Below are 57671 nucleotides of genomic sequence, written 5' to 3'. Positions count from 1 at the left end.
CACCGGCGCCGATCAGGGTCTCCAGCACACGGTCCCACGCGGTGGAGGCGACCTGGGACACGCCCAGTACGAGCATCGCGCTGATCGCCACCTCGGGTACGAACTCGTCGACGCGCACCAGCCGCCCGATGATCAGCGAAGCGAAGATCGTCAGTCCGAGGCTCCACCAGCTGAGGCCGACCAGGGAGCTGAAGGCAGTGGCGATGAGCACGCCGACGACGACGGAGTTCACCCGGCGGATCCCCGTGGTGAGGGTGGCGTAGAGGGTGACCTGTACGACGAGGAGCGCGGTGAGCGGCGCCGTGAGCGGTGCCGGATGCGGAAGGGTCCACACCGCCACGATGTAGGCGATGACGGCTGCCGCCGTGGAGCGCAGGGTCTGCGCCCCGACCGGCTCGGTGGTACGCCGGACTAGCTTGACCACGGGTGCGGATACTCCTGGCATCTCTTTCCCATGCCCGCCGGTACGCCGTCGCAGCGCCCCGGCTCACCGAACCCCACCGTACGGACGTGCCCGTCCGGTTCGGATGCGCATCCTTCACCCGACCAGCGACGAATCTCCGACTCAGGTCACCCGGGAGGGCCGCCTGTTGCCCGCAGGACCACTTTCCGCCTGCTTTCCAGCACCTTGACGTGGTGTGGACGCCGCCCGCGTCAGACCGGCCGGCCGTTCGTGGGCTGCCGGTCGTCGGTGGGCCGCCGGTCCTGCACCTTGATCCGGTACAGCCACAGCAGCACCGCCGCCACCAGGACGGCGAGCGCCACACCCAGTTCGGTGTAGCCGCCGTACCCGGTGATGGAGAATCCGGTCGCGCCCACCACCAGAACCACGGTGAGGAAGCCGGCGAGCGTCCAGGCCAGCGGTACGAAGAACCGGGGCAGCCGGATGGGCCGCACCGCGTCGGGCCGGTCCCTGCGCAGCAGTGCGAAGCCGGAGACCGCCAGCACATGGGTGAGGATGTACCCCAGATTGCCCGTGACGATGATGGCCAGCGGGGTCTGAAGCACCGTCAGTACGAAGACGTTCAGCACCAGGGCCACCAGCAGGGCCCGAGCCGGCACGCCGCGCCGGTTCAGCACCCCCACCTGCTTGATGGTGAGTCCCGCCTTGCCCATCTCGTACAGCACCCGGGAGCCGTCGGCGAGGCCGGTGATCATGATGAGCAGCAACGAGGCGATCAGGAAGACGACCATCAGGTCGGAGGCACCGCCCACCAGGTCCTGGAAGGCGCCGACGAAGAAGGTGGTGGGCTCCTCGCCGATGGCCTTCTCGCCGACGTATCCCGACAGGGTCAGCGGCAGCAGGATGAAGACCCCCAGGGAGAACAGCACCCCGGCGCGCAGGGCCCGGGTGGTGTCGCGCACCGTGTCCTTGTACTCCGGGGCGAAGGTCGCGCACACCTCCACGCCGAACGAGGTCCACGCCATGACGTACAGCCATACCAGGGCCTCGCGCAGTCCCGCGGCACCGTGCAGGTTCCAGTGCAGACCCTGTGCGCTCCAGTCACCGGAGAACAACGGCAGGACGATGAAGACGGCGAGTGGTATCAGCAGCGCACCGCCGGTGACGTAGACGACCCACATGGCGACGTGCAGGCCGATCATCGCGGCGCCGAACAGCAGCAGCATGACGAGCAGGCCCACCGCTATGGGGAAGTCCACCTTCAGTGGTCCGAACTCCACGCTCCAGTCCTGGCCGGGGAACCACTGGGCCCGGACGAAGGAGCCGATGAGTCCGGAGTACACCGCGAGGGCCGTGGTCCAGGGGAACCAGTAGCCGATGCTCGCGATCGGGCCCACCACGGGCGCCCGCTTCTTCCAGCCCTCGGTCGCGTAGTGCGCGATCCCGCCGGAGGAGTCGGGGAACATCGCGGCCAGTTCGGTGTAGATCCAGTTGGTCGCCGTGGCCAGCACCATCGAGGCGGCCCACAGGGCGATGGCACCCCAGGCACCGAGACCGCCGATGGAGGCGCCGAGCGAGGCGATCAGCGCCGCGGGCATGGTCAGCGACATCGCGAATCCGTCGAACCAGCTCATCTTCTTCGCCAGTGCGGGGGCCGTCGCACCCGTCGAGTGCGACGGGTCCGAGGAGGGCGGGGCTGGAGTCTGTGGCTGGGATGACATGGCGTTCCCCTCAGGGTGGGCGCAGGCAGGAGTGCCGATGTGGCCTGGTTATAAGGGAAGCGAAAAACGTCTGTCAATACTCATGAATTAGCAGTGATCGACTTACTCGATTGCTGATTCAGCAGTCTTGACAGTCCCTGATTGCTCAGCGAGTCTCCAGTCATCGCTTCGCACCAGACCCGGGACGGCGCGGCTCCGAGCCGACGCGCCCTGTTCCCGGTCAGGACAGGACAGAGAGGCCAACGCATGACCACCCCGACCGCCGACCGGCACCAGCTCTTCATCAACGGCGCCTTCACCGACGGCACCTCCGGGAAGACCCATGAGGTCATCAGCCCCGCGACGGGCGAACTCGTGGGCAGCTTCCCCCTGCCCGCGGAGGCCGACGTCGACGCCGCGGTGCGTGCCGCGAACGAGGCCCAGCCGGCCTGGGCCGCGACCAATGTGTGGACCCGCGCCGAGCTCTGTCACCGCATCGGTACGGAGCTCGGCAGGCGCGTGGACGAACTCGCCCGCCTCCAGTCCCTGGAACAGGGCAAGCCGCTCGCCGAGTCCGTCGCCGACATCGAGGAGGCGGCCAAGCTCTTCCATCTGCACGCCGAGGACGCCGTACGGCTGCACGGCGAGACGCTGCCCTCCACCGACAACACCAAGCGGATGTTCACCTTCCAGCGCCCGGTGGGCACATGGGGCATCATCACGCCGTGGAACTTCCCGCTGTTGATGCTCGCGGAGTTCGTCGCCCCCGGTCTCGCCACCGGCAACGCCCATGTCGTCAAGCCGCCGGCCAACACCCCGCTGACCGTCCTCAGGGCGATGGAGGCGTTCGTCGCCGCCGGACTGCCCGCCGGCCTCGTCAACATCGTGCCCGGTGAGGGTGACACCGGCGAGGCGCTGGTGCGTCACGAGGGCATTCACGCGATCGGCTTCATCGGCTCCTCCGCGACCGGGGCGAAGATCCAGTCCGCCGCCGGGCTCAAGCGCTCCATCATGGAATGCTCGGGCAACGGCCCGCTCGTCGTCCTCGCCGACGCCGATGTCGAGGCCGCCGCGAAGGCCGCCGTCGACGGCGCCTACCCGTGCGCCGGACAGGTCTGCTGCGCCACCGAACGCGTCATCGTGCACGCCGACATCCACGACGAGTTCGTCGAGGCCGTCCTGCGCGAGGCCCAGCGCATCACCCTCGGCGACCCGTTCGACCCCAAGACCGTTCTCGGCCCCCTCAACAACGAGGGCGTCGCCGCCAAGATGGACCGCCACATGGCCGATGCCCGCGAGCGGGGCGCACGCGTCCTGCTCGGCGGCAAGCGCGCCTCGGGCCACCCCACCGACCTCTACTACGAGTTCACCGTGGTGGACGGTGTCCCCGAGGACAGTCTGCTGTCCCGTGAGGAGTCCTTCGGACCGGTCGTACCGATCATCACCGGACAGGACGAGGACGATCTGCTGCGCATCGCCAACGACGACAAACTGGGCCTCCAGGGCGCCGTCTTCACCCGGAGCATGACCTCCGCGTTCCGTTTCATCGAGGAAATGGCCGTCGGCCAGGTCGTCGTGAACGAGAGCAACAACTGGTGGGACATCAACATGCCGTTCGGCGGCGCCGGCAGCCGGTCCACCGGCTGGGGCCGCATCGGCGGCAAGTGGACGCTCATGGACATGACCGACACCCGCACCGGCGTCATCAGTCTCTGACCGCCCCGCCCGCTCCCACCGCCGACCGGGGCCCCGACCAACGTCGGGGCCCCGGCCCGCGCTGCCCCACCACGCCGGCAACGAGGTACCCGCCACATGACCACCGTCGCCCCGCGCCCCACCGGCCACCGCAGCCGCCTGCGTGACACGGAGGCCGTCCCCTACTGGCTGGACCGGCCCGAACACCCCACGCCCCTGCCCCGGCTGACCGCCGACACCACCTGCGATCTCGCCCTCGTCGGCGGCGGCTACACCGGCCTGTGGACCGCGCTGCTCGCCACACGCGCAGACCCGGAACGGACGTCCTCGTCGTCGAACAGAACACCTGCGGCCACGCGGCCGGCGGCCGCAACGGCGGCTTCTGCTCACTCGGCCTCACCCACGGCCTCGCCAACGGCGCCGACCGCCGGCCCGCCGAGGCCCGGCTGCTGCACCGCCTGGGCATGGAGAACTTCGACGCCTTCCGGCGCGACCTGGACACCCACGGCATCGACTGCTGATTCGTACGCGGCGGGAAGGTCACCGTCGCCGCCACGCCCTGGCAGGTCGAAGGACTCAACAGCGCCCACGCGCTCGTCGAGGCCACCCGCTGGTCCATGGCCCGCGAGGACACACACGGCCATCGCAATCTGTGGCTGCGCGCCCTGGACCGACTCGGCCTCGGTTTCGATTCCTGAGCCGGGCAGGATAGGCCGTACGACCGAAGAACCAGGCCCGCACACCGTGATGGGCCGTACATGAGAGCCGGAGCAAGAGCATGAGCACGCTGGGTGGCAGCCCCCTGGACGACACCGACCGCCAGATCATCGCCGCACTCCAAGCGGACGGCCGCCGCCCGTACAGCCAGATCGCCGAGGAACTCGACATCCCCGCCTCCTCCGTGCGCTACCGCGTCCAGCGCATGGAGGAGAACGGCACTCTCCAGATCGTCGGTATCGCCAACCCGCTGACCATCGGCTTCGACCGGTTCGCCATGGTCGGCATCCGGGTGAGGCCGGGCAGCGCCCAAGAGGTCTGCCGACGGCTGAGGGAGGTGCCCGAGACCTCCTACGTGATCATGACGGCGGGTACCTACGACGTGATGGCGGAGGTGATCTGCCGGGACACCGACCACTTCACCGATCTGATGAACCGCAGACTGCATCAGATCGACGGAATCGTCTCGACCGACTCCTTCTTCGTACTGGAAGTGCACAAGCTGGCGTACGGCTGGGGCGTCGGCGAGGTGGACACCTCACTGCTCGACGCCCCACAGCCACCGCTGGGCGCGGGTCTCGACCAGCGTGCCTGAGCGGCGAGGCGGTCGTCAGGCCGTGAATCCCACGTGGACATGGTCGTGATGGGTGGCGTCGGTGAAGAACTGATTCGCCGTCGCGCCGCCGGAGGGCCGGAGCGGCCCGCCGACGTTGTACGAACCGGCCGCCGCGTCACGCATGAACGACTCGATCAACCGGCGTGACGTGGCCGGATCGACGACCATGTGCCCGTCGATCCGCGCCACGTCGAAGGCCCGGCCCGGTGGATGGTCACTGGGCCGGTCGGTGCCGAACACGTACAGCGGGTGCCCGGAGCGGATCACGCTGAGGTCCATCCGGTACGTGCCGGCCAGGCTCAGCAGGGCCCGCAGCACGGTCGGGTGGACGTGCCCGCTGCGGATGTCCGCCTCGGCCGCGGGCGGCAGACCGATCCGCGGTTCGGCCAGTACCCGCTTCGCCTCCGTGGGCAGCGCGGCTGCGGCGGCGCCGGGGCGGGCCGGATGGAGATCGGTGACCTCCCAGGAGGGCCCGGCCCGACTCAGCCGTACGTCGACGGTCGTGCCGCCCGCGTGGCCGGGCGTCCATTGACGGCACACCACCAGCACACTGGCCGAGTCCGCCAGAATCCCGCCGTACTGCGCGTCGATCACCTGGAGCGCGGCCCGGTCCGCGTCGGGACGCAGCGCACCAGCCCGGTCCACCAGTGACGGCACCGCCCCCAGCGCGGCCACCCGTCTCTTCGCCGCCGCCACACCGCCCTGCCCGGCGGGCCACGCGCCGATCGCCTCCACCACCCGCACGGCACGCAGCTTCACGTCGGGCTCCACGTCGCCGCGGTCGGGACGCCAGGCCGTGGTCGTCGGCAAGGGCGGTGGCGTGGACGGGAATACGGACGTGGACGGGCCGGCGGCCGTCCGGGACGTGGCCGAGCAGCCCAAGGGCCCCGCGAGCAGTCCGCCGGTGCCGAGCAACAGGGCGCGGCGGCCGAGTGATGGTGGCATGCGATGCCCTGTTCCCGTTCGGGGTCCTCCTCCACGGGGACGCGGACCCGGACAGATTCCGATGGTTGTCGACGCTCGTGGCGCGCCGCGGCCGGCGGGAAGCTCACCGGTGCGGGGCACGGGGGTCTCCCGACACCATGCCTTCTCCCGCGCCGGTCCCCTCCCGTCACAGATCGATTCCCGTCACAGATCGCTTCCGTCACAGCGTCGTGACGAGGCCCCCGTCGATGACGAAGTCCGATCCGGTGACGTTGCCCGACCGGCCGCTCGCCAGCAGGAGCACCAGATCGGCGACTTCTTCCGGCAGGCTGAACCGCCCGGTCACGGCCCGGGACGCGAAGCCCTGGGCGATGTCGTCCGGGGCGCTGCCGTCGGCCGCCGCGACGGTCTGCGCGATGCCTCCCTCGCCCAGCCAGAGGTCCGTGGCGACGGGCCCGGGGCTGACGGTGTTCACGCGTACCCCGTGCGGGCCGACCTCCTTGGACAGGGCCTTGGAGAAGTTGCTCAGCGCGGCCTTGCTCGCTCCGTAGTCGATGACCGAGGGGTCGGGCAGAAAGGCGGTGACCGATCCGACCGTCACGATCGAGCCGGAGCCGCTTGCGATCAGGTGTGGCAGGGCGGCGCGTGTGGTGCGCACCGCGGTGAGGAGGTTGACCGTCAGCGCCCATGTCCATTCGTCGTCGCCGACGGACAGGAAGCCGCCCGCTCTCGGACGCACGGCCCCGACGTTGTTGACGAGGATGTCCAGGCCGCCGTACCGGGCGACCGCTTCCGCCACCGGTTCCTCGGCGCCGTCGGGCCGGCTGAGGTCCGCCCGCACGAAGTGGACGTCCTCACGCGCCGTCAGTTCGGACAGCGGGTCGGTGAGAGTACGGGAGGCCGCGACCACTCTCGCGCCTTCGTCGGCGAGCGCCCGTGTCACCGCCAGGCCGATACCCCGGCCGGCGCCGGTGACCACGGCCGCCTTGCCTGTCAGACGCAGATCCATCACGCTCTCCCAGCAAACGAACGGCACCGACGAGGGATTGCGGCGCTCCACTGGAGGGAAGGACGCCGGACCCAGCGTCACCGGGGCCGACGGTGGTGGCACGGCCCGGAGAGCAACGGGGTGACGCGGGCCGACCGTCCGGGTGACAGCGGCTGTCGGTACGCCTCCGTCCCTCCGCCCGGCGCCCCTCGCCGTCCGCCGCGCACCGCCCCCGCCTCGTCGCTACGTGACTCCTCGGTGGGTCGTCGTCACGCGTTCTTCGGCGACGTCCAGGGCGTGGCGCACCGCCCCCAGCGCGACGGCTCGTTCACCGAGCACCGACACGTCCAGTTCCACCGGCACCAGGCTGCGGGATCGCAGGTGCCTGCGCACCGGGTCGAGCAGGGTGTCCCCCGCCCGCGAGACACCGCCCCCGACGACGACCCGGCCCGGATCGAGGACGAGCAGGAGCACGGCGAGTCCGCGGGCGAACCGGGCGGCCACCTCTTCCACCACGTCGACGGCGGTCCGGTCCCCCGCCTCGGCCGCCGCGAAGAGCGGCGCGATGTCATGGGCGTCGCCGACGGGAGCACCGGCCTCCAGGGCCAGCCGGTGAATGGCCTCGGCGCCGACGAGCCGTTCGAACGGTCCCATGCCGTCGGCCGGACGCGGTCCGGGGGCCGTGCCGGAATCCTCCTGCAGGTCGATGAATCCCAGCTCACCGGCGGCGGCCGAATTCCCCCGGTAGGGGCGGCCGTTGATGACGATGCCGGTGCCGATGCGCCTTCCCCACTGGACGAAGACCAGACAGTCGGTGCGCATACCGGCATCGTCGCCCCCGCCGGTCGCCGAGGGGTCCGCGGCGCCCCGCCAACGCTCGGCGAGCACCGCGAGGTTGACGTCGTTCTCGATGGACACCGGACAGCGCAGCCACTCGCGCAGCAGCGAGACGGCAGGCAGCCCGGCCCAGTCGGGAATGCTGGGAGCGAGCAGCACCTCGCCCCGCTCCCGGTCGACGATCCCCGGGGTGCCCGCACTCACCGCCCACAGGTTCGACAGCGGCACGCCCGCCTCGGCCGCCGCCGCTGTCAGCGCGGCCCGGACCGTGGCGAACAGGCGCGGCCCGGCCGTCCCCCTGTCCACGGCCACGCGATGCGTGGCCAGTACCCGGCCCGCCAGGTCCGCGATCATCACCAGCACCTTGTGCGGGCCGATGTCGACCCCGGCGACGTGTCCCGACTCGGCGCGGAACCTGGCGTACTGGGCGGGGCGGCCGAGCTGCTGCGGTCCGGCGGCCGTGGTGAACTCCACCAGTCCGCAGTCCCTCAGTTCGCTCAGGGCCCTGGTCACCGCGGGCCGTGACAGTCCGGTGAGCGCGGCGAGGTCCGTGACGCGGGCGGTGGGCGCGTCGCCCTCCCGCAGTGCGGCCAGGACCGCGGCGACATTCATCCGGCGCAGGACGTGCGGACCGGTGGCTGCCGTTCCTCGGACTGACATGTGCGTCAACTCCCCTGCCGGACCGCACTGTCGACACTTTACCCAGCACTTCGAGAGCGCGGGGTTGTCGGCGCTCTTGACGGTCGCGGCATGCCCTGCCCATATTAACGAATGCTCCGTTAGTAAGTCTGATGCGCGTCCGCTCCATGTACTCGGCAAGCCCCCGCATCCCTTCGTCGGACGAGGTCCGCCTTGAGAAGCGTCAGATCCTGGATCGTCGGCTGCGCGACCGCCCTCACGGTGCTGGCCGCGATGTTGAGCGCTCCCGCGGAGGCGGTTGCCCGCGGCGGACCCGCCTTCGCCGCCGGGCCGGCCGAGGCGGCCCTGCGTCGCCTTCTCCCTCGGCACGCCGGGCAGTTCGACCTCGTTCCGGTGAGCCGCCCCGCGTCCGGTGACTACTTCGCCGTCTCCGGGACCACGGGCCATGTGCGGGTTCGGGGAACCAGCCCCGCCGTGCTGCTCAGCGGAGTCGACTGGTACCTGAAGTACACGGCGAAGGTCGACATCGGCTGGCCCGGTGACAGCACGTCGAGGCTTCAGAAGAGGCTCCCCGCGCCCGTCGGCACCGTCCGCCGCGACGCCTCGGTGCCGCACCGGTTCGCCCTCAATGACACGGACGACGGCTACTCCGGCGCGTACCGGGACTGGGCCTCGTACGAGAGGCAGATCGACGTCCTGGCCCTGCACGGCGTCAACGAGGTGTTCGTGCAGATGGGTGCGGACGCCGTGTACTACGACACGTTCCAGGAGTTCGGTTACGCGAAGAAGGACCTCGCGTCCTGGATTCCCGGTCCGGCGCACCAGCCGTGGTGGCTGATGCAGAACATGTCCGGCTTCGGTGGCCCGGTCACCGAGAAACTGCTGGACCGGCGCGCCGCGCTCGGCCGCAGGATCGCCGACCGGTTGCGCCTGCTCGGTATGACCCCGGTCCTGCCCGGCTACTACGGCACGGTCCCGCCCGGGTTCACGGACCGCAACCCGACGGGCCCCGTGGTCCCGCAGGGCGACTGGGTCGGTTTCGAGCGGCCGGACTGGCTGGACCCGCGCGGCGGGATGTTCCCGAAGGTCGCCGAGGCCTTCTACCGTCACCAGCGGAAGGTGTTCGGCGACTCCACCATGTACAAGATGGATCTGCTGCACGAAGGCGGCAGGCCGGGCGAGGTGCCCATCGCGGAGGCGGCCCGGGCCGTCATGAACGCTCTGCAGACCGCGCACCCGGGCGCCACCTGGGTTCTGCTCGGCTGGCAGAGCAATCCCTCCACGCAGCTCATCGACGCGGTCGACAGGAGCAGGCTGTTCATCGTCGACGGACTGGCCGACCGCTACAACGGCCTGGACCGGGAGGCCGCCTGGCACGGCACGGCGTACGCTTTCGGAACCATCCCCAACTTCGGGGGGCACACCACGATCGGGGCCAACTCCGCTGTCTGGACTGCCCGGTTCAACGAATGGCGCGCCAAACCGGGCAGCGCGCTCCAGGGAATCGCCTACCTGCCGGAGGGCACCGGCGGCAACCCCGCCGCCTACGAGCTGTTCACCGAACTCGCCTGGCAGAGCGCCCCGTCCGACGGCGCGGCCTGGTTCGCCGACTACGCGGAGCGCCGTTACGGTGGCGCCGATCCGCATGCCGCCAAGGCATGGGAGCTGCTGCGGGCGGGCCCCTACAGCACCCCGTCCGGCACCTGGAGCGAGTCCCAGGACAGCCTGTTCACCGCACGCCCCGCACTGACCGCCGGCTCCGCGGCCAGCTGGAGCCCGTCGTCCATGCGGTACGACGCGTCGACGGTGCGGCGGGCGCTCGCGGAGCTGCTCCAAGTCGCCCCCGAACTGCGGAAGTCGGACGCGTACCGGTTCGACGTGGTGGATGTGGCGCGGCAGTCCCTGGCCAATCGCAGCCGTACGCTGCTGCCGCAGATCAGGTCCGCGTACGAGGAGAAGGACCTTGCCCTGTACCGGCAGCGGGCCACGGAGTGGAAGCGGGACCTCGCCCTGCTGGACCGGCTGCTGGCCTCCGACCGGCGGTTCATGCTGGGCCCCTGGCTCAAGGACGCCAGGTCCTGGGGCGGCACCGATGCCGAGCGGGCCACCGCCGAGTTCGACGCCCGCTCGATCCTGACCACCTGGGGCCATCGTTCCGGCAGCGAGTCCGGCGGGCTGCGCGACTACGCGAACCGCGAATGGTCGGGACTGGTCTGCGACTTCTACGCCAAGCGCTGGACGCTCTACCTCGACTCCCTCGACACGGCCCTGACCACCGGACGGCCCCCGGCCGCGATCGACTGGTTCGCACGGGACAACGCCTGGAACCTGGAACGCAAGAGGTACCCGGTGAAACCCACCGGCGACCCGGTGGCCCTGGCCGACACCGTACGCGAGGCGCTGTCGGCCACCTTCACGCCGACTGCCGTCCGTTGACCGGCTGATGTCCGTGACCTCAGCGCCGTTCGAGACCACCGGTCCGGATCCCGGCGCGCTCGCCGGGGCCGTCGCCGCCGCCGGCCGGCGTGACACAGCTCACGACTATTAACGTATTGCGCAACCATTAAAGTGTAAACATGGATGCCGACACCTCCGATACTCAGGCGAACCAGCAGATCGCGATGCTCGACGGCGGCCCCGCACACGGGCTGCGCATGTGGGTCACCAGTCGGCCACCGGTGGTTCAGGTCACCTGGCCGTGCGAAGTCGAGGCGCCACCCGAAGGCATGCGGGTGGAAGCCCTGTATGTCTACCGGCTCGACCCCCGGGCGAAGGAGCAGCCGCTGCGCTACGGCTTCGACGGGGCCAGCCCCTGACGGTCCCCGGTCCGGGGACCGTCACGCACCGGGGGCCAAGGGGCCCGGCCGGTCACGGACACGCGTGCGCCGGCTGTGTCCGGTCACGGCCGGGCCCCACGTCCTGCGCGGCGGGCTTCGGCCGGAGGCCGGTCCGCCGCGCGTGGTGCGAAGGGATCCGTTCGGTCAGGGGCCGATGTGCTGGTGCGACGCCCACAGCAGCGGGCTGTTGCCGGCGTACTCATGTCCTCGCCCCACGTGCCGGACGGCGAACGGGAGGCGGCGAATCGGCCGGACCGGGGAGCGCTCCGATGCCGGAACACCTCGGCTTCGGTGTTCTCGCGCAGGAGGCGCCGCCACTGGGCCGGGGTCGGATCGACGACCCGCAGGGACGAGCGGCTCAGCTCGTCGACCGCCGGGTCGAGAGCGGCACGGGTCCGGTCAGTGAGAAGTGGCGTGGGGAGGCGCGGAATCGGTCGCGGACGCACCCGACTTGGTGACCCGCTCTGGCCAGAGTCGAGAGCGTGGTCTATTCCTGTCCCCATGGATGCTGTGGCGTGGCTCGCCCTGGGCACGAGCGGGCTTGTGGTGGTTCTGAACCTGGGCATCGGCGCCCTGGCCCTGTGGAGTCACCGCGACGGTGTGCGGGCGACGGAGCGTCTCATCGCGTCGGGCGAGCTGGATGTGTATCACGCGGCGTGGCTGATCGGGCCCGGATACCGGAGGTCGGCGCCCTGGGGGCGGGAGCGCGAAGCGGCCGGGACGGCCTTGAGGTCGCTGATCGCGGCAGGGCTGGTACGAATCGACGAGGACGCGCGGCTCGTTCCGTCCGCCGCGACGGAGCAGGCGGGCGTGCGGCCTCCGGAGCATCCATTGGCCCTGGAGGCCTGGCAGTTCACCTTCGGTTCTTGGTCCACCGGGCACCCTGTGACACTGCGGGCGCTGACCGCTCACCCCGCCTTCGAAGCGGCCTGCGCGGCTCATGCGGAGCGGCTGTCCGGCCACCTGCCACCGCACCGCACGCGGCACGACGACCGCGCCCGGCGCGCACCGCTGGCCGCAGGGCTGATCGCGGCGGGCTGGGTCACGCTCAGCACCTGCCTGTTGCTGGTGCGCAGCGTCTTCGGCGAGGCCGACACCGGGCCGGAGCAAGGCCCGGAGAGCGTCATCGGCGTGCTGGCGGCGACGCTGGCGACGTCGATGCTTTCCGCGGTCGTCCTGGTGGCGTCGCACTACTTCATCTGGCAGCGCTGGCAGGACCGGTGGCCCCGGCGGCTGCGCGCGTACTGCCGGGAAGTGGTGCAGCGGGAATCCCGCGACTGGGTCCCTCTGTCGCACATCCCACAGGGTGACGAAGACCGCTGACCCGGCCGACGGGGAATCCGCACACGGACAACGGTGTGCCCGCCATCGGTCCCTGCCGACGGGATGTCCACGCACCGGCGGGGGTGTACCGGAGGCACTCAGGCGATCATGGGCCGGTCATGTGGGGCGATCGGTGCCGGGAGCACCGTGGAGCCGCTCAGACAGCGGTCCGTCGCCGCCGCGACGGACCGTCCCTCCGCGATGGCCCACACCACCAGGGACTGCCCGCGACCCGCGTCACCGGCGATGAACACCCCGCCCTCCCCGGCTCGGGCCGTCCGCTCGGCCGATCCCGCCGTACCAGCCGTTTCGGCGGCGAAGGCGCTGTCACGGGCGAAGTTCCCCCGGTCGTCCAGCACGAGCCCGAGCTGCCGCATCAGACCTGTGCCCCGTTCGGGACCGAAGAAGCCCAGGGCGAGCAGGACCAGATCCGCCGGTATGACGCGTTCCGTCTCCCACCGCGGCCTTCTGCCCTCGGGCTCCACCTCCGCCAACCGCAGCGCGCGCACACGACCGGACCGGTCCCCTTCGAAGCTGAGGGTGGCGGACGAGAAGACTCTCGGATCCATGTCTCCTCCCCCACGGGCCTCTTCATGAGCATGGGATATCCGGTAGACCTTCGGATATACGGGCCAGGGCTCGGTGTTCCGTCGCGTTTCACCGGGCTCCGGATTGATGTCCAACTGCACGGCGGAGGCAGCGCCCTGCCGCAGCACGGTGCCCAGACAGTCCGAACCGGTGTCGCCGCCGCCGATGATCACCACGTGCCGGCCCTCGGCGGTGACGGCCGGCACGTCGCGATCGCCCTCCGTGACCCGGTTGGCCAGGGTCAGATAGTCCATGGCCTGATGGATGCCGTGGAGCTCGCGGCCCGGGACGGCCAGCTCGCGCTGCCCCGTGGCTCCGACGGCGATCACGACCGCGTCGTGTCGCCCGGCGAGTTCCGCCGCGTCGACATCGCCACCGACGTCCACACCCGTGCGGAACTCGGTGCCCTCCGCCCGCATCTGCTCGATCCGGCGGTCCAGGTGGCGCTTCTCCATCTTGAACGCGGGAATGCCGTAGCGCAGCAGTCCGCCGATGCGGTCGGCACGCTCGTAGACGACGACGGCGTGGCCGACGCGGGTGAGTTGTTGCGCCGCCGCCAGCCCCGCAGGTCCGGAGCCGATGACGGCGACGGTCTTCCCGCTGAGCATCTCGGGCGGCTGCGGCGGCGCGTATCCGCGTTCCCAGATCTGGTCGGCGATCGCCTGTTCGACGTTCTTGATCGTCACCGGGTCGGCATTGATGGTCAGTACACAGGCGTCCTCGCACGGCGCCGGGCACAGCCGCCCGGTGAATTCCGGGAAATTGTTCGTCGCGTGCAGCCGCTCGGCCGCCGCCCACCAGTCGCCCTTCCGCGCGTACGCGTTCCACTCGGGGATGAGGTTTCCCAGCGGACAGCCGCTGTGGCAGAACGGTATGCCGCAGTCCATGCACCGCCCCGCCTGCGCGGAAACGAGCGGCAACCGCGCCTGCCCCGCGTACACCTCGTTCCAGTCGCTCAGCCGTTCCTGGACGGGGCGTGCCGGAACGGGACGGCGGGGGGTCTTGAGGAAGCCGTGGGGGTCGCTCATGGGCCGCCTCCGTCGCTCACTCGCGGTGCACAGGCGTAGGGCCAGAGTACGCCCGTGGACGGGCCCGGCGGGGTGCACGCCGTCGCCGCACCGACCGGCAGCGGCCGGGAACGGGTCCGTCACGCCTCCTCTCACACAAGGCGACCTTGCCCGGGGTGTCCTACGTTTGGAAAGAGGAAGAGTCGTCTATCCGAGGAGTCCTCATGGCTCATGGAAGCGGCAAGGACAAGATCAAGGGCAAAGCCAAGGAAGCCATGGGCAAGATGACCGGCGACCGCCGCAAGGAGGCCGAAGGCAAACTTGACCAGGCGAAGGGTGAGGTCAAGAAGCAGACGGGCGACGCCCGTGATCGCACCGCGCCCCTGGAGCCCCCCGACTAGGGTCTTTCGTTTGGATCAGGCCGGATCGGCGAGCGGGGTCCGGTGCCGTGGATCGCAAGGCGGAGGAGCAAGTCGGATGGGGTCTTCCCTGCTCGAACGGAGCTGAGAGCTCGGGGAAGGCGCCATGGCGACCGACGACAACGCGGCGAGGCGCGGTGCCGGGGCACGCGAGCCCCGCGTGATCCGAAGAGCCCCGAGCCCCTGTCCGAGCGGCGGGGGCTCGGCCATGCCCGACATCGTCGTGCTCGGCCCCGAGGGGCACGATGTCACGGTCGGGCGGGCACCACGAGCCGTCAGAGGGAATGGTCGATCCTTCCACGGCGGTGAAGCACGTCGGGGACGGCTGCGCGATGAATCGCGATGACAGCGGCGTCGTCGCCCAGACGCCCACCGACGTGGGCGAGGAGGTCGCGTCGCAGATGGTTCAGGAGCGTCTCCGGAGAGCTCTCCGTCCATCGGGCGGCCCGTTCCGCGAAGGGGTAGAACTCCCCGCCCCGGTCACGTGCCTCGATGACCCCGTCGGTGTAGAGAAGGAGGGTGTCACCGGCCTCGAAGGGGAACGCGTCGAGGGTGTAGGACGTCGAGCCCATGTTGCCGACCCCCAGCGGGGGCGCGGGATGAAGACTCGGCACGGTGACGGAGTGCCCCGGGCCGAGCACCAGGGGCGCGGGGTGACCGCAGCTCGTCATGCGGCTGATGTGGTCCTCGTCGGGGATCTCCAGCAACAGAGCGGTGACGAAGGGTTCTCCCGGCTCGTCCTCCGAGTCGAAGTCGGCCTGGTAGCGCGTGACGCTCTGTTCGAGGGCGGCGGCGAGTTCGGGCAGGCCGGTGTGCTGGTGGGCGGCCTCGCGGAAGGCGCCGAGCAGGAGGGCGGCTTCTCCGATGGCGGCCAGACCCTTGCCCCTCACATCCCCGATCATCACCCGCGTTCCGCCTTCGACACGGGTGGCCGCGTACAGGTCTCCGCCGATCAGGGCCTCGTCCTCCGCGGCCAGGTACAGGGAGGCGACCCTCAGTGGGCCGATCCGGTCCGGGAGCGGCCACAGCAGGACGTGCTGCGCGGCTTCGGCCACCGACCGCACGCGCGCCAACTGTCGGCCGCGCCGCTCGCGTACCAGGGCGAAGAACACGGTCAGCGCCGAAAGCAGGGCGATGGCGGCGATCTGCACCAGTACGTTCCGGGAGGACAGCGTGCCGGAGTGCTGGCCGATGTACGCCTGCGCCGTCACGGCCAGGAGACCGATGACACCGGTCGGGAGAGCGCCGGCGAACGAGGCGGTGATCGCCGGTGCGATGACCAGCAGCGGTCCCAGATGGATGTCCTGCGGCGCGAGGATGTCCACTGCGGTGATCACGACGATGAGCAGAACGGGAATCGCCAGCAGCGCATGGCTCGGCCGCCATGGTTCTCGCAGATCCGTAAACCGTTCACTGGGGCCCACGTGTTCCACAGTGCACCGCCCCCGGGCGGCGCACGAGTCGGCCGACTGTGGTCGGGGCCACTGAGCCCCTCTTCGGCGGGGCTCCGCGCCGTACGCGGGCGTTGCCGCCGACGTGGCCCGGACGGGTGTCAGGGCCGCCCCGGTCCTGCGGGCCGCCGGCATCCCGGCACCGGGGCCGCGCACCGGGAGAGTGTCACCAGATGCGTCCAAACCCTCACGGAATGAACGGCGCGCACAGCCCGAGCCGCCCACCGAACGAGGCGTGAGGACCGAATGAGGCGTTAGGCTCGGTTTGTGGGCAAACGATCCCACCGTGGAGGCGGTCATGAGCGAGAACGACATGTACCCGACTCCGTCCCAGGCCGAGGGCGAGAGGCTCGAAGAGGACGTGGATCCGTCCGAGGAGCGGCATCCCGCCACGATGCGTACCCAGCCGTCACAGGCGGAGGGCGAGCGCCTGGCGGAGGACGTCGAGGGCTGACAGAGGCGGCACCCGTTCGACGGCGGGTCTGCGCGTTGGTCGGCCCGGCAGGGGGCCGTACGCCCTCTGTTTCGCTTTCCCGCTCCTGAACCGGGTGAGGGAGGCAGCGCCCCGGGAAAGGGCGCTGCCTCGTGCCGACAACGATCGGCACCGCGCGTGCCGCGTGTGAGCGGCGTCCATACGCGATCACCGGCCGATCACCGGTCTCCGAGCGTGAAGGAGGTGCGCCCGGTATGGATTCGGAACGTGCCGACCGTCTGGTGTCGGCGCTCCGTGCCCGTAATGTGATGGCCCATCTCGTGGAGGCGGGTGTCTACGAGTTCGGGATCCGCGTCGTCCTCGACGAGGGGATCGAGGCTCTGTGGGACATCGACGGGGCCTCGGGGCTCGACGCGGAGATCGTCAGCGACGGTGTGCTCATCGGCTTCGTACCCCATGTGCCCGGCTCGGAGACTTTCACCGAAGCGCAGCTCGTGGAGAGCATCGCGACCACGCGGTATTCGGCGGAGGGGCTCCGGCCGCCCAGCGACACCCCCGCCCCGGCCGGTCAGGCCGCGCCCCGCGACGCGCCCGCGCCACCGCCCGCGCCATCGCCTGCTCCCCCGGTCACCCCGCCTGTCACCCCGCCTGTCACCCCGCCGGTCGCCCGCTACCAGCGGCGGGCGCACTGGATCCGTCGAGGCGACAGGAACGGTCCCGGGCACTGACCGGGGCCCGGCACATCGCGGGAGGCGCGGACGCCGCAGGCCCGCAGGGTGGGGCAGGACCTCCCCGGGTCCGGCCGGACTCGGCGGCGAGAACGCCGGAGGGGCCCGGACCGCGCGGCCCGTCCCCGATTCGGCTCGCCCCGGGTCGTCGCCGCACGGGTGGCGGGTGACGATGGCCCGTGACGGCACTGCGGGACGGGTTGGCGGGCGGGCGATATGAAGCATGGTGAGGCGCAGAGTTCCGAGCTCCCCGGCCGCCTGGACCGCAGGCACTTCCTCGCTGCCGCGGCGGCGGGCGGAGCGATGGCGGGCGGCATGGCGGTGGCCGGCTGTCACTCCTCGGCGAGCGGGGGAACCGGCACCGGGTCCGCCCCGCCCGGTGCGACCCGCACCGCCGAGAACGCGGAGAGGACCCGGGCGGGGAATTCCGACTGGCGTGTCCGTTCGGTGGGGCCGCCCGGAGCCGTCGAGGGCTATACGGACAAGGTGAGCGTGTTGCCGGGTGAGGAGTTCGGCCTGCACGTCTCCACCACCGCCCCCGCCTTCCGGGTCTCGGCCTACCGCGTCGGCTGGTACGACGGGGCCCAGGCGCGGCTGGTCTGGCGCTCGCACCGAGTCACCGGGTCCGTCCAGGCCCGCCCCCGCATCCTCCCGGTCACCCGGACCGTACGGGCGGACTGGCGGCGTTCGCTCCGGGTCCGCGCCGACGGCTGGCCGGAGGGTGCGTACCTGCTCCGGCTGGACGCGGACAACGGCCACCAGCGCTATGTGCCATTGATCGTCCGCTCCGCGAGCGCGGCGGGCAGAACCGTGCTGATGCACGCCGTGGCGACATGGCAGGCATACAACGTGTGGGGCGGCTACAGCCTTTACCAGGGCGAGAACGGTGCCTACGGCACGCGGTCGCTCGCTGTCGGTTTCGACCGCCCCTATGACGGCAACGGCGCGGAGAAGTTCATGGTCTACGAACGGGCGGTGGTGGTCCTGGCGGAGAGACTGGGCATCCCGCTCGCCTACACCACGGGAACGGACGTGCACCGCGACCCCGGCATTCTCCAGGGCGCCGCCGCGGCTCTTTCGCTCGGGCACGACGAATACTGGACGCCGCAGCAGCGGGCCCACGTCACCCGGGCCCGTGACGCGGGCACCAACGTGGCCTTCCTCGGCGCCAACGCCTGTTTCCGCCGGATCAGGCTGGAGCCGGACGCCACCGGAGCCGACCGCACCGTCGTCTGCTACAAGACCGACTACCGCGACGATCCGTACCTCGCCGGCCATCCGGACCTGCCGACCAACGACTTCCGCCAGCCTCCCGGAGCCTCCCCCGAGTCCTCCCTGACCGGTGTCCTCTACGAGGGCTATCCCGTGGACGCCCCGTATGTCGTCCACGGGAGCGACCACTGGATCTTCGAGGGAACGGGCGTGAAGCGAGGAGACTCCTTCGACCACCTGGTCGGGGTGGAATACGACCGGGTCGTTCCGGACATGCCCACCCCGGCGCCGCTCGAAGTGATCGCCCATTCCCCTCTCGTCTGCAACGGCACGCACAGCCACGCCGACTCCGCCTACTACACCGTCCCGAGCGGAGCGGGCGTCTTCTCCTCGGGGACGATGAGATGGGTCGAGGCCCTGATGGCGGGGACCCAGGAGAACGGGCGCAACCACGGGATGGATGCCCGTACGGGGACTTTCGTCACCCGTGCCACGGAGAATCTGCTGCACGCGTTCGCCGCGGGCCCGTGCGGCCGGACCAGGCCGAAGCCCAGGGACAATGTGAGAGACGTGTACGCGTCCGCACCACGCTGATGCCATTCGTACCGCCTGTTCGGTGAACTCCCTTGGCCACGGGCGCAGTCGGGTGGAACATCCGCCATCCCGGACCCAACGCAGGCCGCTCCCGGCCGATCGGCACCGACTCGACGAGACAGCAACGCATGAGGAGGAGCCGCGGTCCGACTCGAAGCCGGGGCCGGACCGTCAGGTCCGCCCGGCGGCACGGACCGTGCGACGAGTAGGTTCGTGAGCGCGGCATGCTGTCGAGCCAGGGTGGCCGTCAGCAGCCCTGAAAACGACGAAGGGGGAAGCGTGGCCAGGATCGCCGCACTGTCGTACTACCCCATCAAGGGGTGCGCCGGCATCTCGGTGGACGATGCGACGCTGACGCCCGCAGGTCTTGCCCACGACCGGAGTTTCATGGTCACCGGCACCGATGGCGTGTTCCGCAGTCAACGCCGCCATCCTCAACTGGCCCTGATCCGACCGGAGATCAGCGCAGACGGCGGGCGCCTCACCTTGCGCGGTCCGGGCCTGGGCCGGCTGATCATCGATGTCGACACCTCCGGCGCGCGCCGGGACGTGGCATTGTTCGGGACCCCGTACAAGGGCATCGACCAGGGTGATGAGGCCGCCGGATGGCTGTCGGAGTTCCTCGGCGCGCCGACCCGGCTTATGCGTGTGCCGCCGGAGCACGACCGGGTAACCGATGGCCGGACGCCCGGCACCTCGGGCTACGCCGACAGTTGTGCCATACACATCCTCTCCCGGTCCTCTCTGGACCTGCTCAACGAACGGATGGCCGAACGAGGCAGCGCGCCGCTGCCCATGGACCGTTTTCGCCCGAACATCGTCATCGAAGGCTGGGACGAGCCCCACATCGAGGATCGGGCACGCCACATCACCATGGGCGAGGCGGAGTTGGGCTACGCCAAACCGGCCATCCGCTGCGTCGTCACGGTCGTCGACCAAAGTGTTGGCGCAAAGGCGGGCCCCGAGCCGCTCCGCACGCTCGCCGGCTACCGGCGGGCAGCCGAAGGAGGAGTCGCCTTCGGTACGAAGTTCGCCGTACTTCGGCCCGGAAGAGTGTCCGTGGGCGATCAGGTGATCGTCGGCTCATGGGGCGAGCCGGAGCTGTAGGCGGTGCGCCTCACCGACCGGCGGAGGGAGATGACCAGGCGCCGCTCCGCTCATTGACATGGCACACGAGCCCCTCACCCCTCATCGGCCCCCCGGAAGAGTCTCCCCCGTGCCACGGAGCCTGCTTCCGCTCAGGAGTGGACACTCTCAGCGACGGATCACGGAATGAGCGCCGGAACAGACTTGGCGAACATCACACTTCGACAAAATCGATATATCGGGCATTTCGCCCTAAAAATCGAAGGTTTCCCTCTCCGGGCCCCGTATGGTCACCGTGTCCTACGAATTGGGATTCGATCCGGTTTGACCGAGCCCCGTCTCCCGTTCATCGATGATTCTCCGCACCCGAACAGTTGCCTGGGCGGGCGCCCCGCTGCGGCCCATGTCACTGAGCGAGGGTGTCCAGACACTTCAGTGGCCCGGCTCGCAGCCGACCGCGGGGTCCGGAGACATGACCCAAGACCCACGGCGAGACAGGACACGGCGCTCATGCATGGATCACGCGTAATGACCGGCTCGCGGCGCGGTCTGGCCACTGCCCTCGCCGCAACGTCGCTGCTCACCGTATGCGCCATGGCAACCCCGGCCTCGGCCGACACCGTCAGCGCCTCATCGGGTGGTTCGAAGGTCGTCTGCACCTCGAAGAAGCCCGGCCTGGCCGCCCAGCTGTCCCACGACATGGCCGGTGCCCTGGACGGGCGGCAGGGCACAGCGTCGCTGGCCCTGTACGACCGGGCCAGCGGAACCACCTGCGGACTCAGGGCCGACACGCATTTCGACTCCGCCAGCGTGGTCAAGGTATCGGTGCTCGGCGCACTGCTGCGGCAGGCCGAGGAGGCACAGCGGAAGCTGACTCCGCGTGAGGTGGAACTGACCACCGCCATGATCACCAAGTCGGACAACGACGCGACCTCCGCCCTCTGGGACCAGATCGGTTCCGCCGGCTTCACGAAGTTCCTCGCGCTGGCCCACATGGACCACACCGTTCCCGGTACGGGGCGAAGCTGGGGCCTCACCCAGATCACCGCGGGCGACCAGCTCCGGCTGATGCAGTTGCTCACGACGACGGAGAACACGGTGCTCGCGCCTTCCTCGCGCAGCTACGCGCTCAGGCTGATGAATCACGTCGTCGCAGGCCAGAGGTGGGGGGTGCCTGCCGGATCACCCACCACGGCGACCGTGCACGTCAAGAACGGCTGGCTTCCGCGCGCCACCGACGGATGGCGGGTGAACAGCGTGGGCGCCTTCACCGGCGGTGGTCACGACTACGGCATGGTCGTCCTCTCCACCGGCAACCGCACCATGGACTACGGCATCGCCACGGTCGAGGCGGCAGCCCGCCTCGTCCATCGCGACCTGGCGGCTGCCACTGTGACGGCGAGCCGCTGAGCGGAGAACCGTCCAGGGCAGGACCGGTCCACGCGATGCGGGCCGGATGCAGTGGACCGGCGTGCGGGTCAGGGTGCCCGGCGCGGGGCCGGACACCGCGGCCGGCTCGGTGGAGAGCAGTCAGCACTATGGCGCCGGTGATCCGGTCACGGCGAAGAGGGTACGGGGCGCACCGCCCGATGATGCACACGAGCACCATCGGGCGGACACCGGCGGGCCGGCATCGGACGGGACAGCGCTGCGGCGACCGTCTCCGACGGGCCGCTGCTTCCTGCCGCAGACGCCGGGCCGGTCCGGCTCTCGATCCCGGTGGTGCACGCCGCCTCTCTTGACGCCGCGGAATCACGCCGCGCGCTGTTCCGGCATGGTCGGTGGTCAGCCGCCGTGCTCCACGAGGCCCGCGACGACGACGGTCTCCGCCACGGTGCCGGGGATGTCCTCCGGTGCCGCGCGCAGGATGTCGCGGGAGAGCACCACGAAGTCGGCGGCCTTGCCGACCGTCAGCGAACCACGGTCGTCCTCAAGGAAGTTGGCGTATGCCGAGCCCATCGTGTAGCCGTGGACCGCGGCCTCCACGCCGATCGTCTCCTGCGGCATCCAGGGCTCCCCGCCGCCGAGGGGCCGCCGCGTGACGGCCGTGTAGATGCCGATCATCGGGTCCATCTCGGCCACGTTCCAGTCGCTGGAGAGCGCGAGGACGGCCCCCGCCGCGTGCAGGCTGCGCAGGGGCCATGCCTTGTGCCAGCGGCCGGCTCCGATGTTCTCCGCCCAGTCCTTGCCGGGGCCCGCGACCTCCGGGGCGCAGTGGCGGGGCTGCATGCACGCGACCACGCCCAGTTCGGCGAAGCGCGGTGTGTCGTCGGGGTCGAGGCACTCGACGTGGACGACCTGGTGGCGGGCGTCCCTCGGTCCGTTGACCGCGCGGGCGTGCTCGACGGCGTCGAGGACGGTACGGATCCCCCTGTCGCCGGTCGCGTGGACGAAGCACTGGAAGCCACGGGCGTCGAGCTTCGTCAGCAGGCTCGCGAACTCCTCGGGCGGGTAGAAGGTGTCGCCGCTGTGGTGACGGCAGCCCACGTACGGTTCGAGGAGCGCCGCGGTACGCGGCTCGACGACGTCGTCGATGTAGAGCTTGAGCGGTCCGACCCGTATCCGGTCGTCGGCGTACCGGTGCGCGGCGGCGGCGAAGTCGTCAAGGTCGGAGTCCGAGGTTCCGCGCGGATGGAAGAGGGCCGCGACGATCCGGGACCTGAGCCGGCCCTCGGCATGTGCGCGTGTGAAGAGGGCCAGGTCGTCCAGCGAGTTCTGGGGTTCGACCACGGTGGTGATGCCGAAGCCGATGGCGTCGTCCAGGGACTTGCTGAGGCGTCCGTACTGACGGTCGACCGAAGCCCACGGCAGACCGATCGTCCGCAGGGCGCGGTGGCCGGCGCGGGAGAGGCCCTTGACGGCGAAGTCCGTGATGAAGCCGGTGGGCTCCCCCGTGGCCGGGTCGGTGGCGGCTTCACCGAAGGGCAGACTGGTGTGGTCGCGGTCGATGCCGAGACGGCGCAGGCCCGCGGTGTTGACCCAGGCGGTGTGCACGTCGTAGCTCAGCACGAAGGCGGGGACGTCGCCCGTGACCGGGTCGAGATCGGCGGCGGCCGGCATCCGGCCGTCCGGGATGGCCGAGTAGTCGAAGGCTTCCGCCTCGATCCACTCGGCGTCTGGGTGGGCCGTACGCCAGGCCCGGATGCGGGCGTGGACCTCGTCGAGTGTACGGGCGCCGGAGAGCTGGACGCAGGCGTCGTCCGAGCCGAGCCGGACGTGGTTGTGGGCGTCGATGAACCCGGGCAGGACCAGTTTCCCGCCGGCGTCGATCACCCGGGTGTCCGGCCCCGTCCATCCCGGCGCGTCCTCGTCGGGACCGAGCCAGGCGATGCGGCCGTCGACCACCGCCATCGCCTGCGCCTCGGGAAGTGCCGGGTCGACGGTGTGGATGCGGGCGTTGCGCAGGACGAGGTGGGCGGCCATGGTCATGTGAGGTGACTCCTAGTGGTGCGGGTGTTTCGGTGGGGCCGTGCCGCGCGGGCCCGACGCGGGCGTCGCGCGGCGGCCGTTCAGGAAAGGTCGGTGTGCGGCGCCACGGTCCGTCGGGCGAGCACCCAGTAGACGAGCCCGGAGACGAGTGAGCCGAGCAGGGTCAGGTCGGCGCCGCCCAGCGGCGCCACCAGCGGGCCGGTCCAGAGCTCGGAGTCGCAGGTGAGCGCGGCGAAGACCATGCCGGCCAGGAGCGCGGCCGCACCGGCGGGGTGGAAGCCGGACCGGTACCAGTAGGCGCCGTCCGGTCCGGCGTGCAGGGCCGGTCCGTCGTAGCGGCAGCGGCGCATCAGCATGTCCGTGAGGAACACCCCGCCCCAGGGCGCGAACACGATGATCAGCAGCGAGAGGAAGGACAGCAGCGAGCTGGTGAAGTCGGTGAGGAAGAGAGCACAGAGAGAGCCCGCGGCGGTGACGCCCGCACTGATGATGATGGCCTTGGAGCGGCTCCACGGGACGCCGAGCACCTGAAGGTTCAGGCTCGACGAGTAGAGAGTGACGATCGAGTTGGTGACCGAGCCGCCGAGGACGAGGCCGAGGAAGAGCGTCTGGAACCATCCGGGCAGCAGCCGTTCCGTGCCGGCCACGGCGTCGGTCATGTCCGTCTGTGTGGCGGCGGCCACCCCGGCGATGCCCAGGGCGACCGACGACACGAAACCGCCGAGGGCGCCGTACCAGGTGAGCGACCGCATCGAGGTCGTCCTCGGGAGGTAGCGCGTGTAGTCGGCCGGCATCGGAACGTAACTGAACGGCCCGGCCAGCATCACGACGAACGCCAGGCTCCACCCGGACGCCCCGGGAGAGACGGCCGCTCCGGCCGTATCGGCGCCCGGCAGCAGGAACACCAGCAGCACGGCGAAGCCGACGGCGAGAACGTACGCGATCCAGCGCTCGGCGAGCTGGACGGTGGCATGGCCCCACAGCGCGACGACGAAGGTCAACGCGAGGGTGATCAGCAGCGCGAGGGCCCGCACGGTGCGGCCGGACCCCACTCCCATGTCCGCGAAGAACGCTTCGAGGGCGAGCGTGCCGACGACGGTGTTGAGGATCGTGTACCCGATGCTGACCACCCAATTGAGCATTCCGGCAGGCCAGTTGCCGCGCACGCCGAAGGGGGCACGGGAGATGACCAGGGTGGCGGTGCCGGTGCGGACGCCGCTCAGCCCGGCCGCGCTGATGGCGAAGAACGACAGGCCACCGATGATCACGACACCGGTCGCCTGCCAGAAGGACAGACCGAAGGCGACGGCCAGAGCGCCGTTGATGACATAGGTGAAGGTGAGGTTGGACCCGAACCAGAGCCAGAACAGGTCCTTCGCGCCGCCGTGACGCTCCTCGTCCGGAATCGGGTCGATGCCGTGGGTCTCGACCTGGAAGACCTGGTCGGCTGTGCCCGTCGTCCCACCCGGCGCCCTCGTGGTCGTGTCCTGTTGCGTCATGCGGCCCGCCCCTCGTCCGTTCGTGGCCCGGCAGCCGGGCGTCTTACTTTGAATGCTGTTCTAGAAGTTAGAACGGCATTCAAGATGTGTTCCCGGCACCTCGTCAAGACCTCTGCGAAGATCGGCCGCTAAGGTCGTCACCGGGCACACGGAGGAGGAGGCGCGGCGTGACAACGACGGCGCGACGGCGTGACGGGCATCTGGCCCGGGAGCGGATGCTGGAGGAGGCGATGGCCGCCATCGCCGAGGACGGCCTGGCCAGGCTCACCATGTCGGCGCTCGCCAGGCGCCTCGGCACCAGCGGCGGCCACATCCTCTACTACTTCGGCAGCAAGGACCTGCTGCTCCTGGAGGCGCTGCGGTGGAGCGAGAACGCGCTCACCGATGAACGCCGGGCGTTGCTGACCAGGCGGGTCGGCATCGAGCGCAAGCTCGAACTCTTCCTGGAGCTGTACCTTCCCCGTGGACCGCGCGACCCGCGTTGGACGCTGTGGATCGAGCTGTGGGCGCGTACGGCGTCGAACGAGCCGCTGCGCCAGGCCCAGGCCGAGATCGACCGCGGCTGGCAGGACGACCTCGAATCACTCCTCGCCAAGGGCGTACGGCAGGGCCGCTTCGCCGTGGGCCTGGATACGAAGACCCGTGCTTCCGAACTCCTTGCCCTGCTCGACGGGTTGAGCACCCGCGTGGTCCTCGGCCAGGGCGGGGCGGACCGCGACAGTGCGCTGCGCATGGCGACGTCCGTGACCGCGCGGCTGGTGGAGCGGGGGTGAGCCGACCCGCTCTCCTGCTCGACATGACCGCCTCCCACACCGAACCCCGGCCGTCCGAGCAGCAGCGGTGACCTGCCGAGTCCGCCATCGCACCCGTCCAGGACGGCCGGTTCTCATCGGGGGCAGGCACCCGCCGGGGTGACCGGCCTGGAACCGCATGCGGAGTCCGAGCCGCACGCCTTGCGGCGCCGCGCAGGGCGAGGCGTCAGTGCTCGGCGGCTGGAGAACGCCGGCTCGCCGCCCACCGCGAGAGCCAGTGCGGGTGCGAGTGCGACGTCATGAGGCGCCGACATGGCGCGAGTCCTCAGGCCGGCGCGTAGCCACGTTCCCGCACCAGGTCGTGTGCCAGCCGGGTGAAGGCGCGGGCGGCGGCGCTCTCATAGCCGCTCTCCCGTCGCAGCAGGGTGGCGACGCGGGCGGGCAGAGGAGGGTCGACCGGAATGGGGGTGAGATGGAGATGATCGTCGGTGATGGCGTCGGGAAGAACGGTGGCCAGCAGCCCGGTGCGCCGCACGATCTCCGTCAGGGCCTGGATACTGTTGGCCTCCACGGCGATCGGCGGGCTGACCTGGTGATCGGCGAAGTAGCTGTCGATATGGCCACGGGTGGCGAAGTCACTGCTGAGCAGAGCGAGTTGCTGGTCGGCGAGTTCACGCACCGGCAGCGGCCGCTCGCCGCGCGATCCGATGCGCTGCGCGGTGACGACCAGGCTGAGCGTCTCGGTGAAGAGCGCGGTCGCGACGATGCCGGGCAGATGGGATCCCGCGAAGGCGATGCCGAGGTCCAGTTCGTCGGCCAGCAGGCTCGCCTCGATGCGGTCCTGCGTCATCTCCCGCACTTCCAGAGTGATTCCGGGGTAGCGGGTGTGCAGCTCCTGCGCGAGAGGGCCGATGAGATAGGCGGTGAACGTCGGCGTCATCGCGAGGCGTAGATGACCGCGGGAGAGGTCGGCGACGTCGAGTACGGCGCGGTCGGCCGCGGCCAGCTCCCGCAGTGCGCGCCGCGCGTGGCGCGTATAGACCTCGCCCGCGTCGGTCAGGCGGACACTGCGGCCGCTGCGGTCGAGCAACTGGACGCCGACGACGCGCTCCAGCTGCTTGATCTGCTGCGACAGCGTCGGCTGTGAGATACGCAGGTCTTCCGCGGCGCGCGTGAAGTTGCCGTGTTCGGCCACCGCGATCAGGTAGCGGAGGTGGCGTAGTTCCGGACCCATATCCGGATTATAGTTCGGGTCGATCGATACTCCCGAAATCGTACTGCGCGACCTATGGACGCCGCCGTCACCGGGACGACCCGACTGCCTTCTACGGCCGCCCTCTGCCCGCTGCCCGTGCAACGAATCGGGAGGCGCCCGGCGGGAGTGGCCCAAGCGATGGCCCGGCGTGTCACGCGATCCCGGGGCGAGCATCCTGTCGTCGGGGCGCCGGGGCGGCGTGAGAACGCCGCCCCGGCCGCCACGTCCCGCGTGTCAGTCCTTCTCCACGTCGGTGGTGGTCAGTGACGCGTACCGGTGCGGATCGTTCCGGCGGATGCGCAGCGCGACGCAGAGGCCGGCCACCAGGACCAGGGGCAGCGGCGCCAGGAGCGCGACGTTCGTCATTCCCGTCTCACCGGTCAGCAGATCGAAGTGGAAGACGGCCAGGACCGTCAGCACGGCGAGTCCGGCGAAGGATACGAGCGGCGCCCAGACCACCCGGGCCGCGGACATGCCGCGCCGGTCCCGGCGGAAGAAGGCCCAGACCGCGAGTGCGGCCATGGCCTGCATGAGCATGATGCCCAGGACCGCGGTGCTGTTGGTCCACAGGAAGACCACGGTGTAGGGGTCGGCGGCCAGTGCGGCGCCTGCCAGGACGACCAGCAGATTGAAGACGGTCTGGGCGATCACCGCCCCGCTCGGCGATCCCTGTCGCGCGGAGACCCTGCCGAGGTACCGGGGCAGGAGTCCTTCACGACCGAGCGCGTAGAGGTAGCGGGCGGCGGCGTTGTGGAAGGCGAGCGCGGCGGCGAAGGCGCTGACGACGATGAGCGCGTGCATGGTGTCGGACAACCACGCGCCCACGTACGACGCCCCTGCCCGGAACGTGAGATCGGGGCCGGCCGCGGCACGGGCCATCGTCACGGCCTCGTTCGTACCGAAGGCGCCCATGATCAGCCAGACACCCGCCGCGTAGAAGAGTGCGAGGAAGCCGATCGCGATGAACGTGGCCCGCGGTACGGTGCGGCGTGGGTCGCGGGCCTCCTCGGCGTAGATCGCGGTCGCTTCGAATCCCGTGAAGGCTCCGATGACCAGCACGAACATGCCCGCGATTCCGCCGCCGACGAGCGTGGTGGGATTGAAGGAGCCCAGATCCAGAGCGGCGGTTCCTCGTTCGCCCAGAATGCCGCCGTCCATGACGAGCAGGGAGAGCACCTCGAGCACCAGGGCGATACCGAGGACCTTGGCGCTGAGTGTGACCCTGAGCCAGCCCAGCACTCCGACCGCGAGGACGCAGACGACGGAGAGCGGCCACCAGGGGACGTCGGTTCCCGTGGCGTCGTGGATCGCTCCGGCGGCGAAGTAGCCGAAGGCGGCGGCGACTCCGGGGGTGATGAGGTTGTAGGAGGCGACGGCCACGTAGGCGATGCCGACACCGAGCGTGCGGCCCAGACCTCGGGCGACGTACGCGTAGAAGGCGCCGGCGTTGCGTACGTACTGGCTCATCGCGGTGAATCCGGCGGCGAAGAGCACCAGGAGCGCTCCGGAGATCAGGTAGGCGAGCGGGGCCCCTGGGCCGCCGATCCCGATGGCGAAGGGAGCCACTCCCGCCAGTACGGTGAGCGGGGCGGCGGCCGCGACCACGAAGAAGACCAGGTCGAAGGTGCCGATCCGGCCGGCGGCGAGGCGCGTGCCGGTGACCCCGTCCGGACCGGCGGGGACGGGTGCCTCCGTGTCGGGCGTGCTCACGGCGACCGTCTGGCGCGGTTGGGCTCTCATCGCTCTCCTCGCGGGTCGGGGGCGCCGCCGGACGGGGCGGTGGCGTGCGGTGCGGGGCCGACGATCCTGCCGTCGTGGAGCACCAGCAGGCGCTGCGGGTGGGCCGCGACGGCCTCGGGCACCCCGCCCGCCGCTACCGCGACCAGGTCGGCACGACGCCCCGGCGCCAGGCCGTAGCCGCTCAGGCCCAGTGCGGTGGCGGCTTCGTCGGTGACCAGCGAGGCGGCGTACCGCAGTTCGTCGTCGCTCATCAGACCACCCTGCAGGCCGATGACGGTGGCGCGTTCGAGCATGTCGGCGGTGCCGTAGGGCCACCAGGAGTCACGGATGTTGTCGGAGCCGGCGAAGACCCGCACGCCGCGTTCGCGCAGGCGCAGCACGGGAGGCATGGAGTGGCGCGGCCCGTTGGTCATGATCGCGACCCCGGCTGCGGCCAACGTGTCGGCGGTGCGGTCGAGTTCGGCGTCGTCGACATCGCCGAGGGCGTAGGCGTGGCTCACGGCGACGGTGCCTGCCAGCCCGAGTGCGGCGGTTCGCTCGGCGATGGCGCGCAGCTGGAAGGTACCGGTCTCGCCGCCGTCGTGCAGGTGGATGTCGATGCCCGCGCCGTGGCGCTCGGCGAGCCGGAAGACGATGTCCAGCTGGCCGTTCATGTCGCCGTCGAATCCCGCCGGGTCGAGCCCGCCGATCAGGTCGGCGCCCTCGGCGAGCGCGGCATCGAGCAGGTCCGCGACGCCCGGCTCGGTCACCACCCCGCTCTGCGGGAAGGCCACCAGTTGAATGCCGAGCCGGTCGCGGAACCGCTCGCGTACGCCCAGGAGTTCGTGCAGGCTCTCCAGTCGCACGTCCGGGTCGATGTCGACGTGCGAGCGGACATGGCCGGTGCCGAGCGCCACCATGCGCTCGGCCAGTGCCGTGGCGCGTTCGGCCACGGGAACGCCGATCTCCTTGCGCAGGGCCCGTTCATTGGCGATCTGCTCACGCAGGGTAGCGGTGGTCCGGTGCGGCTGCCAGGGCGCACCGACCAGCGTCTTGTCCAGATGGGCGTGCCCGTCGACCAGGGCGGGCAGCAACAGGGCCCCGTCGAGACGGACGGCCCCGGCGTCACGTCCCGTGCGGGGGTCTCCGGGCGGTGCCGCCCGGTGGTCCTCGACGGCCGTGATGCGGCCGTCGCTCAGGAAGACGTCGACCCGGCGGCCATCGGCCAGGGTGGCGTCCACGAGGACACTCGGCGCGGGCGGGGTCGACGACGGGGTGTCGGCATGCTGCGACACGGTTCCTCCAACTGTTCGTACGTCTCACGCCATGCCTCACCACCGGCTGCGGCCGGGAAGATGCTGGTGGGCGGCGAATATCGACAAGCTAGCTGGTATACCGAATACCAAGCAATGGTTGTCGGGAATCGGTTTTCCGGGTCTGCGATGATCAGAGACATCCGGGCCCGCCCCCGGTCCGCCCAGCCGCGCATGGAGCCGCACCCATGACCACCCCTCGCCCCGACCGCCGCGCCTCGATCGGCGACACCCATCAGTCCCTGCGGGACCGGGTCTACACCGAGCTGCGCGAGCGGATCATCGAGGGCGAGTACCCGGCCGGGCAGCGGCTGGTGGAGCGGGAGCTCGCCGAGGGACTCGGCGTGTCCCGGATCCCTCTGCGGGAGGCGATGCAGCGGCTGGAGTCGGAGGGATTCCTCACCGTTCAGCCCCGGCGCGGCTCGGTGGTCGCCGATTTCGGGACGGACGACGCCGAGCACCTCTTCGACGTACGCGAAAAGCTGGAGGGCCTGGCCGCGGGCCTGGCCGCCCGCCGCGCCACCGATGCCCAGCTGCGCGACATGGCACACCTGCTGGCCCGCGGCCGCAAGGCCTCCGAAGCGGGTCGGCTGCGTGAGGCGGTCACCCACAACGCCGACTTCCACCGGCGGATCGTCGAGGCGTCCGGCAACCCTCTGCTGCAGGACCTGATGAGCCCCCTCGACGCACGCCTGCGGCGCCTGTTCCGCCTCACTTCCGCTCTGGACGACGGAAACCCGATGTGCGGTGAGCACGAGCGGCTCTACGAAGCGATACGCGACCACGACGCGCCGCGGGCCGAGGAGCTGGCCCGCGCACATGTGGCGGGCACGCGCGCCTCCGCGATGCGCTACCTGTCCTCAGGCACCGCCGGGGACCAGGACGGTTCGGCACAGTCCTGACCGCGACTCCCACCGCGTAGGGGAAGTTCCCGCACACACCCCCGACCGCTCACGCCGCGCCCCGCGCACACCCCCGACCGCTCACGCCGCGCCCCGCACACACCCCTGGCCACCCGTGCCGCGCCCGGCCGCACCCATCATCCGTATCCGGCGGCCGGCTCTCCGGGCGCGGCACCCGGCACAGCACGACCCAAGGGCGATCAGCGTCCGAGCCTTTGACGAGCCCCTTCACACAGCAAGCCATAGATGCGCTCAATAGATGTGATGGATAGCGAGTCTTGGACACTATAGGCACAGGTCATGCATGGTGAACTACGTCAGCCCGTCGGGCCGGCAACCACCGAAGGGAGTGACCATGCACGACCTCACAGACGGCCCCGCCCGTTTCCGCCGCGACGTCTTTCCCGCCAAGGCGGGTCTGTTCGCCCGCCTGGCCACGACGCACCGGCCGAGGACGCTGTTCATCGGCTGTTCCGACGCCCGCGTGATCCCCGAACTGATCACGCAGAGCGAACCTGGCGAGCTGTTCGTCATCCGCACCGCGGGCAATCTGGTCCCGGCCCACGCCTCGGTCCCGGACGGTGTCGCGGCGAGCATCGAGTACGCGGTCGCCGTGCTGGGCGTGAGCGACATCGTCGTCTGCGGCCACTCCGCGTGCGGAGCCATGACCGCGCTGGCCGAGGACCACGACCTCAGCGCCGCACCGGTGATCGCGGGCTGGCTGCGACACGCGGACGCCGCACTCGCCCGTGCCGCTGCCGGCCCCGCCGTACCGGGCACGTCCGCGGTGGACGCCCTGGTGAGGGCCAACGTGGCCGCGCAGCTGCAGAACCTGGCCACCCATCCCTCGGTGGTCCGTGCTCTGGCCGCGCGGAAGATCACCCTGCGCGGCTGGGTGTTCGACATCGCGAGCGGCGCCGTGGAGACGGTCGACGCCGCCATGGTCCCGGCCTGACCCGCCACCCCGCAGAACTCGCCGGCCGCACCTCGGGGCCGGTGCCACAGAAAGGAATCCCCCTCATGACACACGCCCAGTTCGACCCCACCGCCCGCCAGCTCCTCGCCGCCACCGCGGTCGAGGCCAAGACCCGCAAGGACCTCACCTGGCAGCAGATCGCCGACGCCGCGGACCTGTCGGTCGCCTTCGTCACCGCCGCCGTCCTCGGCCAGCACGCCCTTCCGGAGAAGGCCGCCAAGGCCGTCGCGAAGCTGCTGGACCTGGATGCCGACGCGGTGATGCTGCTGCAGACCATCCCGACCCGCGGATCGATCCCCGGCGGCATTCCGACCGACCCGACCATCTACCGCTTCTACGAGATGCTCCAGGTCTACGGCACCACGCTGAAGGCCCTCGTTCACGAGCAGTTCGGGGACGGCATCATCAGCGCGATCAACTTCAAGCTGGACGTGAAGAAGGTCGCAGACCCCGAGGGCGGCGAGCGTGCCGTCATCACACTAGACGGCAAGTACCTGCCGACCAAGCCTTTCTGACGGGCTTTCGGTACAACCGCGGCGGGCCGGCGCACACGCCACGGCCGTCTCCGGCCCGCCCTCTCCTTTCCCCTGTGAAACCGCCTGCCCGCCAGGCGCCGAAATCCGCCGGAGGACCCGTATGGACTTCGCCCAGCGCACCATCGAGATCGCCCGCCAGAACGTCGAAGAGGGCGGGCGCCCCTTCGCCACCGTCATCGTCAAGGACGGCGAGATCCTCGCCGAAAGCCCCAACAGGGTCGCGCAGACCTCCGACCCCACCGCCCACGCGGAGATCCTCGCCATCCGTGAGGCCTGCAGGAAGCTCGGCACCGAGCACCTGATCGGCACCACCATCTACGTGCTCGCCCATCCCTGCCCGATGTGTCTGGGGTCGTTGTACTACTGCTCCCCCGACGAGGTCGTCTTCCTCACCACGCGTGACGCCTACGAGCCGCACTACGTGGACGACCGCAAGTACTTCGAACTCGCCACCTTCTACGATGAGTTCGCCAAGGACTACACCGAACGCCGCCTGCCGATGCGCCACGATCCGCAGGACGCCGCCGTGGACGTCTACCGGTTGTGGCAGGAGCGGAACGGCGGCGAGCGTCGCGTCCCCGGCGCACCGACCGCCGGCTGAGGCCGGAGGGGTTTGCCGAGCCGGTGGAGCTGTCCAGCCACAACACTGGACTCAACCCACCGCATCCGCGACGCACCGCATGCCGACACGACCGGCCACATCCGCGACGCGGTGGCCGGTCGTGCCCGGCCCTCGGGCACGACCGGCCCGCAGGCACGGCGCATCAACCGTTCGGCCGACACGGCAGTCATCCGGACCGCTCCGCTGCCCGAGTCGCTTCACCGACCACGGGGGTCCGCGCGCGGCTGGAGACTGGATGCGGCGGCGCCCACTCGTCCGCCCGGTCTGTCATCCGCTGCGCTTCCCACCGGTCGAAGGCCCCGGGCAGCAGCGGGCATCCGAGCCGAGAGAGGAACCATGACACCCGTACGACACTCCGTCCGCCTGCTCGCGGCGCTGGCAGGCGTGCTCGCGCTCACTGCCGCCTGCACCGCCCGGTCCGGCAGCGACAGCAGCGACACCGCCGCCCGGCAGCTCACCGCTCCGGCGGGCACCACCACCCCCTCACCCGTGAAATCGCCGACGCATTCACCGACCCGCTCCCCCGCGGATCCGGCGGCCGACCGGGACCTGCTCGGGGCGGCACGCTCCGGTGCCACGGACTCCGTACGCGATGCCATCGAGCGCGGTGCCGATCCGGAAACCCGCGACGAGCAAGGCCGCACCCCTCTCCTGCTGGCCGTCACCGGCGACCACGTGGCAGCGGCCGGCATCCTCGTCAAGGCCGGAGCGGACCCCGACGCACTGGACCAACGGCACGACACGCCCTGGTTGGTGACCGGCGTGACGGGCAGCGCGGCCATGGCGCGGACCCTGGCCGCCGCCCATCCCGACTACACCGTCGTCAACCGGTACGGCGGCACCTCCCTCATCCCCGCGTCCGAGCGCGGCCACGTCGGCTACGTCAGGGAGGTCATCACCAACCCGGAGATCGACATCGACGTCAACCACGTCAACAACCTCGGCTGGACCGCGCTCCTGGAGGCCGTCATCCTCGGTGACGGCGGCCAGGCTCACCAGAAGGTGGTCGAGCTGCTCCTCGACGCGGGAGCCGACCGGTCCCTCTCCGACAGGAACGGTGCGAGCCCGCTCCAGCACGCCCAGCAAAAGGGCTACACCGAGATCGCACGGATGCTGCGCGGGTAGGAGCGTTCACATCCGAGCTCATGAAGGACTGCACTGGCCGATGAGCGGGGTGCCGAATTCCTCAGGGGCCGGATGTGGAGGTGACGGACCGCAGGGCGAGTTCTCGGCTCTTGCGGACGTGGAGCAGGGTGATCGCCCCGGCGGCCTCGACGTCCCCGGCGGCGATGCGTTCGTACATTTCACTGTGCTGCGCGCGCATGGGCGCGGGTTCCGTGTTCAGCCCGAACAGCAGGCACAGCTGTCCGTTCAGCCGCAGAATGAGCTGGGCCAGCAACGGGTTGTCGGCCAGAGCCACGATCCGGTCGTGGAAGGCGGTGCCCGCGTCGTTCTCCCGCATCCGTTCCCCTGCCGCCGCGGCGGCCTCGGCCTGTTCCAGTGCGGCCCGCAGGGCCGCCAGCTCAGCGGCCTCCTCGGCCGGGGCGAGAGCCACGCGTCGAGCCGCGAGGCGCGATGCCTGGATGGCCAGCGGTTCCCACACGTCGTACAGGTGCTCCACATCGGAGCGCTCCAGCCGGCGCACCCGCGCACCGCTGTGCGGCAACAGGTCCAGCAGGCCTTCTTCCACCAGCGCCCGCAGCGCCTCGCGAACCGGCACCCGCGACATCCGAAGGTCCTCGGCGATCTCGCGTTCCACCACACGGGCACCCTGGGCGAAGCTCCCGTCGATGATGCGTTCCCTGATGGCCCGGCGCGCGAGCTCGCTCAGTGGCGTGCGCGGCGTAGTGGCCGACGGCTCTCCTGCGTCGTCCTGCCGGCCGGTGCTTGCCGTCACGTACGGCGTCCTTTCTGTGCCTTCCTCGTCCGCCCCGGTGCCCGCGAGTCGCTGAACGCTCGCGGACACCGGACATCCCGTCACCCTATGCGGGTGGCCGGACGACGCGCTGCACGCTGCGGGACGGCATGACGGCAGGGCGGGGCGGTCATGTCAGCTCGCCGTCACGCGCCACCACGCGGCCGCCGTGCACCACCAGGTCCCGTGCGGGCATGTCCACCACGACCTGCGGCAGGCACTCGGCCCGCACCAGGACGAAGTCGGCCGGGGAGCCGGGCGAGAAGTCCGCGCGAGGCAGCCGCATGACATCCGCACCACCGTGCGCGCCCACCTCGTAGCAGGCCGCCAGTTCCTCGTCGAGGCGCACATCCGTGACCCAGCCGAGCAGGTGTGCCCGGTGGAGCATGTCCGCGTTGCCGAAGGGGCTCCAGGAGTCACGCACCCCGTCCGACCCGAGCCCCACCCGTACGCCGTGCTCGCGCAGTTTCGCGATCGGCAGGACGAGTGATTCGCTGGGCGCCACGGTGGTCAAGGCGATGTCCAGGTCACCCAGGTCCTCCGCCATTGCGGCCAGTTCGGTGTCGGAGAGGCCAGGCAGGCAGAAGACATGGCTGACGGTCACCTTCCCCTGCAAGGACAGGGCCCGGGTGCGGTCGATGACGGCGTGCAGCACCGTCAAACCCTTCTCGCCCCGGTCGTGCAGGTGGATGTCCACGCCGACGCCGTACCGTTCCGCAAGGTCGAATACGAGGTCCAGCTGCTCGTCCATCGCCTGGTCGAAGCCGATCGGATCGATCCCGCCGATCATGTCCACGAGCCCGCTCCGAGCCGCCTCCCTGAGCAGGGTCGCCGTGCCGGGAGCACGGACCACGCCATGCTGCGGAAAGGCCACGATCTGCACGTCGAGCGCGTGCTGGAGCCGTTCGCGTGCCTGCGCGACGCCTTCCACGCAGGTCAGTCCGTAGGCCGGAGCGATGTCGGCGTGTGCCCGCATGGCCCGCGTCCCGCGGGTCACGGCATGCGCCATGAGCCCATGAGCCCGCTCGCCCACCGTCCGGTGCCGGCTGCGGAACAGTGCCACGTCCTGGGCGGCGAAGTCGGCGATGCTGTTCGCCGGTTCGCGCGAGACCCATGAGCCGCCCCACGTCGTCTTGTCGGGATGGATGTGCGCGTCCACCAGGGACGGCAGGGCGATGCGGCCACCACCCTCGATCACCCTGGCGCCCCGGGGGGCCCGTTCGCCGGTGATCCGGCCGTCGACGACGGTGAGATCCACGGGTTTCGCCGCGCCCATCGGCCGTACGTCACGGAAGATCACCGCATGGCCGGGACGGCTCCGGGGGTCGGCCTGGGCGGATGGCGTGGTCGCGGACAGTGCGACACCGGTGCCCGCCAGGGAGGCGGCACCGGCCAGGACACCGCGCCGGGTCATCGGAGAGGGAGGGGGCGTCATGGGATTCCTTCGGCTGGGAGAGAGGCAGGGACAGGGGCAGGGGACGCGTCAGGCCGTCGGTGACGGCCCATCGGCAGGAACACGAGGTCTCAGAAGCGGCACCAGGGCCTTTCGTCCGGATCAGGCCGGATCGGCGAGCGGGGTCCGGTGCCGTGGGTCGCGAGGCGGAGGAGCGAGTCATGGCGGAGCCGATGGGGTCTCCCCTGCTCGAGCGAAGTCGAGAGCTTGGGGAAGACCGACGACAACGCGGCGAGGCGCGGTGCCGGGGCACGCGAGCCGGGCGTGATCCGAAAGAGAGGCACTAGAGGGCCAGGCCCGCGCGCACCACGCGCAGTGGCGTCCTGAGCACGGACACGTCGGCGAGCGGGTCGCCGTCCACCACGATCGCGTCACCGGCGAAGCCACGGGCGAGGCGGCCCACCGTCCGCTGAAGACCGAGGAGTTGGGCGGACCGGGTCGTGGCCGTACGGATCGCGTCGAGCGCCGAGAGACCCGAAGCGCGCATCAACTCGACTTCGCGGCCGATGGGTTCGATGTTTCCGCCGGAGGAGTCCGTGCCTGCCGCCAGTGCCACCCCCATCAGGTGCGCCTCTCTCACCGCCGCTTTCAGAACCGGCAGATACCTGCGTCCGCGCTCGGCGAGCACCGGGTTCGGCGAGTCGGCGAGTCCGGCAATCGCGGTGAGTGTCGGTGTGAAGTACGTTCCCCTGCGCCGCATGTCGTGCAGCGTTCGCTCGCTCACGAAGACCCCGTGCTCCAAGGACCGGATGCCCGCACGGACCGCGTCGTCGCAACCACGCTCGCTGTAGCTGTGGCACAGCACACCCTTGCCACCGCGTCGTGCCGCCGCCACGACCTCGGAGAGCTGCTCGTAGGAGTAGACCTGCGTCAGCGGGTCCTGCTCCGGCAGGCCGGCACGCTCGTTGACCCGCGTCTTGATCACGTCGGCTCCTCGGGCGAGGTTCACTTCGACGACACGCCGCAACGCCTCGGCCGAACGAACGCCGTCCTTCAGGCGCGCCAGCGGTGTGAGGTCCGGATCGGCCAGGACGGTGTCGCCCAGGTCGGGCGTGACGAAGACACCCGCGGCCCGCAGCCGAGGCGCCAGATCAGGGGCCTGCCGTGCCAACTCCCTCACGGCGATGTCCTGGTAGAAGTTCGTGGAGCCGCTGCGCGCGCTGGTGGCGCCCTGGCGGACCGCCTCGCGCGCCTCGGCGGCGGTGTTCAGGTGGATGTGCGCGTCCACGAGTCCGGGCAGCACCCAGCGGCCGTGAGCGTCCAGGCGCGGCACGTCGTGCGGGGCCCCGACCCGTGCCCGTGCCCCGGCCGCGCGGACGACCCCCGCACGGATCACGACGACCGCGTCCTCAGTGACGTCACCGGTCGCCGGGTCGAGCAAGGTGCCGCCCTCGATGACCAGGTCGCCCGCGCTCCCCGGGGCACGTCCGGGTGCCGCCGCCGCGGACGGGGCCGCGGACAGGGCCGCGGACAGGGCCGCGGCGGTGCCCGCGAGGGCGGCGGCCCCGGCGAGTACGCCGCGTCGGGTGACACGGCCGGGCGGGGGCGGTGCGGAATCGACACACATGGCGGGCTCCTCGCTATGAGATGTACGGCCGAGCCAGTTTGTATACCAAGACATGTTACGAGACAAGATCTCACACCGTAACTTGCCAGAAATGCCCGATCCCTCCCCTGCCTGCGCCTCCTTCAGCACACTCTGGTATACAACTTGACGCGACAACCCGGCGGCCGGCGGTCAGCCAAGGGCTGTCCGGTGTGGAGCGAGTCACGCCATCTGCTGCCGGACCCGCCGCCGAGACAACGGCGTCCCGAGCGGGCCGCACAGCTCTCGGCCGGCACACGCGGGCCGAGGCATCACACGGGGCGGCGGGTTCGGCTGCGTCCGCGCGCAGACGGGCGCCGGCGCCCGTCTGCGCAGAGCACTGATGAACGGCCATGGGGACCAGCGGTACAGCCGTTGGCGCCAAGCACTTGATCACGGCTGTCAGCTGCGGGTCTCGGCGTTCGGAAGGGGCTGGGACTGGAGTTCTTGGGCGAGGGTCGAGCAGCGGGCGTAGCCGATGCGGATGTCCGCGCTCGGGGTGTTCGGGTCGATCGGTGTCGGGGGCGGAGTGCCGGGCCGCCACGGCTGCCCCGGCCCTCGGTGGGCCGGGGTCGGCGCCCTCAGCGCACCGGTTGCCCGGCCCGTTCATCGCTTTGCGGCAGGCGGTTCAGAGCAAGCCCCAGAAGCAGCACCGCGTACGCACACAGCACAACGACCCCGGCCCACCACGGAAGCGGGAAGTATCCGGCGGAGGGCGTGAAGTGGGCGACGACCTGCGGATATTCGATGAGGGTCTGCTGGGTGGCGAAGCCGGCGGCCGGAGTAACCCGCAGCAGCCACTGTGACAGGCCGTCGGCAAGCAGCGGGAAGGACGTCACCACGTACGGGACCGCGATCGCCAGGACAGCGACGAGAATCGCGAACCAGACGCGCCGAAGCAGGGTGCCGAGCGCGAGCGCGAGCATGGCGGCGAGGGCGAGCACGGCGGCCGTACCGACGACGACCCGCACTCCGGTGAGCGCGGACACCCCGATGACCGAGACCCCGTTCCCCTTCAGGATCGCCACGCCGACCGGGATCACGATCCCCACGGCGAGGAGACCGGTCACAAACGTGACGGCTCCGACGACGACCGCCTTCGCCGCGAGCACCCGGCGGGTGACCGGCGCGCCGCGGTACTCGGAGGTGGCGAACCGCACTGCGACCACGAGCACGATGAGCAGTCCGATGGGCAGGCCGCCGAGGGTACGCTCCACCGGGCGGCCGCCGTCCTCGGCACCTCCCGGCCCGATGTCGCCGGTGCCGTTGATGGTGATCGTGCCGCCCTCCTCCTCCGCTCCGGACGCCTTGTGGTACTTCTCCCAGTCAGTCCGGTTCATCTCGCCGACGGCGTCCTTCCTCCAGCCCCCGGCGGAGGCCGCGCCCTTGAGGCCGACGTTGTCGAAGACACCGGCGGCCTGCGTGAAGCGCACCTCTTCCGTGGCACCGCCAAGGCCGACAGGCCGCAGCGTCAGGTCGCCGGGAGAGGTGGCGAACAGACCGACCTGCACAGTCTTGGGCAGCCCGGACAGCTGCGCCGTGCCCACCTTTGCCCATCGCTCGCCGTCGGCGGACTCGTAGCCGGTGACGGTGCCGCCCGACCGCGTCAGCCGCAGCCAGCGCGGCGACTTGGCCGAGACCCCACCGTCGCCGCCTGCGGTGTCATGGCGGTAGTCGTACTGCATCCGCACGCCGTGGCTGCCGGAGAGCATCAACGCCGCGTAGGAGGATCCCTGGCGGACACCGTCCTTGATGATGATCCCGGCCTTCGCCCATGGCACCAGGCCCGGGACGATCTGGTCGTGATTCGGCGGTGGGTAGGTGATCGTGCCGGTCATGGACGTCATCCGGACCGTGATGCTGCCGTTCTCGCCCAGATCGCGATGCAGGAAGTAGAACTGGTCGTTGACGAGGGAGCCGTCCGGCCCGGTTGGTTCGGCCGGGCACGGGCCGTCGCAGGACGCGTGGTTGCCGAACGCATAGAGCAGACCGAGGGTGACGACGACCAGAGCCGCAGCCCCCATCGCGATCAGCCGGCCCGGACGTCGGAATCCGGTCCACTCCTGCCGGAGTAGTTCGTTGGTCGTAAGCATGGACCCGGTTCTACGGATTCGACCATAACGTGGTCCGAACCGCCCCTGTTATGTCGCTGTTAGGTGCGGCGGGGCATCCTGAGTCCGGCCGGACGTGAGCGGGAAGAGGAACATGGGCAAGCTGCGGAGCGGAACCGTCGGACGGCGATTCACGATCTTGTACGCTACCGGGTTCCTCGGGTCCGGAATCGTGCTGCTCGCCCTGACCTACCTGATGTCGGGTGGCCGGGTGACGAGCGTCGCTCCTGAACAGCCCCCGACCGGCCAGTCCAACTTTGCCGCCGAGCTGCAGATCCGGGATCTGGAGAGGCAGCTCTCGGACGTGCATGCGCAGCAGAACCACCAACTGCTGGTCGGCTCGCTGATCTCGCTGGTGGTGATGGTGGGCGTCTCGCTCCTGCTCGGCCGGGTCCTCGCCGGCCGAGTCCTGCGCCCGCTGCGGCTGATCACCGCGGCGACACGGCGGATCTCCGCGGAGAACCTGCATCAGCGGCTCGCCGTGGCCGGCCCCCTCGACGAGGTCAAGGAGCTCGCCGACACGGTCGACGGTCTTCTGGAACGCCTCGAAGCCTCATTCGTCGCGCAGCGCCGGTTTGTCGGCAACGCCTCGCACGAACTGCGCACGCCACTGGCGACGATGCGGGCGTCGCTGGATGTTGCCGTCGCCAAACCGGAGCCCGCGGCGCAGACCGTTGCGCTCGCCGGCCGGTTGCGGACCGAGCTCGACCGGGTGGATCACCTGCTGGACGGCTTTCTCGTCCTTGCACGGGCGCAGCACGGCACCCTCGCCGACCGGACCCCTGTGTCGCTCGGCAAGCTGGCGCGGGAGGCGCTGACCGCCCGGGCCGCCGACATTGCCGCGAAGACGCTGACCGTCGACGACGAGGTGCGACCGAACGCCTGGACACGGGGTAGTCCGGCGCTGCTGTCCCGGATGGTGGAGAACATGGTCGACAACGCGATCGTGCACAACCAGGAAAGCGGCTGGATCCGGATCTCCACCGAACACGACGACAGCGAGGCACGCCTCGTCGTCGAGACCGGCGGGCGCGTCCTCGACCAGGGGCAGGTAGACCGGCTGACGCAGCCGTTCGAGCGGCTCGGCGCCGACCGGACGGGGTCGGAGGGGAGTTCCGGCCTGGGGTTGTCGATCGTCGCAGCGATCGTCGCAGCGCACGGCGGCCGCCTCGCCCTACTGGCCCGGCCGGAGGGCGGCCTGCGCGTTGCGGCGGCGCTGCTGTCGGCGGCCGGTTCGGAAGCGTGACACGGTGAGGGTTCTGGTCGTGGAGGACGCGCGGTCGCTCGCCGAGGTCGTCGCCGAGGGACTGCGGGATCAGGGGATGGCCGTCGACGTTGCGCACGACGGTCTTGCCGCCGCCGCCAAGCTCAACCTGAACGCGTACGACGTGGTGGTCCTCGACCGCGACCTGCCCGGCATCCATGGCGACACGCTCTGCCAAATGATCACCGAGCGGGACGATCGCGCGATGGTGCTGATGCTGACTGCGGCCGGGACGCCCGGCGACCGGGTCAGCGGTCTCACCCTCGGCGCCGACGACTACCTCGCCAAGCCCTTCCACTTCCCGGAGCTGATCCTGCGCATTCGGTCCCTGGCCCGCCGCAGGCCGGCCGCCCGGGCCCGCGCGCTGCGTGCCGCCGGCCTCGAACTCGACCCGGTACGCCGGACCGCCCTCCGTGACGGCCGTCCGCTGGAGCTGTCCGTCAAGGAGTTCGCCGTCCTGGAGGCGCTGCTGCGCGCCAGTCCAGGCTTCCTGAGCGCCGAGGACCTCCTGGAACAAGTGTGGGACGAGAACGCCGACCCCTTCACCAACACGGTGACGGTCACAATCGGCCGGTTGCGCCGCAAGCTGGGCAGCCCACCGGTCATCACGACGACGTCCGGGGTGGGCTATCGCATCGCCGACGCTCCGACCGCCTGATAGGGCTCCGATCGGCCGGAGTCACGGCGGTCCAGATCCCTCCGGGCCCCGTCACTGTCCTGGGTCATCGCCCAGTCCCGTCCCTGCCCCGCTCAACGACGGCCCGGCCCGCGGGGCAGGGACCACCAGCCGTCCGTACGTGGTCGCCTCGGTGGGCCCAAGGCCCGCAGCAGAGCGCTGCGGCAGCGTCCCTTTTCGTGTGGCGATTGGCTCCAATGAGCCTGGTGGCCGGGGAGTTTGGGCTTTGCGCTGAGCTGTGTGGTGTTTCTTCTGTCAGCGCCCGTGATCCTGAGCTTGTTCTCGTCCCGGGGCTGGGAGTCCTGGGACGTCGACCACCGACCGTTGATCCCCGAGGGGATGCCCGTACTCATCGACGACGACCTGCGCTTCGAAGGCGGTCCGTCCGCGCCGCGTGCGACGGCGGTGGTGAACCGGTGGCTGCGTGGGCTCCCGTACGGCTCGCGCCAAAGGCTGGGCACCCGAGGAGCCCGGATCTCCCCTTCCTGCTCGGCAATGCGACACATGCCGCTCTCAGCGTCGCGGAACTCCTCGCGCCGACGCACCTGCTCAATGCCACACGGGATCGTCCGCACACGGCCGCAGCGGGCACACCCTACTCGCGGTTGACCCACGCTGCGGAGAAGGACGTGTCCACGCCCGTGCTGATGAAGCTGTCGGGGCATACGTCGGTTCGCAGGCTCGCCAAGTACGCGCGGGTGTCCGATGAAGGTCTCCTGAACTCCCAGGCCGACACCGATCCCGCCGCGCGTCACCGTCGCCGGCGGTCGGGCGAATTGTCTGTGGCCGGAGCGGAACATGATGAGTATTGAGACATCCACCCCGTTGTGCGAAGCGGCATTTCATGACCTGTTCCAGAGGCCGATACGGTCGGATTCATGGAGTGGAATTTTCCGACGGCCGAAAACCTCGCGGCTGCCTTGCGTGCCGGTGAAGTGACCTCGGCGGAGCTGACCGACGAGGCGATCGCCCGTATTGAGCGGGACGACACGGCGATCAACGCGATTTGTGTGCCGGACTTCAACCGTGCACGGGCCGCCGCGCGCGGTGCCGACCAGGCGCGCGCCCGCGGTGTCGATCACAGATGCCCCGGACGGCCGAGATCAAGTGCGTAGCGCCAACGGCTGTACTGCTGGTCCCCGACGCCGATGAAGGCCGACTGGAAAAGCCGGCCGGAAGGGCTCAACGGACCGATCGCGTCCGGCGCCGGGCAGTGGTGACGACCGAGCATGGCCCCGACCGCTTTCCGTCCCTCCTCCGCGTGCGCCGTCGCGCGACTTCCGCTTCTACCGCGAGGTGCCCGTCAACACTCCGGTCACGCGACCGGAGGAAGGCGTTTGCGCCGTACGTGGGAGGACGGTCGGCCGGTACGACCGCACGGAGAGGCCTCCGGCCGCGTGGGTGGCGTCCGGAGAGACAGCCGCCGAGGGGTCGTGAGGGGTGCCCGGCTGAGCGGGATCCACACAGCATGTGCGGACGGTCCGAGGGCGTGCCGACGCGAACCCGGCGCCCCGGCGCCCCTGCGATCGAGCCCTGCGACCGGTACCGGCGCACGGCTCGGGCTCGTCAACGGGGCAGGCCGCGTGACGGCGTCCGTCCCGTGCCGCCCAGTCCCCGCCGGGCAGCGGGCCCGGACACCCTCCCGCGTTCGGTCAGACACCCGCGGCGCGCGCCGCCTCGTACACCTCGGTCGCCACATCGATCAGTTCCGCGGCGTCACGCGTCGTGCCCTGGAGGTCCAGCAAGAACTCCGGTACGCCCGTTTCCGCATGCGCCACCAGGTCCTCGACGATCTGCGCCACGCTCCCGTGGAAAGGCTGGCGGCCCGCACCCTCGACCGGCTTGGCGCTGTACCGCGCATTGGCTCGCGCGCAGACGTCGAGCGGACGCTCCCGACCGCGTTCGGCGGCCATGTCCTGAACCCGCTGCCACTGCTCGGCCAGCTGAGCGGCTCCCGCGGCCACGGGCATCCAGCCGTCCGCCCGGTCCACCAGACGGCGGTTGGCACGCGGGCTGTTCGCGGGCAGGTAGACCGGAATGGGGCGCACTGGCTTGGGGCCGACCTCCGACGGGGCGATGGTGGTCAGCTCGCCCTCGTAGGAGACGGGGTCCGGTCCCCAGACGGCCGCGCACACGTCGAGCAGTTCGTCCAGGACCGCGCCGCGCCTCTCGAAGGGCGCGACGGAGGCCGCCGCGTACTCGTCCAGAGACCATCCCGTGCCCAGGCCCGCGACCACTCGCCCGCCGCTCGCCACATCCAGCGAGGCGAGGGAACGGGCCAATTGGAACGGCACATGCAACGGCGCCACCAGGACGCTGGTCCCGAGCCGCGCCCGGTCGGTGGCCGCGGCGGCCAGCGTGAGCGTGACCAGCGGGTCGGCGACACTGCGATATTGGTCGGGCCACGGCAGTCCCGGCACACCGTAGAGCCCCTGGGTCGCGGGCTCGGGAAACAGGACACGTTCGAAGACCCACAAGCTCGCGTACCCGGCCTCCTCCGCCGCGCGCGCGACGGTGGCCACATCACGGCCGATGTCGTACTGCTTCATCTGCGGGAGACCAAGACCGAGTGAGACCGTCATGTATGCACTCCTTCACGATGACCACGGGGCAACTACCGTAAGGTACCCACTTGTTCCTGCCGTCGCGCGTCGAAACATGCTGAGCGTCCGGTGGGGCGGACGGCCGACGGCGCGTTCCCGGGACCGGCACGGGTGTGTGGGGCTCGTCCGTGTCCGCCCATGCCCTCCCCGGCGGATACGAAACGGACTACGCTGGAGCGTCGGTTCTCGGCCACCAGGGCACGGGCTCAAGCCAGTGGTCCTGCCGATGCCAGGGGGAGACAGAGGGATGACCACCGACCACCGCACAACGGCGTGGACGGCCGCGCTGCACCGTGCGACCGGGCTCACGAACCGGCGCGTGATGGCCGCCTGGGACGCGATGCGCATCCGCGCGATTCTGGCCGTCGGTCTCTACGTCCTGGCGATCCGCGATGCTGTCCCCGCCGACCGGGTGACGCTGGACAGCCTGGGCCGGTTGCTCGCGGACCCGGATCTACTCCACGACACGGTCGCGGAACAGACGGACGGCCTCGCGGACCCCGCCGCCAAGGAGTGGGCCTGGCTCAACGCACCGCTGCGCATGTGCTCACACGTCCCGGAACCACCGACGCCCCAGACCAGTCTGGACGCCTGTCTGGACGAAGCCCGTCTCCGCGTCGAGCGCGCGGTGAACCCCTAGCGCTGTGTGCGCACCGCTCCGGTGCGAGGCGGCAGGCGGCAGGCGGCAGGCGGCAGGCGGCAGGCGGCAGGCGGCAGGCGGCAGGCGGCAGCAAACCAGATCACGGCGCGAGCGTCAGCGGCTGCTCTCCAGCGGCTCGTCCACGAGACGGGGTGTCGCGACGTCTCAACTTCGCCACGGGCCCGGGGACCCGCTCAGCGAGGCAGCGTGACCAGCCCCATTTCATAGGCGGTGATCACGAGCTGAACCCGGTCCCGGGCGCCCAGTTTGGTGAACAGCCGTGACACGTGCGACTTGGCGGTGGCCACCGTGATGAAGAGATCCGCTGCGATCTCGGTGTTCGACCGGCCACGTCCGACCAGGGTCAGCACTTCCCGTTCCCGCTCGGTGAGGCCCTCGACCGGCCGTGGTGAGCGCTCCGGGGCAGCCACGGGGTGCCTGACGAAGTCCGCGATCAGACGGCGCGTGACACCCGGCGCGATCAGCGCGTCGCCGTCGGCGACGACTCGGATCGCCGCGAGGATGTCGTCCAGCGCCATGTCCTTGACCACAAAGCCGCTCGCGCCGGCCCGGAGCGCGCCGTAGACGTGGTCGTCCTCGTCGAAGGTGGTCAGGACGAGGACACGCGTGGTCGCCGGACCGGCAGTGATCCGCCGAGTGGCCTCGATCCCGTCCATGCCGGGCATCCGGATGTCCATCACCACGACATCCGGGCTGACGTCCTTGACCAGTTGGACCGCTTCGGTGCCGGTGGCGGCCTCGCCGACGACCTCCAGGTCGGGTTGATCGGCAATCAGCACGCGCAGACCGGACCGCACCAAGGGCTGGTCATCGGCGAGCACGACCCGGACGGTCATCGGGCCTCCATCGGAACGGCGACGGGTTCGGGCAGCGGCAGCCGCGCCGCCACCCGGAAGCCGCCCTCGGGACACGACCCGGCGCTGAGGTGGCCGTGCAGCAGACCGACCCGCTCCCGCATGCCCACGATGCCGAAGCCATGGGCCGAACCGCTCTCGGCAGCGCCCCGCCCGTCGTCGACGACCTCCACGGACAGCTCCTCGTCCCCGTAGTCGATGGCCACCCGACAATGCCCGGCGCCTGCATGGCGGACCACGTTGGTCAGCGCCTCCTGCACGATACGGTAGGCGGACAGGTCGATGTCGGCCGGCAGCGGACGCTGTTCCCCACTGCGGCGCACATCGACGCGTACCCCCGCGTCAGCAGTCGCCGCCGCCAGCCGTTCGACGTCGGCCAGACCCGGCGAGGGCGCGAGCGGGGCCTGCCCCGAGTCCGCTACGTCACCCAGGTCGGCCTGACGGAGCGCCACCAGCGTGCGCCGAAGACCCGACAGGGTCTCTCTGCTGGTCGCCTCGATCACTCGCAGCGCCTCGCGCGCCTCCGCAGGCTGCGTATCGATGACCCGTCTCCCCACCCCTGCCTGGATGGCGATGATGCCGATACTGTGCGCGACCATGTCGTGCAGCTCCCGTGCGATCCGCAGCCGTTCGGCGGTCACGGCCTCGACCACCTCCTGCGAACGCAACGCCACCGCGTGCTCGCGACGCTCGCGGCTCAGCAGACCGACCGTGCAGGACGCGGCCATCGCCAAGAAGGCGATCACGCCGTTGACCGTCAGGTTGTCCCCGTGCGCGAAGCCGCCGATCAGCAAGATCTGCACGGCGAAGGACACCGCCACGGCGACGATCGAAGCTCGCCGCGTACGGGTGGCGACAATGAGACCCAGGACGAGGTCCACCGCCGCATACGGCAGGAACTCGCCCTGGAACGTCACCGATCGGCTCGTCGGGACGGAGCCGGAAGTGAACACCACCACGGCGGTGGACCCGAACAGCGTCATGGCCAGAGCCGGCAGCGGCGCCCGTCGCAGCACACCGACGAGCAGGCTCGCAGCGAGCAGCGCCCCGACGCCGTGGACCGTGCCTGACGCCCGCGGCGCACCCCCCACCAGCAGAACCAGCGCGAAGAGGTACAGGACACCCCCCACCCAGGCCACGGCCTTCGATCTCGTCATCGGCGGTGTGTCCTTCCGAGCGAGAGGTTGCGATGCGAAAGCGCGCGCCGGCAACGGGGGGTCGGTGTGGCGTCCATGCCTCGACACTAACCAGCCACTGCCCGCGCGGCATCGGCCCGGGGATGTACGCCCGCGGGCCAACCCGGCCGCGCGATTGCCCTCCACGGCCCCATGCCCGGACGGGAACCTCCCGGCATGGTTGACCCCATGATCGAAGTCGACGAACTCACCAAGCGCTACGGCAGCAGGACCGCGGTCGACCGTCTGTCCTTCACCGTGCGGCCGGGCCAGGTCACCGGATTCCTCGGCCCCAACGGAGCCGGCAAGACCACCACTCTGCGGATGATCCTGGGCCTGGACGCACCCACCGGTGGTACCGCCACCGTCAGCGGCGTCCCCTTCCACACCCACCCACGCGGACTGCGGCACGTCGGCGCCCTCCTTGACGCCGGCCAGGTCCACGGCGGACGCACCGCCGCGGCCCATCTGTCCGCCCTCGCCCGCAGCAACGGCATCCCGATGCGTCGGGTGGACGAAGTACTGCACGAGGTGGGCCTGGCCGAGGCGGCGACCAGCCGCATCGGCGGTTTCTCGCTCGGCATGAAGCAGCGGCTCGGGATCTCCACCGCCCTCCTCGGCGACCCGCCCGTGCTGATGTTCGACGAGCCGATCAACGGCATGGACCCGGAGGGCGTGCTCTGGATGCGCCGCCTCTTCCGGCGTCTGGCCGCCGAGGGCCGCACGGTCTTCCTCTCCAGCCACCTGATGTCGGAGATGGAGAACACCGCCGATCAGCTCGTCGTCATCGGCCGTGGCCGGCTCATCGCCGCCGAGTCGGTGCGGGACTTCGCGGCCCGCGGCACGCGCCTCAGCATCGTGGTGGGCACTCCACAGGCCGCCGAGCTGGCAGCGGTACTGACCGGCGCGGGCGCGTCGGTCGAGCCGGAAGGCTCGCCAGGCGCCGAGAAGCTCGCCGTGACCGGGCTGCCGGCGGACCGGATCGGAGCGCTCGCCCTCCAGAACCGGATCCTGTTGAACGAGCTGACCACCCGGACCTCCTCACTGGAGGAGGCCTTCATGGAACTCACCGCCGACAGCGTCGAATACCTGGCAGGACAGCCCCGATGACCTCACTCGCCTCCCTTGCCCCGACCCCCTCGGCCACGCCGGTCGCCGAGCCGCCCGCCCGCTTCCGCGACCTGCTCGCCTCCGAGTGGATCAAGATGCGGTCCCTGCGCTCCACGCCGTGGACGATCGCACTCACCACCCTGTTCGTCATCGGGTCGGCCGTCGCGTCGGCGCTGGCCGAGTACGACAATCTCGCGAGCTCCGGCCCGAGCACGCGGCAGGCCCCCGGCTTCCTCCCCTTCACCGCCTACCCGCCGGGCGGCTACTGGACGCTGATGCTCGTCGCCGGCAGCGTCGGCGCCCTCACCGTCGTGAGCGAGTACAGCAGCGGGCTGATCCGGACCACCACCGTGGCCGTCCCCGCCCGTGGTTCGGTGGTGCTGGCCAAGGCCGTCGTCACCGGCGTGCTCTGGACCGCGGTCGGTACGGTCATCTCCGTCGGTTCCTTCCTGGCCTCCCAGGCCATCCTGAACGGGCGGCACGCCGGGGTCACGCTCACCCACCCCGGGGTGTTCCGCGCGCTGGTGGCGTCCGCGTTGCTGGCCCCGGTCTGCGCACTGGTCGGCCTGGGCCTCGGCGTCCTGATCCGGCACAGTGCCACCACCATGGTCACCACCGTCTTCACGCTGCTGATGCTGCCCACACTCTTTTCGCAGAGCACGCTCTGGTCCGCCGACGTCAACCACGCGATGCCGGTCACCGCCTGGAGGCGCCTGGTCCAGAACTGGCCGCCGGATCCCACATCTCTCGCGTACACCGCCACGGTCCCCGGCTCCTGGATCGTGTACATGCTCTGGCCGCTGATCGCGGTCGCACTCGCGGTGCTCGTCGTGCGGCACCGCGACGTGTGACCGGTCCCCCGGGCCCTGCGGCTTCGACCACTTCGCCGTCAGCCATCCGGTGCGCGGAGTCGGCACGTGTGCTTCTGGGCGAGGCCGGAGAGCAGCCACCGCGGTGAAACCCGCTGGACTCGAAGATCTCCTCGCAGAGACGCTATGGGTATGGAGTTCTTCTGCTACCACCGCGACCGGCCCGGCTCCGTACCTCTGCGCGACGAGCTGCTGGAAGATCACTGGTCCTATATGGACCAGTACGCGAAGGAGATGATCGCGCGGGGCCCGACCCTCGCCGGCGACACACCCACCGGCAGCGTGCACATCGTCGACCTGCCCGATCCCGCCGCCGCTCGCGCGTTCGCCTTCGCCGAGCCGAACTACCAGGCCGGTGTGTACCGAGACGTGCTGCTGCGACGATGGCACAACACGCTGGGGCGCACCATGTGGGACTTCCCCGGCGGCCGGACCGGTGGCAGCCGGTACCTGGTGCTCGGCTTCGGTACGGGGCCTGCCGCAGACCTCGCGGCGCCGCCCGACCGGGACGAGGTGATCGCCTACGGGCCGCTGCTGTCCGACAGCGGCTCCGACTGGCTGGGCACGGCGGCGTTGGTCCGGACAGCGAACCCGGACACGGCGCGCGCCATCCTGACCCCGGACCGGTACGCCGACATCGAGGTGCACGACTGGCAGTTCGGCGGGCGGCCGTCGTGACCCGAGGACGTCCAGGCCGACGTCACCGCCGGAGCTCTTCGGATCGCTCGGCAGCCTCGTGTTTCACCCGCACCCGCGGATGCGTCGGCCCGGCACACGCCAGTGGATCCGCGGGTTCACGCTGACGGATGTTCGGTTCCCCTGAACCCGCGGGACCATGGCCCGGTACTCCCGAAGGTGCCGCGAAAGCAGAAGCGGTACCGGATCGACACCGTGGCCGTCCTGCGCATACGTCGGAGCGCTGCCCGTACTCCGTACCGTCACACACTGGACGTCACGTAGTACGGGCAGCGCTCTGCTCCCATGGACCGCAAGGCATTTCAGCCGACGGCAACGGAACGCGGCCGAGGCGCACCGAGCCCGGAGTCGCGCACGCACTGCGCGTCCTCAGCCGATGTCGCGCATCGACGCGCGGATCCTGGAGCCGAGATCAGACCGCCGGGGCCGGGTAGGTCGGGTACTCCACCCCGGAGACGTGCTGGACAACGCGAATGACCTGGCAGGAGTAGCCGAACTCGTTGTCGTACCAGAGGTAGAGGATCGCGTTGTCGCCCTCGACCTTGGTGGCGCCCGCGTCGACGATCGACGCGTGGCGCGAGCCGATGAAGTCGCTCGACACCGCGTCCGGGGCGGTGGTGAAGTCGATCTGCCGCTTGAGCGGCGACGTCAGCGACACATTGCGGAGGTAGTCGAGGACCTCCTCGCGATCGGCCTCACGGCCGAGCCGCAGGCTGAGGATCGCGATCGAGACGTCCGGCACCGGGACGCGGATCGAGCTGCCGGTGATCGGCGCCTTGAGGTCGGGCAGGGCCTTGGCGACGGCGGAGGCGGCACCGGTCTCGGTGATGACCATGTTGAGCGGCGCCGAGCGGCCGCGCCGGTCGGCCTTGTGGTAATTGTCCAGCAGGTTCTGGTCGTTGGTGAACGAGTGGACGGTCTCCACGTGGCCGCGCAGCACGCCGTACTCGTCCGCCATCGCCTTCAGCGGCGGGACGATCGCGTTGGTGGTGCAGGAGGCGCAGGACAGGATCTGCTCGTCCGGCTTGATCATGTCGTGGTTGACGCCGTGCACGATGTTGGGGACGTCGCCCTTGCCCGGCGCGGTCAGGACGACCTTCTCGATACCGGGGCGCAGGTGGTTCGACAGGCCCTCGCGGTCGCGCCACTTGCCGGTGTTGTCGATGAGGATGGCGTCCTTGATGCCGTACGCCGTGTAGTCGACCTCCGACGGGTCGTTGGCGTAGATCACCTTGATCTCGTTGCCGTTGGCGACGATCGTGCTGTTCGCCTCGTCGACGGTGATCGTGCCCTGGAACTGGCCGTGGATGGAGTCGCGGCGCAGCAGCGAGGCGCGCTTGACGAGATCCTCGACGGCCCGGCCGCCGCCCCCGCGGACGACGATGGCGCGCAGCCGCAGACCGTTTCCGGAGCCGGACTTCTCGATGAGCAGCCGGGCGACGAGGCGGCCGATGCGGCCGAAGCCGTACAGGACGACATCGCGTCCCTCGCGGCGCTCGATCTTGTTGGCACCCGTGGCACCGGCGACGGCCTCGGCGGTGAACTCCTCGACCGAGAGACCGCGGTCGTCGGTCTTGAACGTCGCGGCGAGCATGCCGATGTCGATCTGGGAAGGGCCGAGATCCAGCGTGGTGAGAGCCTGCAGGAAGGGCAGCGTCTCGGTGACCGAGAGCTCCTCACCGGCGATCTGCCGGGCGAAGCGGTGGGTCTTGAGGATGCTGACCACCGACTTGTTCACCAAGGAGCGGCTGTGAAGCAGGACCGTGACATCCCGCTCCCGGTGCAGTTTCCCAATGATGGGGATCATCGACTCCGCGATCTCCTCGCGGTTCTTCCAGCTGGTGAACGAGTCCTCGTTGACAGTCACAGATTTATCTTTCGAGCTAGGCGGCGCTCATATGGTAACCCCCTGGCACTTTGATCATTCAAACGGTGCCGCTTGAGCGGAATGCGGCGACCGGGCCTCACGTCCGCCCCGGGCGGAGAACGGGTCGTCGCGCAGGCAGAACATCAGCGTTCTCGCGGACCGACAGGCGGCCAGGGTGCCCACGCGGCTCTGTCTCCCGATGATGTGCGGGGCTTCCCGATGATGTGCGGGGCCGATACGCACAACGCAGCGGAACGAGCAGGCGTTCGACGACTGGGTGACACGGGTGAACCTGTCACTCATGCGGAGGGACCGGACTGCCACAGCCTCCTCGTCGATGTTCCCTTGTACCAGGCATCACAGGAGGCTCCACATGACGCCCATCAGCGGCGGTACACAACAGCGGGCGGTACGTCGCGCCGCGTGTACGGCCGCGCTGATCACGCTGGTGATGCTGATGCACGGAGTGTTCGCCTCCGTCCCGGTGTCCGGCTCCCGGGCCGGCCACGTTCACGGCGTCCCGGTCCCTCACGCGGTGCCGACGGTCGGCGCCGCCGCCGTCGAATCACCCTCGGCGGAGCAGTCGTTCGCGGCGGGCTCCGGTGGTCACAGCGAGGGCCACGGGTGGCGGTCGGGCACGGCTTCGCCCGGTAAACCGCGTCACACCGCATCCGCGGCCACCGCGGTGGCACCCGATTCCGGCCTCGGCGGCGTGCCCCCGGCGACCGGGCGTCATGGATGCGCGCCGGAACTCGTCGACCGGGCGGGCTCGACCGGTTCTCCGACAGGTCTCGTACTGCGCTGCTGACCGGCTCCGGCCGTATCCCTCGCGCACCTGCCGCGCTCCGCCGCGAAGGGCACGCGAGGTGCGGCCTGCCGTCGTCAACACCCACGTCACGTTCGACCCCGCAGGAGAACCGACATGCCCGCAGACGCCTTCGCGGCCGTGAGCGCACTGGTACGTGCCGAAGCCGCTCGCCGCCCCGCCCCGTCCTGCCCGACGCCGTCGTCGCCGGACGGCTCACATCCCTTCACGACGCCGGAACGTCAACCGGCTCGCCTCGCCCCGAACCCCACTCCGGCGCGGCCGGATCTCCCGCCCTCCCCGCGTCGGGCGGCGGGACTGCTGTCCGGCGTGCAGCGTCGGCTCCTGGCACTGCTCCACTGAAGCCAGGGCGGCCGGCCCGATCTCGCCCCGGTTGACTCGAACGCCCCCCGTGCCCACGGTCGCTGACGGGGCGTCGGCGTCGCGGGCACCATCTCCCGTGGCTACGACGGGATCCGCTTCGACCCCGCGCCCGCCCGCCGGCAACTCGTCCGCACACCCCGCTCCTGGTGAAGAGCACCGCCTGCGCATCTCGCGGCCGCCACAGACGGCGAAACGCCCCCTGCCCGGCGGGCAGGGGGCGTTCGGGGCGATGGCGAGACACGCCCGGTCGGTCTGCTCGCCGATGGGTTCAAATCCGCCCAGTCGGTGGTGGCTCTCGGGCTGGGCCTCGGCACGATGGCCGTCATGGCCGGGTGGAAACGCCGAAGGGCGACCGCGTACCTTCCCGTCCACGGGCTACTGCAGACTGATGCATTCCGTGGAGAGGGGATCTGATGCCGATGGACCGCGAAGCCGTGAATCTCCGGTCGTACGTCGAACGAACGCGTAGCGGGCCGTGCTTCGTCTGCGCATTTCTCGCCGGACACCCCAACTATCGGCACGAGACCGTCTTCGAGGACGAGCACCATGTGGCCTTCCTCGACCGATGGCCCACGCTTCCCGGAAAAGTCCTGGTGGCACCGAAGGCGCACATCGAGCATGTCGTCCGCGATCTGGACGAGACGGCCTACTCCCGGCTCATGCTCGTGGTCCGCGAGATCGCTCTCGCGGTCGAGGATGTCCATGACTCCGAGCGAACCTATCTGTACAGCCTCGGCAGTCAGCAGGGGAACGCGCATCTGCACTGGCACATCGCGACGCTGCCTCCTGAAGTGCCTTACGAGCGACAGCAGTTCCATGCCCTGATGGCCGAGAACGGTGTTCTGTCCCCGTCGGCCCGGGAGACGGCCGATACGGCGTCACGTCTCCGCAGAGCCGTTGCCGAGCGCGGGGTTCTCGGGCCGTCGCGGTAAGCGTCGGCCATCCGGCCCCCGGCGGCGTGGAACCGTACGAGGCTCATTCCTCTCCCGCGGATCGCGGACACGGTCCGGGCCGGGCGATGAGTACCGCCACGTCGTCGTGGTCGTCCGGATCACGCAGCGCGTCCAGGAGCCGGTCGCAGGTCTCCTCCAGGGAGCCGTCGGAGCCGTCGAGCACGCGCAGCAAGAGGTCGAGGCGCGCGTCGATGGCGTCGCGGCGCGTTTCGACCAGCCCGTCGGTGTAGAGGACCAGTTGATCGCCGGGACGCAGCGGCACGGTGGCCGCTTCGAAGGGGACGCCGCCGACCCCGAGAGGCGCTCCGGAGGGCAGGTCGAGCAGCTCGGAGTGGTCGCCGGCGGGTGTCAGCGCCGGGGGCAGGTGTCCCGCCGCAGCGATGCGGCACGACTCGCTGTGCGGGTCGTATTCGGCGTAGATGCAGGTGGCGATGGAGGGTTCCAGGCCGGCGGTGATCTTGTCGAGGTGTTGCAGCACCCGATCGGGCGGGAGACCCAGGTCGGCCAGCGTGGCGGTGGCGGTGCGCAGACGGCCCATCGCGGCAGCCGCGTCGATTCCGCTGCCCATCACGTCGCCCACCACGAACGCCGTCCTGTCCTCGGCGAGGGGAATGACGTCGAACCAGTCTCCACCGACCTCGGTGGATGTTCCGGCGGGTTGGTAGCGGGTGGCGATCTCCAGGCCCGGCGGCGGCACCGGCCGCGGGAGCAGACTGCGCTGGAGCGTGACCGCCGTGTTGCGGACGCTCTGGTAGAGGCGCGCGTTGTCCAGGGACACCGCGGTTCGGCCGGCCAGCTCACCGGCCAGGGTGACGTCGTCCGCGTCGAAGGGCAGCGGATTACGGCCGCGCATCAGGCCCAGCACACCGAACGTCCCCTCCTGGGCGGCCAGCGGTATCGCGAGATACGAGTGGATGCCGAAACTGGCCAGCACGGCGGCGGCACCGGCGTCACGGGCGATGCGTGCCAGATCCCACTCCTCCACGTGACTCACCAGGACGGGGTGACCGGTCCCTACGCATTGGGTGGGCAGCCGGTCCGCGCCGTAGCTGACCAACCGGTCGGCCGTGCCGACGGCGCGGGCCGCCTCGCTGAGGCCGACGGCCTTCACCGCGAGGGTACGAAAGAGCACCGGGCCGCCGACGGGATTCGCGGGCCGACGATCGTCCAGCGCGGAGTCCAGTACGTCCACGACCGCGATATCCGCGAGCTCGGGCACCACGACATCGGCCAGTTCGCGGGCTGTCTGCCGCATGTCCAAGGTGGTACCGATGCGGGCCGAGCCGTCGGCGATCAGGGCCAGACGCTGCCGGGCCTGGGCCGCCTCCTTGATCGCACCGTACCGATCGGTGACTTCCACCACTGATGTGGCGACACCCAGTACCTGACCGTCGGGTCCCTCCAGCCGGTAGACGGACACGGACCAGGCATGGTCGTTGTCGGGGTCGGCCGGAGTGCGGCCGATGGTGTACCTGTCGACCTGTGGAAGTCCGGTCTCCAGAACTTCCCTGACCGCCGCCTCGGACGCGTCGACGCTGACGGAGGGCAGGACCTCACGGAATCCCCGGCCGATATGGTCCTCGGCGGTCATGCCGTGCAACCGCTCCATCGCGGGATTGACAGCCACGTAGCGCAGATCGGTGTCGAGAACCTCCAGGCCGATCGGCGACTGGGCGATCAGTTGCGTGGACAACGCGACGTCCCGCTCCACCTCGCGCAGCTTCGAGGCGTCCGTGGCGATGCCCAGAGCGTGAAGCTCTCCCTGCTCGGTCGCCAGCCGGGCGCCGTGGAGTTCCACCAGCCGCGTGCTGCCGTCCTTGTGCCGTGCGGGGAAGACAGCGGCCCAGCCGCGGCCGGTCTCCAGCATCCGCTCGCACATGCCGACCACGAGATCCGTGTACCGCTCATGGACCAGCAGCGACGCCGCGCTCCGGCCCAGCACTTCTTGCGCGGAGTAGCCGAACAGTTCCTCGGACTGCGGGCCCCACAACACGATCCGTCCGGAGGTGTCCAGCACCACCACCGCCACACCGAGCGCGTCCAGTACGCCACTGGGCCGTTCCAGTCGCGGGCCCGACGAATCCTTGCCGGCATCGAAGGTTCCCGCTTCGCTCATCCCGGGCGCTCCTTCCACCTGCCGACGCGACGCACCCCCGGCCCCGGCCCGCGGTTGCGGTTGCGGTTGCGGCTGCGGCTGCGGCTGCGGCTGCGGCGCCGGGATGGTTCCCCGTGCCTCCCTGGTGCTTCCATAGTCCCCCGAGACCACCGCCGACGCACCGCACCCCGGCCGGGCCGTGATCACGCTCGTCCTACCGCGGCAGGACGCCGGATCCTCACCTGAACGCTTCCGGTCCCGCGGCGGCCCGGATGTCCGCGGGTGGACGGCTGACCTGGCGCTCGTCGAGGGGCGGTCGTCGGGCCGTACCGCGCTGCTGCTTGGATCAGCACGTGATTCCTGCAGATGACCCGACCGATGGCAGGCCGGGGCGCACAAGCCTCGCCGTCGCTCTCGGCGGGGCTTCCGTTGCGTTCTGGTTCTGCTGTCCGCTCTGGATGCTCGTGTGGCTGCTGGCCCTGCCGTTGGGACTGGCAGGCATGGTCCGGGGTTCCATCGAGTACCGCGCCGCCTCGCGTCGCAATGCGAGCCGTGCTCAGCCTCTGGCCGGACTGGTGCTTTCGACCCTGGGAGCCGCGGCTGCGGTCGCATACATGATCTTCGTGTTCACGCATCCGGACCTGCCGATTCAGGAGTAGATTGAGGGCGCGGCCCGGGGGCGGATCCGGCTCGTCGTAGAGCGGAGACGGCAGGGGACGCGCCAAGAGGTGCTCGCGCAGGACGTTCTCGCGGATCTCGGGGCGGCCGACGACGATGCCGTGTCCCGCCCCGGGGACGTGGACGAGACGGGAGTTGGGCAGGGTGCGCCGGTAGTTGTAGGTGACCTGCCACTTCTTGCAGTCGCAACCGTGCGTCGGCCTCCGGACCGTCGACGAAGGGGCAAGGACGGTACCGAGTGCGACGGACCCGCGTGTGATCGGTACGGGCAAGCGCCATGAGCGGCCTCGGAGACGAACAGAAGTCCGTGCGACGGCGTGGGAGGTTCGGGCCCGGAACAACCGGCCGCCCGGAAGGGGGCCCGCGTGGAGGGTACGCAGTCCGGTGCCGGCTCCGAGACGGCTCCGGGCTCCGAGTCCGGTTCCGAGTCCGGTGTCGGCCGGCCGGGTCCGGATTCCGGGAACGAGCCTTGTGGTGGTGGCCGGCCCATCAACTGTCCGCCCGCCGACAGGAGCGGTCCGGATTCGTCCGCGCGGCCCGCACCTTTGGGCATCCGGTCGTCTGCGTGGCATGCCGAAGGACCGGCGTGGGCAGCGTCGGTGCTGCCGTGCCGGTCCTGGCGGGCGGGTGGGGTGTGGAGTCCGCGGATCAGTAGGCGGAGTTCACGTTGTCGATCGAACCGTAGCGGTGGGCGGCGTAGTTGGCGGCCGCGGTGAT

50 protein-coding genes and 2 pseudogenes (1 of these 52 running past the window's edge) are annotated in these 57671 nt (G+C 70.5%); 30 read left to right on the top strand and 22 right to left on the bottom strand.

Translation table 11 applies throughout. The annotated features are described in order from the left end of the window. A protein-coding gene (locus ACZ68L_RS32265) for an FUSC family protein (RefSeq protein WP_469584017.1) crosses the window boundary here: on the bottom strand, window positions 1–445 show its 5' end (the start). It extends 761 nt beyond the left edge of the window; only the first 445 of its 1206 coding nucleotides appear in the window; the start codon lies at window positions 443–445; its stop codon lies off the left edge, out of view. A 209-nt stretch (window positions 446–654) separates the two neighbouring features. Further along, complete coding sequence (locus tag ACZ68L_RS32260) at window positions 655–2124, bottom strand: APC family permease (RefSeq protein WP_469584014.1); 1470 nt, start codon at window positions 2122–2124, stop codon at window positions 655–657. Window positions 2125–2370: 246 nt separating this feature from the next. Between ACZ68L_RS32260 and ACZ68L_RS32255 the strand changes: the two genes are divergently transcribed. The 3 genes from ACZ68L_RS32255 to ACZ68L_RS32245 all read left to right on the top strand — a co-directional run bounded on the left by ACZ68L_RS32255 (window position 2371) and on the right by ACZ68L_RS32245 (window position 5110). Further along, window positions 2371–3819: an aldehyde dehydrogenase family protein gene (locus ACZ68L_RS32255; protein WP_469584011.1), complete on the top strand. Its 1449-nt coding sequence runs from the start codon at window positions 2371–2373 to the stop codon at window positions 3817–3819. Between the two features lie 260 nt (window positions 3820–4079). Next, entirely contained in the window at window positions 4080–4319 is a 240-nt protein-coding gene (locus ACZ68L_RS32250; RefSeq protein ID WP_469584008.1) for an FAD-dependent oxidoreductase, read from the top strand. 257 nt (window positions 4320–4576) lie between these two features. Next, complete coding sequence (locus ACZ68L_RS32245) at window positions 4577–5110, top strand: Lrp/AsnC family transcriptional regulator (protein WP_469584005.1); 534 nt, start codon at window positions 4577–4579, stop codon at window positions 5108–5110. Window positions 5111–5125: 15 nt separating this feature from the next. Here the strand turns inward: ACZ68L_RS32245 and ACZ68L_RS32240 are convergent, their stop codons facing one another. From ACZ68L_RS32240 to ACZ68L_RS32230, 3 genes are all read right to left on the bottom strand, one after another. Further along, the gene (locus ACZ68L_RS32240) at window positions 5126–6076 is read right to left on the bottom strand and encodes a hypothetical protein (RefSeq protein ID WP_469584002.1); all 951 of its coding nucleotides are present in this window, start codon (window positions 6074–6076) and stop codon (window positions 5126–5128) included. A 199-nt stretch (window positions 6077–6275) separates the two neighbouring features. Continuing rightward, complete coding sequence (locus ACZ68L_RS32235) at window positions 6276–7064, bottom strand: oxidoreductase (RefSeq protein ID WP_469584000.1); 789 nt, start codon at window positions 7062–7064, stop codon at window positions 6276–6278. Between the two features lie 222 nt (window positions 7065–7286). Further along, complete coding sequence (locus ACZ68L_RS32230) at window positions 7287–8540, bottom strand: ROK family transcriptional regulator (protein ID WP_469583999.1); 1254 nt, start codon at window positions 8538–8540, stop codon at window positions 7287–7289. A gap of 192 nt (window positions 8541–8732) precedes the next feature. On the opposite strand from ACZ68L_RS32230, the gene ACZ68L_RS32225 reads away from it, so the two are divergent. From ACZ68L_RS32225 to ACZ68L_RS32215, 3 genes are all read left to right on the top strand, one after another. Then, a complete protein-coding gene (locus ACZ68L_RS32225) occupies window positions 8733–10955 on the top strand; it encodes an alpha-N-acetylglucosaminidase (protein WP_469583998.1) in 2223 nt (740 codons plus the stop codon). 140 nt (window positions 10956–11095) lie between these two features. Then, on the top strand, window positions 11096–11335 hold the full coding sequence (locus tag ACZ68L_RS32220; protein WP_351082184.1) for a hypothetical protein: 240 nt from the start codon (window positions 11096–11098) through the stop codon (window positions 11333–11335). A gap of 522 nt (window positions 11336–11857) precedes the next feature. Further along, on the top strand, window positions 11858–12679 hold the full coding sequence (locus tag ACZ68L_RS32215) for a hypothetical protein (protein ID WP_469583995.1): 822 nt from the start codon (window positions 11858–11860) through the stop codon (window positions 12677–12679). 98 nt (window positions 12680–12777) lie between these two features. Here the strand turns inward: ACZ68L_RS32215 and ACZ68L_RS32210 are convergent, their stop codons facing one another. Further along, window positions 12778–14295, bottom strand: coding sequence for a glutamate synthase subunit beta (locus tag ACZ68L_RS32210; protein WP_469583992.1), 1518 nt, complete (start codon window positions 14293–14295; stop codon window positions 12778–12780). Between the two features lie 203 nt (window positions 14296–14498). Here ACZ68L_RS32210 and ACZ68L_RS32205 point away from each other — a divergent pair, with 203 nt between their 5' ends. Then, a complete protein-coding gene (locus tag ACZ68L_RS32205) occupies window positions 14499–14675 on the top strand; it encodes a CsbD family protein (protein ID WP_469583990.1) in 177 nt (58 codons plus the stop codon). Between the two features lie 293 nt (window positions 14676–14968). Here the strand turns inward: ACZ68L_RS32205 and ACZ68L_RS32200 are convergent, their stop codons facing one another. Continuing rightward, the gene (locus ACZ68L_RS32200) at window positions 14969–16117 is read right to left on the bottom strand and encodes a PP2C family protein-serine/threonine phosphatase (protein ID WP_469583987.1); all 1149 of its coding nucleotides are present in this window, start codon (window positions 16115–16117) and stop codon (window positions 14969–14971) included. A gap of 325 nt (window positions 16118–16442) precedes the next feature. On the opposite strand from ACZ68L_RS32200, the gene ACZ68L_RS32195 reads away from it, so the two are divergent. The 5 genes from ACZ68L_RS32195 to ACZ68L_RS32175 all read left to right on the top strand — a co-directional run bounded on the left by ACZ68L_RS32195 (window position 16443) and on the right by ACZ68L_RS32175 (window position 21607). Continuing rightward, a complete protein-coding gene (locus tag ACZ68L_RS32195; protein WP_361451860.1) occupies window positions 16443–16598 on the top strand; it encodes a hypothetical protein in 156 nt (51 codons plus the stop codon). A 233-nt stretch (window positions 16599–16831) separates the two neighbouring features. Then, window positions 16832–17305, top strand: coding sequence for a hypothetical protein (locus tag ACZ68L_RS32190; RefSeq protein ID WP_469583984.1), 474 nt, complete (start codon window positions 16832–16834; stop codon window positions 17303–17305). Window positions 17306–17521: 216 nt separating this feature from the next. Continuing rightward, complete coding sequence (locus ACZ68L_RS32185; RefSeq protein WP_469583981.1) at window positions 17522–19111, top strand: N,N-dimethylformamidase beta subunit family domain-containing protein; 1590 nt, start codon at window positions 17522–17524, stop codon at window positions 19109–19111. Window positions 19112–19351: 240 nt separating this feature from the next. Then, a complete protein-coding gene (locus ACZ68L_RS32180) occupies window positions 19352–20218 on the top strand; it encodes an MOSC domain-containing protein (RefSeq protein WP_469583978.1) in 867 nt (288 codons plus the stop codon). A 489-nt stretch (window positions 20219–20707) separates the two neighbouring features. Beyond that, on the top strand, window positions 20708–21607 hold the full coding sequence (locus ACZ68L_RS32175) for a serine hydrolase (RefSeq protein ID WP_469583975.1): 900 nt from the start codon (window positions 20708–20710) through the stop codon (window positions 21605–21607). Between the two features lie 375 nt (window positions 21608–21982). On the opposite strand, the gene ACZ68L_RS32170 is transcribed toward ACZ68L_RS32175, so the two are convergent. Together ACZ68L_RS32170 and ACZ68L_RS32165 are read right to left on the bottom strand one after the other, a co-directional pair. Beyond that, window positions 21983–23626, bottom strand: coding sequence for an amidohydrolase (locus ACZ68L_RS32170; RefSeq protein WP_469583973.1), 1644 nt, complete (start codon window positions 23624–23626; stop codon window positions 21983–21985). Between the two features lie 80 nt (window positions 23627–23706). Next, entirely contained in the window at window positions 23707–25125 is a 1419-nt protein-coding gene (locus ACZ68L_RS32165) for a purine-cytosine permease family protein (RefSeq protein WP_469583970.1), read from the bottom strand. A gap of 167 nt (window positions 25126–25292) precedes the next feature. Here ACZ68L_RS32165 and ACZ68L_RS32160 point away from each other — a divergent pair, with 167 nt between their 5' ends. Then, window positions 25293–25898, top strand: coding sequence for a TetR/AcrR family transcriptional regulator (locus tag ACZ68L_RS32160; RefSeq protein WP_469583967.1), 606 nt, complete (start codon window positions 25293–25295; stop codon window positions 25896–25898). Window positions 25899–26202: 304 nt separating this feature from the next. Here ACZ68L_RS32160 and cynR read toward each other — a convergent pair whose 3' ends face one another. The 3 genes from cynR to ACZ68L_RS32145 form a co-directional block, all read right to left on the bottom strand. Beyond that, window positions 26203–27111, bottom strand: coding sequence for a transcriptional regulator CynR (cynR, locus tag ACZ68L_RS32155; RefSeq protein ID WP_469583964.1), 909 nt, complete (start codon window positions 27109–27111; stop codon window positions 26203–26205). Between the two features lie 255 nt (window positions 27112–27366). Next, on the bottom strand, window positions 27367–28872 hold the full coding sequence (locus ACZ68L_RS32150) for an APC family permease (protein ID WP_469583961.1): 1506 nt from the start codon (window positions 28870–28872) through the stop codon (window positions 27367–27369). Beyond that, window positions 28869–30146: an amidohydrolase family protein gene (locus tag ACZ68L_RS32145; RefSeq protein ID WP_469583958.1), complete on the bottom strand. Its 1278-nt coding sequence runs from the start codon at window positions 30144–30146 to the stop codon at window positions 28869–28871. Before ACZ68L_RS32145 ends, ACZ68L_RS32150 begins: the two co-directional genes overlap by 4 nt. A 206-nt stretch (window positions 30147–30352) precedes the next feature. Between ACZ68L_RS32145 and ACZ68L_RS32140 the strand changes: the two genes are divergently transcribed. From ACZ68L_RS32140 to ACZ68L_RS32120, 5 genes are all read left to right on the top strand, one after another. Continuing rightward, the gene (locus tag ACZ68L_RS32140; RefSeq protein WP_469583954.1) at window positions 30353–31066 is read left to right on the top strand and encodes a GntR family transcriptional regulator; all 714 of its coding nucleotides are present in this window, start codon (window positions 30353–30355) and stop codon (window positions 31064–31066) included. A gap of 355 nt (window positions 31067–31421) precedes the next feature. Then, a complete protein-coding gene (locus ACZ68L_RS32135) occupies window positions 31422–32021 on the top strand; it encodes a carbonic anhydrase (protein WP_469583951.1) in 600 nt (199 codons plus the stop codon). Window positions 32022–32086: 65 nt separating this feature from the next. Continuing rightward, window positions 32087–32557, top strand: a complete 471-nt coding sequence (gene cynS, locus ACZ68L_RS32130) for a cyanase (RefSeq protein ID WP_469583948.1) — start codon at window positions 32087–32089, stop codon at window positions 32555–32557. 121 nt (window positions 32558–32678) lie between these two features. Further along, entirely contained in the window at window positions 32679–33179 is a 501-nt protein-coding gene (locus ACZ68L_RS32125; protein WP_469583945.1) for a nucleoside deaminase, read from the top strand. Window positions 33180–33575: 396 nt separating this feature from the next. Continuing rightward, window positions 33576–34325, top strand: coding sequence for an ankyrin repeat domain-containing protein (locus ACZ68L_RS32120; protein WP_469584140.1), 750 nt, complete (start codon window positions 33576–33578; stop codon window positions 34323–34325). A 61-nt stretch (window positions 34326–34386) separates the two neighbouring features. On the opposite strand, the gene ACZ68L_RS32115 is transcribed toward ACZ68L_RS32120, so the two are convergent. From ACZ68L_RS32115 to ACZ68L_RS32100, 4 genes are all read right to left on the bottom strand, one after another. Beyond that, window positions 34387–35097 (bottom strand): GntR family transcriptional regulator, encoded by a 711-nt coding sequence (locus tag ACZ68L_RS32115; protein ID WP_469583943.1) that lies wholly within the window; start codon window positions 35095–35097, stop codon window positions 34387–34389. A gap of 148 nt (window positions 35098–35245) precedes the next feature. Beyond that, window positions 35246–36550, bottom strand: a complete 1305-nt coding sequence (locus tag ACZ68L_RS32110; RefSeq protein WP_469583940.1) for an amidohydrolase — start codon at window positions 36548–36550, stop codon at window positions 35246–35248. 301 nt (window positions 36551–36851) lie between these two features. Beyond that, entirely contained in the window at window positions 36852–38135 is a 1284-nt protein-coding gene (locus ACZ68L_RS32105; RefSeq protein ID WP_469583937.1) for an amidohydrolase family protein, read from the bottom strand. Between the two features lie 599 nt (window positions 38136–38734). Next, the gene (locus ACZ68L_RS32100) at window positions 38735–40246 is read right to left on the bottom strand and encodes a DUF1349 domain-containing protein (RefSeq protein ID WP_469583934.1); all 1512 of its coding nucleotides are present in this window, start codon (window positions 40244–40246) and stop codon (window positions 38735–38737) included. 112 nt (window positions 40247–40358) lie between these two features. On the opposite strand from ACZ68L_RS32100, the gene ACZ68L_RS32095 reads away from it, so the two are divergent. The 4 genes and pseudogenes from ACZ68L_RS32095 to ACZ68L_RS32080 form a co-directional block, all read left to right on the top strand. Then, on the top strand, window positions 40359–41510 hold the full coding sequence (locus ACZ68L_RS32095) for a sensor histidine kinase (protein ID WP_469583931.1): 1152 nt from the start codon (window positions 40359–40361) through the stop codon (window positions 41508–41510). A 4-nt stretch (window positions 41511–41514) separates the two neighbouring features. Beyond that, a complete protein-coding gene (locus tag ACZ68L_RS32090) occupies window positions 41515–42186 on the top strand; it encodes a response regulator transcription factor (protein ID WP_469583928.1) in 672 nt (223 codons plus the stop codon). A 647-nt stretch (window positions 42187–42833) separates the two neighbouring features. Next, the gene (locus ACZ68L_RS32085) at window positions 42834–43016 is read left to right on the top strand and encodes a hypothetical protein (protein WP_469583925.1); all 183 of its coding nucleotides are present in this window, start codon (window positions 42834–42836) and stop codon (window positions 43014–43016) included. Window positions 43017–43082: 66 nt separating this feature from the next. Continuing rightward, window positions 43083–43304 (top strand): annotated as a pseudogene (locus ACZ68L_RS32080) (amidase); the annotation flags it as partial. Window positions 43305–43856: 552 nt separating this feature from the next. Here ACZ68L_RS32080 and ACZ68L_RS32075 read toward each other — a convergent pair. Continuing rightward, window positions 43857–44786, bottom strand: a complete 930-nt coding sequence (locus tag ACZ68L_RS32075; protein ID WP_469583922.1) for an LLM class F420-dependent oxidoreductase — start codon at window positions 44784–44786, stop codon at window positions 43857–43859. Between the two features lie 268 nt (window positions 44787–45054). On the opposite strand from ACZ68L_RS32075, the gene ACZ68L_RS32070 reads away from it, so the two are divergent. Beyond that, window positions 45055–45447 carry a hypothetical protein gene (locus ACZ68L_RS32070; RefSeq protein ID WP_469583920.1) on the top strand — a complete coding sequence of 131 codons (393 nt, stop codon included), beginning with the start codon at window positions 45055–45057 and terminating at the stop codon, window positions 45445–45447. A 194-nt stretch (window positions 45448–45641) separates the two neighbouring features. Here ACZ68L_RS32070 and ACZ68L_RS32065 read toward each other — a convergent pair whose 3' ends face one another. Together ACZ68L_RS32065 and ACZ68L_RS32060 are read right to left on the bottom strand one after the other, a co-directional pair. Next, on the bottom strand, window positions 45642–46304 hold the full coding sequence (locus ACZ68L_RS32065; RefSeq protein WP_469583917.1) for a response regulator: 663 nt from the start codon (window positions 46302–46304) through the stop codon (window positions 45642–45644). Then, window positions 46301–47479, bottom strand: coding sequence for a sensor histidine kinase (locus tag ACZ68L_RS32060; RefSeq protein WP_469583914.1), 1179 nt, complete (start codon window positions 47477–47479; stop codon window positions 46301–46303). Before ACZ68L_RS32060 ends, ACZ68L_RS32065 begins: the two co-directional genes overlap by 4 nt. Window positions 47480–47686: 207 nt before the next feature. Here ACZ68L_RS32060 and ACZ68L_RS32055 point away from each other — a divergent pair, with 207 nt between their 5' ends. The 3 genes from ACZ68L_RS32055 to ACZ68L_RS32045 all read left to right on the top strand — a co-directional run bounded on the left by ACZ68L_RS32055 (window position 47687) and on the right by ACZ68L_RS32045 (window position 50154). Next, the gene (locus ACZ68L_RS32055; protein ID WP_469584137.1) at window positions 47687–48607 is read left to right on the top strand and encodes an ABC transporter ATP-binding protein; all 921 of its coding nucleotides are present in this window, start codon (window positions 47687–47689) and stop codon (window positions 48605–48607) included. Next, complete coding sequence (locus ACZ68L_RS32050; protein WP_469583912.1) at window positions 48604–49458, top strand: ABC transporter permease; 855 nt, start codon at window positions 48604–48606, stop codon at window positions 49456–49458. Before ACZ68L_RS32055 ends, ACZ68L_RS32050 begins: the two co-directional genes overlap by 4 nt. Window positions 49459–49608: 150 nt before the next feature. Further along, window positions 49609–50154 carry a YciI family protein gene (locus ACZ68L_RS32045; protein WP_469583910.1) on the top strand — a complete coding sequence of 182 codons (546 nt, stop codon included), beginning with the start codon at window positions 49609–49611 and terminating at the stop codon, window positions 50152–50154. A gap of 430 nt (window positions 50155–50584) precedes the next feature. Here ACZ68L_RS32045 and ACZ68L_RS32040 read toward each other — a convergent pair whose 3' ends face one another. Next, on the bottom strand, window positions 50585–52039 hold the full coding sequence (locus ACZ68L_RS32040; protein ID WP_469583906.1) for a glyceraldehyde-3-phosphate dehydrogenase: 1455 nt from the start codon (window positions 52037–52039) through the stop codon (window positions 50585–50587). Window positions 52040–52412: 373 nt separating this feature from the next. On the opposite strand from ACZ68L_RS32040, the gene ACZ68L_RS32035 reads away from it, so the two are divergent. The 3 genes from ACZ68L_RS32035 (at window position 52413) to ACZ68L_RS32025 (ending at window position 54160) form a co-directional block, all read left to right on the top strand. After that, the gene (locus ACZ68L_RS32035) at window positions 52413–52847 is read left to right on the top strand and encodes a hypothetical protein (protein WP_469583903.1); all 435 of its coding nucleotides are present in this window, start codon (window positions 52413–52415) and stop codon (window positions 52845–52847) included. A 114-nt stretch (window positions 52848–52961) separates the two neighbouring features. Then, complete coding sequence (locus tag ACZ68L_RS32030; RefSeq protein WP_469583900.1) at window positions 52962–53207, top strand: hypothetical protein; 246 nt, start codon at window positions 52962–52964, stop codon at window positions 53205–53207. A gap of 440 nt (window positions 53208–53647) precedes the next feature. After that, window positions 53648–54160 (top strand): HIT family protein, encoded by a 513-nt coding sequence (locus tag ACZ68L_RS32025; protein WP_469583896.1) that lies wholly within the window; start codon window positions 53648–53650, stop codon window positions 54158–54160. A gap of 43 nt (window positions 54161–54203) precedes the next feature. Here the strand turns inward: ACZ68L_RS32025 and ACZ68L_RS32020 are convergent, their stop codons facing one another. Further along, entirely contained in the window at window positions 54204–56297 is a 2094-nt protein-coding gene (locus ACZ68L_RS32020; RefSeq protein ID WP_469583893.1) for a SpoIIE family protein phosphatase, read from the bottom strand. A 320-nt stretch (window positions 56298–56617) separates the two neighbouring features. Between ACZ68L_RS32020 and ACZ68L_RS32015 the strand changes: the two genes are divergently transcribed. Further along, a complete protein-coding gene (locus ACZ68L_RS32015) occupies window positions 56618–56935 on the top strand; it encodes a hypothetical protein (RefSeq protein ID WP_469583890.1) in 318 nt (105 codons plus the stop codon). A 667-nt stretch (window positions 56936–57602) separates the two neighbouring features. Here the strand turns inward: ACZ68L_RS32015 and ACZ68L_RS32010 are convergent. Then, a pseudogene (locus tag ACZ68L_RS32010) lies at window positions 57603–57671 on the bottom strand (transglycosylase SLT domain-containing protein); the annotation flags it as partial.

The organism is Streptomyces sp. NPDC104309 (assembly GCF_055584025.1).
This window is presented reverse-complemented; position numbering and strand designations above follow the sequence as displayed.

Coding starts and splice junctions, on each gene's coding strand:
- ACZ68L_RS32260 (WP_469584014.1), bottom strand. CDS start 2,124: ATGTCATCCCAGCCACAGACTCCAGCCCCGCCCTCCTCGGACCCGTCG.
- ACZ68L_RS32255 (WP_469584011.1), top strand. CDS start 2,371: ATGACCACCCCGACCGCCGACCGGCACCAGCTCTTCATCAACGGCGCC.
- ACZ68L_RS32245 (WP_469584005.1), top strand. CDS start 4,577: ATGAGCACGCTGGGTGGCAGCCCCCTGGACGACACCGACCGCCAGATC.
- ACZ68L_RS32240 (WP_469584002.1), bottom strand. CDS start 6,076: ATGCCACCATCACTCGGCCGCCGCGCCCTGTTGCTCGGCACCGGCGGA.
- ACZ68L_RS32235 (WP_469584000.1), bottom strand. CDS start 7,064: ATGGATCTGCGTCTGACAGGCAAGGCGGCCGTGGTCACCGGCGCCGGC.
- ACZ68L_RS32230 (WP_469583999.1), bottom strand. CDS start 8,540: ATGTCAGTCCGAGGAACGGCAGCCACCGGTCCGCACGTCCTGCGCCGG.
- ACZ68L_RS32220 (WP_351082184.1), top strand. CDS start 11,096: ATGGATGCCGACACCTCCGATACTCAGGCGAACCAGCAGATCGCGATG.
- ACZ68L_RS32215 (WP_469583995.1), top strand. CDS start 11,858: ATGGATGCTGTGGCGTGGCTCGCCCTGGGCACGAGCGGGCTTGTGGTG.
- ACZ68L_RS32210 (WP_469583992.1), bottom strand. CDS start 14,295: ATGAGCGACCCCCACGGCTTCCTCAAGACCCCCCGCCGTCCCGTTCCG.
- ACZ68L_RS32205 (WP_469583990.1), top strand. CDS start 14,499: ATGGCTCATGGAAGCGGCAAGGACAAGATCAAGGGCAAAGCCAAGGAA.
- ACZ68L_RS32195 (WP_361451860.1), top strand. CDS start 16,443: ATGAGCGAGAACGACATGTACCCGACTCCGTCCCAGGCCGAGGGCGAG.
- ACZ68L_RS32190 (WP_469583984.1), top strand. CDS start 16,832: ATGGATTCGGAACGTGCCGACCGTCTGGTGTCGGCGCTCCGTGCCCGT.
- ACZ68L_RS32185 (WP_469583981.1), top strand. CDS start 17,522: ATGAAGCATGGTGAGGCGCAGAGTTCCGAGCTCCCCGGCCGCCTGGAC.
- ACZ68L_RS32175 (WP_469583975.1), top strand. CDS start 20,708: ATGCATGGATCACGCGTAATGACCGGCTCGCGGCGCGGTCTGGCCACT.
- ACZ68L_RS32170 (WP_469583973.1), bottom strand. CDS start 23,626: ATGACCATGGCCGCCCACCTCGTCCTGCGCAACGCCCGCATCCACACC.
- ACZ68L_RS32165 (WP_469583970.1), bottom strand. CDS start 25,125: ATGACGCAACAGGACACGACCACGAGGGCGCCGGGTGGGACGACGGGC.
- cynR (WP_469583964.1), bottom strand. CDS start 27,111: ATGGGTCCGGAACTACGCCACCTCCGCTACCTGATCGCGGTGGCCGAA.
- ACZ68L_RS32150 (WP_469583961.1), bottom strand. CDS start 28,872: ATGAGAGCCCAACCGCGCCAGACGGTCGCCGTGAGCACGCCCGACACG.
- ACZ68L_RS32140 (WP_469583954.1), top strand. CDS start 30,353: ATGACCACCCCTCGCCCCGACCGCCGCGCCTCGATCGGCGACACCCAT.
- ACZ68L_RS32135 (WP_469583951.1), top strand. CDS start 31,422: ATGCACGACCTCACAGACGGCCCCGCCCGTTTCCGCCGCGACGTCTTT.
- cynS (WP_469583948.1), top strand. CDS start 32,087: ATGACACACGCCCAGTTCGACCCCACCGCCCGCCAGCTCCTCGCCGCC.
- ACZ68L_RS32125 (WP_469583945.1), top strand. CDS start 32,679: ATGGACTTCGCCCAGCGCACCATCGAGATCGCCCGCCAGAACGTCGAA.
- ACZ68L_RS32110 (WP_469583940.1), bottom strand. CDS start 36,550: ATGACGCCCCCTCCCTCTCCGATGACCCGGCGCGGTGTCCTGGCCGGT.
- ACZ68L_RS32105 (WP_469583937.1), bottom strand. CDS start 38,135: ATGTGTGTCGATTCCGCACCGCCCCCGCCCGGCCGTGTCACCCGACGC.
- ACZ68L_RS32100 (WP_469583934.1), bottom strand. CDS start 40,246: ATGCTTACGACCAACGAACTACTCCGGCAGGAGTGGACCGGATTCCGA.
- ACZ68L_RS32095 (WP_469583931.1), top strand. CDS start 40,359: ATGGGCAAGCTGCGGAGCGGAACCGTCGGACGGCGATTCACGATCTTG.
- ACZ68L_RS32075 (WP_469583922.1), bottom strand. CDS start 44,786: ATGACGGTCTCACTCGGTCTTGGTCTCCCGCAGATGAAGCAGTACGAC.
- ACZ68L_RS32070 (WP_469583920.1), top strand. CDS start 45,055: ATGACCACCGACCACCGCACAACGGCGTGGACGGCCGCGCTGCACCGT.
- ACZ68L_RS32065 (WP_469583917.1), bottom strand. CDS start 46,304: ATGACCGTCCGGGTCGTGCTCGCCGATGACCAGCCCTTGGTGCGGTCC.
- ACZ68L_RS32060 (WP_469583914.1), bottom strand. CDS start 47,479: ATGACGAGATCGAAGGCCGTGGCCTGGGTGGGGGGTGTCCTGTACCTC.
- ACZ68L_RS32055 (WP_469584137.1), top strand. CDS start 47,687: ATGATCGAAGTCGACGAACTCACCAAGCGCTACGGCAGCAGGACCGCG.
- ACZ68L_RS32050 (WP_469583912.1), top strand. CDS start 48,604: ATGACCTCACTCGCCTCCCTTGCCCCGACCCCCTCGGCCACGCCGGTC.
- ACZ68L_RS32045 (WP_469583910.1), top strand. CDS start 49,609: ATGGAGTTCTTCTGCTACCACCGCGACCGGCCCGGCTCCGTACCTCTG.
- ACZ68L_RS32035 (WP_469583903.1), top strand. CDS start 52,413: ATGACGCCCATCAGCGGCGGTACACAACAGCGGGCGGTACGTCGCGCC.
- ACZ68L_RS32030 (WP_469583900.1), top strand. CDS start 52,962: ATGCCCGCAGACGCCTTCGCGGCCGTGAGCGCACTGGTACGTGCCGAA.
- ACZ68L_RS32025 (WP_469583896.1), top strand. CDS start 53,648: ATGGACCGCGAAGCCGTGAATCTCCGGTCGTACGTCGAACGAACGCGT.
- ACZ68L_RS32020 (WP_469583893.1), bottom strand. CDS start 56,297: ATGAGCGAAGCGGGAACCTTCGATGCCGGCAAGGATTCGTCGGGCCCG.